This is a genomic window from Paenibacillus sp. NPDC055715, assembly GCF_053617595.1.
In genome coordinates, this window is the sequence record NZ_JBSHGA010000010.1 from 115343 (window position 1) to 159850 (window position 44508).

The following is a 44508-nucleotide window of genomic DNA, read 5'->3' on the forward strand; positions in this document are numbered from 1 at the left end:
AATGAAATTCAGGGGTTGTCGGAGCTTAAGCAGGATTTGATCAATCATATTCTTATTTTTGAGAATTATCCGATGGAGGAACAAATCGAGCAATTAGGTAATGGTGAAGAATCCAGCTTCAGCATTACAGGAGTCGAGTCTGTCGAGCAGACGAACTACGACTTTAACCTGGTGGTCATGCCGGGGAACACCATCCACATGAGCTTTGGTTATAATGCACTGGCATTTGAACGTGAGAGTGTAGAGCAAATTCGAGGCCATCTGGTGCAGCTGCTGGAGCAAGTGGCGGAGAATCCGGACATTCGGGTGCATGAGTTGGATGTGGTAACCGAGCAGGAGCGTGAACAGATTGTTGAGGTTTGGGGCAACACGGCGGCTGAATATCCAAGCGAGCAAACCATTCATGGCTTGTTCGAGGCGCAAACGGCCCAGACACCGGAGCTGGCAGCGTTGTTCTTCGAAGGAGAGCAGTTGACCTATCGCGAACTGAACGAGCGGGCGAATCGATTGGCTCGTACCTTGCGTAGTCAAGGCGTGACGAAAGATCGTTTGGTGGATCTGATGACCGAGCGTTCGGTGGACATGATCGTCGGCATCTTTGGGATTTTGAAAGCCGGGGGCGCATATGTGCCAATTGATCCGACGTATCCAGAGGAACGTATCCGTTACATGCTGGACGACTCGGGTGCGAAGCTGCTGTTAACGCAAAGCCATTTGGTGGACAAAGCAGCTTTCGACGGCCATGTGCTGGTGCTGGATGGAGAGCAAAAGGTATATCACGAGGATGGTTCCAATCTGGAGCCGTTGTCCGGTCCGAACGATCTGGCGTATGTGATCTATACGTCCGGTACGACAGGACAGCCGAAGGGCGTTATGCTGGAGCATCACGGGCTGTGCAATCTGAAAACGTATTTTGATCAGACACTCCGGATCAGCACGTCGGATCATGCGTTGCTGTTCGCCAGTTATTCGTTTGATGCGGCTTGCTGGGAAATCTTCCAGGCGCTGTTCTGTGGAGCCACGTTGTATGTGCCAACGTCAGAGACGATTTTGAACTATGAACGATTCGAGCAGTACATGGCGGATCACCAAATTACTGTTGCAGCCTTGCCGCCGACCTATGCGGTATATCTGGAGCCAGAGCGGATGCCGAACCTGCGTATTCTGTTCACTGCCGGATCAACATCGTCGACAGAGCTGGTGTACAAGTGGAAGGATCAGGTGGCGTACTACAACGGTTACGGTCCAACGGAAAACTCGGTCGCGACGTCGATCTGGCCGGTATCCGAAGACGAGAGAGCAGGACAACTGATTTCCATCGGACGTCCTGTGCCGAATCATCGGGTATACATGGTGGATGTGCATGGACATCTGGCGCCGATGGGCGTAGCGGGTGAGCTGTGCGTATCTGGTCCGGGTCTGGCCCGTGGCTATCTGGATCGTCCAGAAATGACGGCTGAGAAATTCGTACCGAATCCGTTTGCGGCTGGAGAAGCGGGCTATGAACGGATGTACCGCACGGGTGATTTGGCGAGATGGATGCCAGATGGCAACATAGAATACCTGGGCCGGATCGACCATCAAGTGAAAATCCGGGGATACCGGATTGAGCTGGGCGAGGTCGAGGCCCAAATGCTGAAAGTGGAAGATGTGCAAGAGGTCATCGTGCTGGCACGTGCAGACGAGCAGGGGCAAAATCAACTGGTCGCCTACTATGTGGCAGAACGGGAAGTGAATGTGGGTGAGCTACGTAGCTTGCTGGGTGAGGAACTTCCAAACTACATGGTGCCTTCGTACTTCATACAGTTGGAAAACATGCCATTGACTCCGAACGGTAAAATTGACCGCAAAGCACTGCCAGCACCGCAGGGTAGTCTGCAAAGCGGAGCGGATTATGTAGAGCCGCGCACAGCGCTGGAGCAGACATTGGTTTCGGTGTGGCAGTCGGTCCTGGGCGCGAAGAGAGTCGGCATTTTGGACAATTTCTTCGATCTGGGCGGCGACTCGATCAAGGCAATTCAAGTATCCTCCCGTTTGCTGCAAGCGGGCTACAAGCTGGAAATGAAGGACCTGTTCCAATATCCTTCCGTGTCACTGCTGAGCGGTCATGTACACAAGGTCAGCCGTACAGCTGATCAGCGGGCGGTATCCGGGGCGGTCCAACTGACCCCGATTCAGCAATGGTTCTTTGGACAATCAGCAGCAGAGCCGCATTATTTTAATCAGTCAGTGATGCTGTATAGAGCACAAGGTTTCGACGAAGCGGCATTGCGTCAAACGGTGACCAAGGTTAGCGAGCATCATGATGCATTGCGTATGGTCTTCCGTCAGACCGAACAGGGCTATGAAGCGTGGAATCGTGGCTTGAACGAAGGCGAGCTGTATAGTCTGGACGTTGTTGATCTGACAGACCTAGGAAATTCCGCAGATGTGGTGACGGCGATTGAAGTGAAAGCGAATGCCATTCAAAGTTCCATTCGTCTGGACGAAGGGCCGCTGTTGAAGCTGGGATTGTTCCACTGCGCGGATGGAGATCATTTGTTGATCGCGGTTCATCATTTGGTCGTAGACGGCATTTCATGGCGGATTATATTTGAGGATTTTGCAACCGGGTATGAGCAGGCCGTTCAGGGAGAAGTCATTCGTTTGCCATACAAAACGGACTCATTCTCCGCTTGGGCAGAGCGTTTGTCCCAATACGCGAACAGTTCGGCCATCGAAGACGAACGTGAATACTGGCAGAACCTTGCCCCAACGGAACTCGCATCGTTACCTAAGGATCACGAGAGAGCAGAAGGACAGCATTCTCTGCTAAGCGACAGTGAGACCGTGACGGTGGCCTGGAGTGAGCAGGAAACACAGCTGTTGCTTCAGGAAGCACACCGGGCGTATAACACAGAGGTCAATGATCTGCTATTAACCGCACTCGGCACAGCGTTGTACAACTGGAGCGGTCAAGAGCGCGTGCTGGTCAATCTGGAGGGACACGGTCGGGAAGCGATCATTCCGGATATTGACATCACACGTACGGTGGGCTGGTTTACAAGCCAATATCCGGTGCTGCTCAATGTTGACGGAAAGGTAGAAGTGGGGCAGCGAATCAAGCAGGTGAAGGAAGACTTGCGTCATGTGCCGCATAAGGGCATTGGCTACGGTATTTTGAAATATATGTCTCAAGATGATGCAAATGATTCCTTTACTTTACAGCCTGAAATTAGCTTCAACTATTTGGGTCAATTCGATCAGGATTTGGAAAATGGCGATATCAGTCTGTCTTCACATACAGGTGGAGAGCCGATGAGCGACAGTACCCTTTTGGAGCATTCGCTGAATGTGAACGGAATGATCACAGCGGGCGTGCTGACGTTGGAAATTCGCTATGACAGTAAGGTATACCATCCAGAAAATGTGGAGAACTTTGCACGGTTGCTGCAAGCGAGCTTGCAGGAAGTGATTGTTCATTGCGCATCCAAAGAGCGGAGCGAACTGACGCCAAGTGATGTACTGTTCAAGGGACTGACGTTGGAGCAGTTGGAACAATTGACCGTACAAACGGCCCATGTGGGTGAGTTGGAAAATGTTTATGCGCTGTCGCCTATGCAGAAGGGGATGCTTTTCCATAGTTTGATGGAGCCGGAGTCAGGCGCATACTTCCAGCAAGCGTCGTTTGATCAAAAAGGCAGCTTTGATGTTGCTGTTTTCCAACGGAGTCTGGAACTACTGACACAGCGGCATGAAGCGCTGCGGACAAATTTCCATATGTTTGAGACAGGGCAGAATCAGGAGCCATTGCAGGTTGTGTTCCGTCACAAAGATAGCGACCTTTCCTTCGAGGATCTGCGTGGAATGCAGGAAGCGGAACGGAAGGCGTATATCCAAGCGTTCAAGCTTCAGGATCAGGATCGGGGCTTTAATCTCGGTGCCGATGCGCTCATGCGCGTACAGGTTTTGCAGACTGGAGAAGAAATGTATCACTTGATCTGGAGCTTCCACCATATTGTGATGGACGGCTGGTGCTTATCGCTGGTTACAGGTGAAGTGTTTGGTACGTATTTTGCTCTGTTGGAGCAAAAGCAACCAGAGCTTGCTGCGGTCACACCATATGGCCAATATATCGAATGGCTGGAGCGTCAGGATGAACGTGAGGCAAAAGATTATTGGAGCAACTATTTGGCGGGATTTGAACAGCAGACTATGTTGCCTGGTTCGGATGCTTCATTAAAGGGCCAAGCGGTGGACAGCAACGAGAATGCTGCATCCATTACAGCAAGTGAGAGCAGCGAATATATTTCTGGAAAAGTAACGATAGAGCTGAATAGCACTTGGAGCGAAGCGATGTACCGGATTGCGAAGCAGCAACAGGTAACGATTAATACGCTGATGCAGAGCGTGTGGGGCCTTATTTTGCAGAAATATAACAACAATGAGGATGTTATTTTCGGTAGTGTCGTATCCGGACGTCCGACGGATATTGCCGGCGTAGAGAATATGATTGGCTTGTTCATTAATACGATACCGGTTCGGATCCAAAGTGAACGGAATGCTACTTTTGTGGAAGTTATGCGGAAAACGCAGGAGCAGGCACTGGCCTCGGGAGCATACGACAGCTTCCCGCTGTATGAGATTCAGGCGCTGACGGAGCAGAAGCAGAATTTAATTAACCACATTATGGTATTTGAGAACTATCCAGTGGAACAGCAAGTGGAGCAGCTTGGCGAAGTTCGTCCGTCCGCTTTTGAGATTACTAACGTGGAAGTTGTCGAGCAAACGAATTATGATCTGGACTTGATTGTGATGCCGGATGAGGTGTTCCGCATCATGTTCCGATATAACGCCAATGTATATGATCGTGCTGCGGTTGAGCGTATACAAGGACATGTATTGCATGTGATCGAGCAAATTGTAGAAAATCCGCATATTCGTGTGAATGAGCTGGAATTGGTGACACCAGCAGAACAAGCGCAGATTGTTCAGGTTTGGGGAGATACAGCAGTAGCTTATCCGCAGGATCAGACGCTGAGTGCGCTGTTCGAGGAACAGGCGGCACGAACACCAGATCAGGTGGCGGTGCTGTTTGGAAATCAGAGTCTGACTTATCGGGAGCTGAATGAACGGGCCAACTCATTGGCACGAATGCTTCAAGTGCAGGGAGTAGGACCTGACAAGCTGGTCGGCCTGATGGTGCATCGCTCAGTGGAAATGATCGTAGGTCTCCTTGCCGTTCTAAAAGCAGGCGGTGCTTATGTGCCGCTTGATCCCGAATTTCCGTCATCTCGTATTGAATACATGCTGGAAGACAGCGAGGCTGCAGTGCTTCTGACCAGTCGTGATCTGGTGGAAGAGCACCATTGCAACGCCAATACCATATTCCTTGAGGATACAGAATTGTATCAGGGAGAGAGCGGCAACTTGGAGGCGATTGCCCGTCCAGAGCATTTGGCTTACGTCATCTATACCTCTGGATCAACCGGAAATCCGAAAGGAGTTATGCTCCAGCATCGCTCGGTACTCAACTTTATTACAGGGATGCGTGAAATAATCGACTTTGAAGCGGGTAAAACCATTTTGTCACTCACGACCATTTCATTTGATATTTTCGTATTGGAAACCATCCTGCCACTGTTGGGTGGAATGACTGTTGTACTTGGCGACTACCAGCATCAGGTCAATCCTCAGGCGCTTAGTGAGCTGATTGTTCATCATCATATTGATATGTTGCAAATGACACCATCCCGGCTGCAAATGCTGCTGGGTCATGAAGCAGGTTCCCGTGCGCTGCGAAGCGTGAAGGAAATTATGGTCGGGGGTGAAGCATTTCCGCCTAAGCTGCTGGCAACACTGCAAGAAATGAATGGTCCCCGCATTTATAACATGTACGGACCTACAGAAACGACGGTTTGGTCGGCGGTACAGGAACTAACCCATGCTCATCAAATTAATATTGGACGTCCTATCGCTAATACACAAATATATATCATGAATGCGGATAGGGGATTGCAGCCAATCGGTGTGCCGGGCGAGTTATGTATTATAGGGGAAGGATTGGCCCGTGGTTATTGGAATCGCGAAGAACTGACGGCAGAAAAATTTGTGAATAATCCGTTTGCCAGTGGCGAAGCAGGCTATGAGCGGATGTACCTCACAGGCGACTTAGCAAGATGGATGCCGGATGGCAACATCGAATATTTGGGCCGGATTGACCATCAGGTGAAAATCCGGGGTTACCGGATCGAGCTGGGCGAGGTCGAATCGCAGTTATTGCAGGTGGAGTCGGTACGAGAAGCCGTAGTCATAGCTCGTGGGGACGAATCAGGTCAAAAACACATGGCGGCCTACTATGTCGCCGGGCAAGAACTCGGAGCCAGCGAGCTGAGAAGTGAACTGGGGCGGGAGCTACCAAGTTATATGGTGCCCTCGTATTTCATTCAGTTAGAGCAGATGCCGCTGACACCGAACGGCAAAATCGACCGCAAGGCACTGCCAGCACCGGAAGGCAGCCTGCAAAGCGGAGCGGACTATGTCGCACCGCGGACGTGGGTGGAATCCAAGCTGGCGCAAATTTGGCAGGACGTGCTGGGTCTGGAGCAGGTCGGCGTGAAGGAAAACTTCTTCGAGATTGGCGGACACTCGCTGCGGGCGACGACGCTGGCCTCGAAGATTCACAAAGAGCTGAACAAGCCGCTTCCATTGCGCAGCATTTTTGAAGCGCCAACGATTGAACAGCTGGCGGCGGTTATAGAGAGTCTGGATCAAGTGGCGTACGCGTCCATTCCGGTGACGGAAGAACGCAGCTTCTACCCACTGTCCTCGGCGCAAAAACGACTGTATGTGCTGCATCAGTTCGACCCGAATGATGTGAACTACAACATGCCGTCGGTGTTGCAAGTGAGCGGCCCGCTGGACGTGAAACGAGTGGAAGAAGTGTTCCGTCAACTGATTGCCCGCCATGCGACCCTGCGTACTCGCTTTGCACGGGTGGACAGTGAGCCGATGCAATGGATTGAAGACACCGTGCCGTTCGAGGTGGAGTATACGAAAGTACAGGCAGCAGGTGCGGTTACGGACACGATGGTCAGTCAGGAAACGAAAGAGCTGGTACAGCGCTTTGTGCGTCCGTTCGATTTGCAAGCTGCTCCCCTGCTGCGGGTCGGTTTGGTGGACTTAGGCGTAGCAGGAGTGGAGCCAGAACCCCAGCATCTGCTGATGCTCGACATGCACCACATCGTTTCGGATGGCGTGTCCATGGGTGTCCTGACCGACGAATTTGTCCGCTTGTATGGCGGCGAAGCGTTATCGCCCTTGCGGATTCAGTACAAGGATTATGCGGTATGGCAGCAAAGCGAAGCCCATCAGGAGTGGATGCAGCGTCAGGAAGCGTACTGGCTTGACACTTTCCGGGGCGAACTGCCTGTGCTGGATCTACCAACCGACTTTGCCCGTCCGGCCGTGCGAAGTACGGCAGGTAATACGGTCGTATTCGGACTGGAGCGTGAAGTTAGCGAACGCCTGAAAGAACTGGCGGCGCACACAGGCTCAACGCTGTATATGGTGCTGTTGGCAGCTTACACAGCTCTACTGCATCAATACACTGGACAAGAAGATATCGTGGTTGGTACACCGATTGCGGGAAGACCACATGCCGATCTGGAACCGATCCTCGGAATGTTCGTCGGCACCTTGGTGCTGCGGAACTATCTGACGGCGGAGCAAACCTTCCGCAGCTACGTGGAAGATGTGAAAGTTCGTGCCTTGCAAGCTTACGAACATCAGGACTATCCGTTTGAGGAACTGGTGGAAAAGCTGAACGTGAAGCGGGATATGAGCCGCAATCCGCTGTTCGATACGATGTTTACGCTGCAAAACACCGAGGAAGGCGAACTGCAACTGGCGGACCTGAGCTTCCGTCCATACGGTTTGGAGCAAACGCCAGCGAAGTTTGATCTGACGCTGGAAGCCAGCGAGGAAGAAGCAGGTATCCAGTTCGGATTGCAGTATGCGACTGCGTTGTATCAACGGGAAACCGTAGAACGGATGACACGTCACTTTATTCGTTTGGCCGAAGCCGTGGCGGCGAACCCGGATGCGAAGCTGGGTGAGCTGGAGCTGATTACGGCAGAGGAAAGCCGGCAGATTCTGAGCGTGTTCAACGATCCGAACGCGCATCACATAAGCGGAGCCGGATACGTACAGGATCAAACGTTAAGCACCCTGTTCGAGCAGCAGGCAGCAAACACGCCGGAGCAAGTGGCTGTGCTGTGCGGAGCGGAATCGTTGACCTACGCTGAACTGAACGAGCGTGCGAACCGTTTGGCCCGCACGCTGCGCGCAGAAGGCGTCGAGCCAGATCAGCCGGTAGGTATTCTGGTGCAGCGCTCACTGGAGATGATCGTAGGTATCTATGCGATCCTCAAGGCAGGCGGAGCCTATGTGCCGATTGACCCGGAATATCCTGCGGACCGAATCCGCTTTATGCTGGAGGACTCGGGAGCGAAGCTGGTACTTGCACAAGCGCAGGTAGCCAAGCAGGCATCCTTGAGCTTCGACGGCAAGGTACTGGTGCTGGATGGCGAGGACGTGTACCACGAGGATGGAGCGAATCTGGAGCCGCTGGCTGGGTTGCGTCATATCGCCTATGTGATCTACACCTCCGGCTCCACCGGAAAACCAAAGGGCGTTATGGTCGAGCACCATTCCGTCATCAACCGGATTATGTGGATGCATGACCGTTACGGCTTGGGCGCGAAGGATACGATTCTGCAAAAGACCACCTTCACGTTCGACGTGTCGGTGTGGGAGTTGTTCTGGTGGTCGATGGTTGGCTCGAAGGTGAGCCTGCTACCGGTTGGCGGAGAAAAGAATCCGGAGGACATCGTCGAAACGATTGCCCGCGATGGCGTAAGTACGATGCACTTTGTGCCTGCGATGCTGCACGCGTTCCTGGAGCATGTGGAACAGCAGCCGCGGGAAGTGATGCAAGCGAAGCTGGGAACGCTGCGCCATGTATTTGCCAGCGGTGAAGCGTTGCCGCCGCAGCATGTGGCGCGGTTCCAGCGGCTCATATCGAGCCTGGCCGGAGCGAAGCTGATCAACTTGTACGGCCCGACCGAAGCGACGGTGGACGTATCGTACTTCGATTGCGAGCCGAATGAAGAATATGCCGTCATACCGATCGGGAAACCGATTCAGAACATCCGTCTGTACATCGTCAAGGAAGGAACGGAGCAATTGCAGCCGATTGGGGTTGCAGGGGAACTGTGCATCGGCGGTGTAGGCGTGGCACGCGGTTATCTGAATCGTCCGGAATTGACGGCAGAGAAATTCGTGGCCGATCCGTTTGCCGGAGGCCAAGCAGGCTATGAACGGATGTACCGCACAGGCGACCTGACGAGATGGATGCCGGATGGCAATATCGAATATCTGGGCCGGATCGACCATCAGGTGAAAATCCGGGGCTACCGGATCGAGCTGGGCGAGGTGGAAACGCAACTGCTGAAAGTAGAGTCGGTACGAGAAGTCGTCGTCATGGCCCGCGCGGATGAAACGGGACAAAAACAATTGGTGGCGTACTACGTGGCGGGGCAGAAGATGGGTGCCGGCGAACTGAGAAATGAGCTGGGCCGGGAGCTGCCAAGCTATATGGTGCCATCGTACTTTGTACAGATGGAGCAGATGCCGCTGAGTCCGAACGGCAAAATCGACCGCAAAGCGTTGCCTGTGCCGGAAGCACGCTTCGAAGGAGGAACGGAGTACGTTGCGCCGCGGACGCCGCTGGAAGAACAGCTTGTGCGTATCTGGCAAAGCGTATTGAATCATCCGCAGATTGGAATTACGGATAACTTCTTTGAAGTGGGAGGACACTCTCTGCGCGCGACAACACTGGTGGCGAAAATCCATCAGGAGCTGCATCACAAGCTGGCGCTGCGAGATATTTTCCAATATCCGACGATTGAGCAATTGATACAGATAATGGGTGAACAGACACAGCAAACGTATGCATCCATACCTGTTGTGGAGGAGCGCGCATATTATCTAGTTTCCTCGGCGCAAAAACGGATGTATGTGCTGAGTCATCTGGAAGGTGGAGAGGTTAGCTACAATATGCCGGGAGCTTTGATTATTGAAGGGTCCCTGGATAAAACGCGACTGGAGCAAGCCTTCCGCCAGCTGATTGCCCGTCATGAAACCCTGCGAACCAGATTCGACATGGTGGATGGCGAGGTTGTTCAACGGATTGATAAAAACGTCGAATTCCACGTCGAGCATGTGCAAGCAAGCGAAGAAGAGACACAGCAGTACGTACTGGATTTTGTACGCGCCTTTGATCTCGCACAAGCGCCGTTGCTTCGGGTTCAGTTGGTGGAAAACGGACCGCAGCGGTACGTTATGCTCTATGACATGCACCATATTATTTCGGACGGCGTGACTGCAGGCATTATCGTGCAGGAGTTCTCTCAATTGTATGAAGGCAAGGAGCTGCCGCCGCTTCGCATCCAATATAAGGACTATGCTGTTTGGCAGCATGCGGATATGCAAAGTGACCGTATTCGGGAGCAAGAAAACTATTGGCTTAAAACCATGGCTGGTGAAATTCCGGCGCTGGATATGCCAACGGATTTTGCAAGACCAGCCGTACAGCGTCTGGAAGGAGCTCGATTGGATTTTGCCATCAGCATGGAGGACAGCGAACAGTTGAAACAGCTGGCCGCTCAAACCGGATCAACCTTGTACATGGTGTTGCTTGCAGTGTATAGCACACTTTTGCATAAATATTCAGGGCAGGAAGACATGATCGTCGGAACGCCGATTGCCGGAAGACCGCATGCGGAACTGGGGAGCCTGGTGGGCGTATTCCTCAACACGCTGGCGATCCGCAATTATCCGTCTGGCGACAAAACGTTCCTTGATTACCTGCAAGAAGTCAAAGAGCATGCGCTCAGCGCTTATGAACATCAAGATTATCCTTTTGAAGAGCTGGTTGAAAAACTGAATTTAACGCGGGATACAAGCCGGAATGCGCTGTTTGACACGATGTTTGAGCTGAAAACATTTGAGCAGAAGGAGTTCCAGTTGGATGGTCTGACCTTAAAGCCTTATCCGACGGAAAATAATACTGCCAAATTTGATCTGACCTTGGATGCAGTGGAGCAGCCGGAAGGTATTCTGTGCAGTCTGGAATACAGCACGGCGCTGTACAAGCCTGAGACCATCGCGCGATTGGCAAAGCATTTTACCGAACTCGTTCGTGCCATTACAATTCATCCGCAGCAGCCACTGGCAGCAATGGATATGGTAACCGTCGAGGAAAAAGCGCAAATCATCTACGGTTTTGGAGATGTCGGGGTATCCGATGTTGCTGCTGTTGAAGCAGGAACCTTGTTCCATACCTATGTAGAAGAACAGGCGCAGCTTGTACCGGATCATGTGGCAGTCGTCTACGAGGAGCAACAACTCACGTACCGCAAACTGAACGCGCGTGCGAACCAGTTGGCTCGTAAATTACGGAGTGAGGGCATTGGACGCGAGGCGATTGTCGGCATCTTAAGCGAACGCTCGGTGGACATGCTGGTGGGTGTGTTGGCGGTATGGAAGGCTGGAGGTGCGTATGTGCCGCTGGATGCGGACTATCCGTCTGAGCGTATTCGTTTCATGCTGGAGGATAGTGGCGCGACGGTGCTGCTGACCCAAACAGGCTTGCAGGAGCGTGCACAGGCGTGGCTAGATGAAAGCAAGGTCACATCCGAACCAGCAACTGGACTGCGTTTGCATACCGTACTGGCGCTAGACGATGAATCGCTGTACACCGGGGATAGCACGGATGTCGAACACATCAACGAGCCACAGGATTTGGCGTATGTGATCTATACTTCCGGTACAACGGGACGTCCGAAGGGCGTCATGATTGAGCATCGCAGCTTGGTGAATACGGCTGCGGCGTATCGTCGGGATTACCGTCTGAACCAGTTCCCGGTACGGTTGCTGCAACTGGCAAGCTTCTCCTTCGACGTGTTTGTCGGCGATATCGCACGGACGCTCTATAATGGCGGCACGATGGTCATCTGCCCGAAAGACGACCGGATTGATCCAAGCCGTCTGTATGGCTGGATTCGCGATGTTCAGATTACGGTGTTCGAATCGACACCGGCCTTGATCATACCGTTCATGCAGCATGTATATGAGCATGGACTGGACATGAGCAGTCTGGAATTGATCATCACCAGTTCGGACAGTTGCAGTGTGACAGATTATCGGGTGCTGCAAGAACGCTTTGGCGCGGATATTCGCATTATTAACAGCTACGGCGTGACGGAAGCGGCGATTGACTCCAGCTTCTACGACGAAGAACTGTCGAAGCTGCCGGACAGCGGTAGTGTGCCAATTGGTCAGGCGTGGCTGAACGCACGGTTTTACATCGTGGATAGCCAGCTGAATCCGGTGCCTATCGGCGTACTGGGCGAGCTATGCATTGGTGGTGCCGGGGTGGCACGGGGATACCTGAACCGTGCAGACTTGACGGCGGAAAAATTCGTAGCGAATCCGTATGTACCGGGTGAACGATTATACCGTACAGGCGACTTGGCGCGGTGGATGCCGGACGGCAATGTGGACTTTATCGGCCGGATGGATTATCAGGTCAAAATCCGGGGCTACCGGATTGAGCTGGGCGAGATCGAAACGGCGATCCAGCGGGTGTCGGGTGTACGTCAAGCGGTGGTGATCGACCGGACGGATGAGCGTGGGCACAAGTATTTGTGCGGGTACATCACGGGAGAAGCCGAGCTGCGAATCGAGGAGGTACAGGCCCAGCTGGAAGCAGGGCTGCCAGCCCACATGGTGCCTGCACGGCTGATGCGACTGGAGACGTTACCGCTGACCAACAATGGCAAAATCGACCGGAAGGCCTTGCCGGAACCGGAAGGAAGTATCCATACGGGTGCAGCCTATGTGGCACCGCGTACAACAGTCGAGCAGGTATTAGCTTCGGTATGGGCCAGGGTGCTCGGAGTCGAAGCGGTAGGAACGCAGGATAACTTCTTCGAACTGGGCGGCGATTCGATCAAGGCGCTGCAAGTATCGTCCCGATTGCTGCAAGCAGGCTACCGATTGGATATGAAGGATTTGTTCAGTCATCCAACGGTATCGGCATTGGCGCTGAGAGTCCAATCTGTTACAAGATTGGCGGATCAGAGCGAAGTAGTCGGCGGTGTGAAGCTGACACCCGTTCAACAATGGTTCTTTGAGCAAAATCTGACGGAAGCTCATCATCATAATCAGTCCATCATGCTGCACAGCAAGGATGGTTTCGATGAAGCGGCATTGCGTAAGGCGATGGATCAGATTGTCAGCCATCACGATGCGCTACGCACTATTTTCCGTCATACCGATCACGGATACGAAGCATGGAACCGCGCGATTGGTGAGGGTGAGCTGTATACGCTGGAACGGACGGACTTCAGAAATGAGGCTGAGGTGTCTGCGGCTATCGAAGCCAAAGCGAATGAAATTCAAGCGGGGATTGATCTAAGCGAAGGACCGCTGGTGAAGCTGGGGCTGTTCAGCAGCAGTGACGGAGATCATTTGCTGATTGCTATTCATCACTTAGTGGTGGACGGCGTATCCTGGCGCATTTTGTTCGAAGATATTACGACAGCCTATGAACAAGTATTGAACGGACAAGCGATTCGTCTTCCGCACAAAACGGATTCGTTCCGCACTTGGGCTGGTGAACAGTCTCAATATGCGAACGGTGCGTCAGTAGCAGCAGAACTCGCGTTCTGGCAGGAAATAGAACAGGGAATGTATGAGTCGCTTCCAAAAGACCAGCCACAGCCATATTCCTTGAATAGGGACAGCGAGATCATTACTGCCACATGGACAGGTCAGGAAACGGAGCAGTTGTTAAAACAGGCGCACCGTGCCTACAACACGGATATAAACGATTTGCTGCTTACCGCATTAGGCATGGCTATTCATCGCTGGGCGGGCATCGAACGAGTGCTGGTCAACCTGGAAGGCCATGGACGGGAGTCCATCCTGCCAGAGCTGGATATTACACGTACGGTGGGCTGGTTTACGACTCAATTCCCGGTTGTGCTGGAAATGGGCGTTGAGCAAGACCTTTCACAGCGTATCAAAAATGTGAAAGAAGGACTGCGCCGCATTCCGCAAAAGGGCATCGGCTACGGTATTTTAAGATACCTGTCCGCAGCACGTGAGCAGGAGCGCTTTGTAACCGAACCGGAAATCAGCTTTAACTATTTGGGACAATTTGATCAAGATTTGCAAAATCAATCGATTGGCGTATCTCCTTACTCCAGCGGTGCAGATCTTAGCGCACATGCGGCAAGATCGTACGCGCTGGACATTAACGGGCTGATTTCGGAAGGCGAACTGCAATTGACGATCAGCTATAGCAACCAGGAATACCGCCGTGAAACGATGGAGCAACTAGCCGAGCAATTCAGAACCAGCTTGCAGGAAATCATTACGCATTGCACAGGACGCAAACAGCAGGAACTGACTCCAAGCGATGTAATGCTTAAAAATGTAACCATGGCTGAACTGGATCAATTGGTAGAACAAACCCGTGACATTGGCGAGCTGGAAAATGTATATGCGTTGACGCCGATGCAAAAAGGGATGCTGTTCCATAGTCTGATGGATAAAGAGTCAGGAGCTTACTTTGAACAGACGACATTTGATCTGCGTGGACGCTTCCAAGTGGGTGTTTTCCAAGACAGCTTGAATCATTTGGCGCAGCGGCATGAGATTTTTAGAGCTAATTTCTACAGCGGTTGGCAAGATGAGCCTGTGCAGGTCATTTTCCGCCATAAGGATATTGGTTTCAGCTGTGAAGATCTGCGTCATTTAGATGATGGGGAACGAGACGCGTATGTGAAGGAATTTATTCGCAAGGACAAGGCAACCGGCTTCGATTTGTCCGGGGATGCGTTGATGCGCGTGGCGATTTTACGGACCGGTGACGAGGATTATCATTTTGTATGGAGCTCGCATCACATTTTGATGGATGGCTGGTGTGTGGCACTGGTAACGGATGAGGTGTTTGAGGCTTATTTTGCAGCCGTGGAGCATAGAGATCCACAGCTTGCCCCGGTTTCACCATACAGTCAGTATATCGAGTGGCTTGAAGCACAGGATATAGGGGCTGCGACGGAATACTGGAACGGTTATTTGTCTGGCTATGATCAGCAAACCTTGATTCCGAGCGGAAAAGTGGGAACGAAAGCAGAAGGTGCTCAATTTGAGCATGTGCTGTGCGATCTGGGCAAAGACTTGACGGGCCGCATCGAAATCATTGCCAAGCAGCACCACGTGACCACGAATACATTGCTGCAAACGCTATGGGGCTTGCTGCTTCACAAGTACAACGGCAGTGACGACGCTGTTTTTGGCAGCGTAGTATCTGGTCGTCCGGCTGATATTCCAGACATTGAAAATATGGTGGGCTTGTTCATTAACACCATTCCGGTACGCATCCGCAGTGGAGCTGAGGAAACAGTTGCCGACATGATCAGAGCGAATCAGAAGCAAGCGCTGGCTTCTCAAGCTTATGAAACGTATCCGCTCTATGAAATTCAAGCATTGTCTGAGCAGAAGCAAGACCTGATCAACCACATTATGGTGTTCGAAAACTATCCGGTAGAGCAACAGGTCGAGCAACTTGGCGAAGGTGCAGAGTCGGATTTTGAAATTAGCAATGCAGGTATGGTTGAACAAACCAACTATGATTTCAATTTGGTCGTCATTCCGCAGGAAGCGATGAAAATCCGATTCGAATACAATGCGAAGCTATATGATCGTAAAGCTGTTGAACGGACTCAGGGCCATCTGGTGCAGTTGCTGGAGCAAGTGGCGGCGAATCCGAACATTCGGGTGCATGAGCTGGATATGGTAACCGAGCAGGAGCGCGAACAGATTGTTGAGGTTTGGGGCAATACAGCGGCCGAGTATCCAAGCGAGCAGACGATCCATGGCTTGTTCGAGGCGCAAACAGTGCAAACGCCGGAGCAGGCAGCGTTGTTCTTCGAAGGAGAGCAGTTGACCTATCGCGAACTGAATGAACGTGCGAATCGTCTGGCTCGCACCTTGCGCAGTCAAGGCGTGACGAAAGATCGTTTGGTGGGTCTGATGACCGAGCGTTCGGTGGACATGATCGTGGGCATCTTCGGGATTTTGAAAGCCGGGGGCGCATATGTGCCAATTGATCCGACGTATCCAGAGGAACGTATCCGTTACATGCTGGACGACTCGGGTGCGAAGCTGCTGTTAACGCAAAGCCATCTGGTGGACAAAGCAGCTTTCGACGGCGATGTGCTGGTGCTGGATGGAGAGCAAACGGTGTATCACGAGGATGGTTCCAATCTGGAGCCGTTGTCCGGTCCGAACGATCTGGCGTATGTGATCTATACGTCCGGTACGACAGGACAGCCGAAGGGCGTGATGCTGGAGCATCACGGGCTGTGCAATCTGAGAACGTATTTTGATCAGACACTCCGGATCAGCATGTCGGATCATGCGTTGCTGTTCGCCAGCTACTCGTTTGATGCGGCTTGCTGGGAAATCTTCCAGGCGTTGTTCTGCGGAGCCACATTGTATGTGCCAACGTCAGAGACGATTTTGAACTATGAGCGATTCGAGCAGTACATGGCGGATCACCAAATTACCGTGGCCGCCTTGCCACCGACCTATGCGGTATATCTGGAGCCGGAGCGGATGCCAAACCTGCGTATTTTGTTCACTGCCGGTTCAGCCTCTTCAACAGAGCTGGTGTACAAGTGGAAGGATCAGGTGGCGTACTACAACGGTTACGGTCCAACGGAAAACTCGGTCGCGACGTCGATCTGGCCGGTATCCGAAGACGAGAGAGCAGGCCAACTGATTTCCATCGGACGTCCTGTGCCGAATCATCGGGTATACATGGTGGATGCGCATGGACATTTGGCTCCAATTGGTGTAGCGGGTGAGCTGTGCGTATCTGGTCCGGGTCTGGCCCGTGGCTATCTGGATCGTCCAGAAATGACGGCAGAGAAATTTGTACCGAATCCGTTTGCAGGTGGCGAAGCAGGCTATGAACGGATGTACCGCACGGGTGACTTGGCGAGATGGATGCCGGATGGCAACATCGAATATCTGGGCCGAATCGACCATCAGGTGAAAATTCGGGGGTACCGGATTGAGTTGGGCGAGGTCGAGGCACAAATGCTGAAAGTGGAAGACGTGCAAGAGGTCATCGTACTGGCACAGGCGGACGAGCAGGGGCAAAACCAACTGGTGGCGTACTATGTGGCTGAACGGGAAGTGGGCGCAGGTGAGCTGCGCAGCTTCCTGGGTGAGGAGCTTCCAAACTACATGGTACCTTCCTATTTGGTACAACTGGAGCAGATGCCACTGACACCAAACGGCAAAATTGACCGGAAAGCACTGCCAGCACCGGAAGGCAGCCTGCAAAGCGGAGCGGATTATGTCGCACCACGGACGTGGGTGGAAGTGAAGCTGGCGCAAATTTGGCAGGACGTGCTGGGCTTGGCACAGGTTGGCGTGAAGGAAAACTTCTTCGAGATTGGCGGACACTCGCTGCGGGCGACGACGCTGGCCTCGAAAATTCACAAGGAGCTGAACAAGCCGCTTCCATTGCGCAGCATTTTTGAAGCGCCAACGATTGAACAGCTGGCGGCGGTTATAGAGAGTCTGGATCAAGTGGCGTACGCGTCCATTCCGGTGACGGAAGAACGCAGCTTCTACCCACTGTCCTCGGCGCAAAAACGACTGTATGTGCTGCATCAGTTCGACCCGAATGATGTGAACTACAACATGCCGTCGGTGTTGCAAGTGAGCGGTCCGCTGGATGTGAAACGAGTGGAAGATGTGTTCCGTCAACTGATCGCCCGTCATGCGACCTTGCGTACCCGCTTTGAGCTGGTGGACAGTGAGCCGATGCAGTGGATTGAGGACATCGTGCCGTTCAAGGTGGAATATGCGAAGGTAAAGGCAGAGGGTGCAGCTGCCGATACTGAACAACTTGTTAGCAAGGAAGCGCAAGAGCTGGTGCGGCGCTTTGTACGTCCGTTCGATCTGAAAGCCGCTCCGCTGCTGCGGGTAGGCTTGGTGGATTTGGGTGTACAGGGAGCCGAGCAGAAATCCCAGCATTTGCTCATGCTCGACATGCACCACATCGTTTCGGATGGTGTGTCCATGGGTGTGCTGACCGATGAATTTGTCCGCTTGTATGACGGCGAAGCGTTGTCACCACTGCGGATTCAGTACAAAGATTATGCCGTATGGCAGCAAAGTGAAGCCCATCAGGAGTGGATGCAGCGTCAGGAAGCGTACTGGCTCGACACCTTCCGGGGTGAGCTGCCTGTGCTGGATCTACCCACGGACTTTGTCCGCCCGGCGGTACGAAGTACAGCAGGGGATACCGTCGTATTCGGACTGGAGCGTGAAGTCAGCGAACGCCTGAAAGAACTGGCGGCGCAAACAGGCTCTACACTGTATATGCTGCTGCTGGCGGCGTACACCGCGCTCTTGCATCAATACAGCGGCCAAGAGGACATTGTAGTCGGCACGCCGATTGCAGGACGACCACATGCGGATCTGGAGCCGATCCTCGGGATGTTCGTCGGAACGTTGGCTCTGCGGAACTATCCGACTTCGGAGCATACCTTCCGCAGCTACGTGGAAGAAGTGAAAGTTTGTGCCCTGCAAGCCTACGAACATCAGGACTATCCGTTTGAAGAACTGGTAGAAAAGCTGAACGTGAAGCGGGACATGACTCGCAATCCGCTGTTCGATACGATGTTTACGCTGCAAAACACCGAGGAAGGCGAACTGCAACTGGCGGACCTGAGCTTCCGTCCATACGGCTTGGAGCAAACTCCGGCGAAATTTGATCTGACGCTGGAAGCTAGCGAGGAAGAAGCAGGCATCCGGTTCGGATTGCAGTATGCGACCGCGTTGTACCAGCGAGAAACTGTGGAACGGATGACACGTCACTTCATTCGTTTGGCCGAAGCCGTGGCGCGAAACCCGGATGCGAAGCTGGGTGAGCTTGAACTGATTACGGCGGAAGAAACCGAGCGGATTCTGAAGGTGTTCAACGATCCAAACGCGCATAGCGTGCGTGATGCTGAACACGGACAGGTGCAAGGTCGTTCGCTCAGCGAACGGTTTGAAGAGCAAGCCGAGCGCAACCCTGAGCGGGTAGCAGTGGTATTCGAGGACACGGCGCTGACTTACGCCGAGCTGAACGAGCAAGCGAACCGATTGGCCCGTGCGTTACGGGCAGAAGGAGTAGAAGCGGATCAACCGGTAGGCATATTGCTGGAACGTTCTACGGATATCCTGGTGAGCATTCTGGGGGTACTTAAGGCCGGAGGCGCGTATGTGCCGATGGATACTATGTATCCGCAGGAACGCATCGACTACATGCTCCAAGATAGCGGGGCAAAGGTCGTGATTACAAGCAGAGTCGCCAATCTCTCGCTCAGCTTGCCATCCACAGTTCGAGCTGTAGTTCTTGACGACGAGGACGTTCAGGCTCAACTGGACGCACAGGATGCGAGCAATCTGATCCCTGTCGCCGGCTCGCATAACCTGGCCTATATGATTTACACGTCAGGTACAACCGGTCAGCCGAAAGGGGTCATGATTGAGCAGGGCAGCGTCAGCAATCTGGTAGATGCTTTATCCGAGCGGGTGTACAGCCGCTACGAGCAGCCGCTTCACATCGCATGGCTGTCGGCGTTTGTATTTGACGCTTCGGTGAAGCAAATCTTTGCCAGCTTGCTATTAGGCCACACCTTGCATGTGGTATCCCGTGACGTAAGCCTGAACGGGGAGCATTTGATCGCTTACTACCGCATGCACCGGATCGACCTGACGGACGGCACACCTGCGCATCTGCATATTTTGAACGAAAGCGTCAATGTGACGGAAGCGCCGGAAGTGAAGCACTACCTGATCGGCGGCGAAGCGTTATCGGTGCAACTGGTAAACGTGTTCCTGCACAAGTGGTCTGGGTACCGCCCGGTGATTACCAACGTGTATGGTCCGACCGAAACGACGGTAGATGCGACAACTTATACAATCGAAGATGTGGAAGCCTTGAACGTGCTGCTGGAAAAAGGTGAGCATACGGTATCCATCGGAACGCCGATAGCGAACCAGTCCGTATACATCTTGAACGCCCGACAACAGCTGGTGCCGATCGGTATCGCAGGTGAGCTCTATATCGGGGGTGCAGGTGTAGGACGAGGGTATCTGAATCTGCCGGAACTGACGGCAGAGAAGTTCATCTCGAATCCGTTCGCCTCAGCCTCATTGGAAGCCGAGCAAGCTCCAGATGCCCACAACAACCGGATGTACCGGACGGGCGACTTGGCACGGTGGCTGCCTGATGGCAGTATCGAGTATTTGGGCCGGATCGACCACCAGGTCAAAATTCGGGGGTACCGGATCGAGCTGGGTGAGGTGGAAGCGCAACTGCTAACTGTAGACGGTATTCAGAAAGCGGTGGTCACCGCATGGGAAAACGAAGACGGACACAAGGACTTGTGTGCCTATATTGTAGCCTCAGCGCCGCTGAGTCTGCCGGAGCTGCGGAACGCATTGCAGCCGAAGCTACCGGATTACATGATTCCGACGTATGTGGTACAACTGGATCGTTTCCAGCTGACCCCAAGCGGAAAAATCGACCGCAAAGCGTTGCCTGCGCCGGAAGCACGCCTCGAAGGAGGCCTGGAGTACATTGCGCCGCGGACGCCGCTGGAAGCCAAGCTTGCTCAAATCTGGCAGGATGTATTGAAGCTGTCCAGCGTTGGAGTCACCGACTCATTCTTCGACATGGGTGGACACTCCCTGCGGGCAACGACGCTGGTGGCCAAAATCCATCAGGAACTGGACAGCCGGATTACACTGCGTGAGGTGTTCCAACACTTTACCATTGAGCAGCAAGCCCAACTCATAGCTACACACGGCACAGACACCTATACGGTGATCCCTGCTGCGACGAAACAGGCGTACTACCCGGTTTCCTCGGCTCAAAAACGACTATACATCTTGAGTCATCTGGAAGGTGGGGATGTCAGCTACAACATGCCGGGTGTGTTAACGGTGGAAGGCCCGCTGCAGGCAGATCGGCTGGAGGATGCGTTCCGTCAGTTAATTGCCCGTCATGAAACGTTGCGAACTTCCTTTGAAATGGTGGAAGGCGAAGTCGTTCAGCGGGTTTACGATCAGGTTGAGTTTGCAGTAGAGCGTCTACAGGCCAGTGAATCCGAAGCCCAAGCGCACATAGAGTCATTTGTACGCAGTTTTGATCTTCGGGAGGCACCGCTGCTGCGTGTTCGTCTCATTCAAATCGGACTGGAGCGCCACCTCCTGATGTATGACATGCACCATATTATTTCGGATGGTGTATCGTCTAACAATATCGTGCAGGAACTGGTAGAGCTGTACGAGGGGCAGGAATTGGAGCCGCTACCGATTCAGTACAAGGACTATGCCGTGTGGCAGCAGCAGGAAATGCAACGTGAGTCATACCAACGCCGGGAACACTTCTGGTTGGATCATTTAGCTGGGGAATTACCGGTACTGGATCTGCCGATTGCTTATCCAAGACCTGCTGCTCGCAGCTTTGAGGGTGCGCTGTATGAATTTACAGTGGATCCGAATGTATCTGAGCAACTGCACCGAATTGTGGCTCAGACCGGAAGTACGCTGTACATGGTACTTTTGAGCGCCTACACCGTACTGTTGTCCAAATACAGCGGTCAGGACGATTTGATTATCGGTACTCCGGTAGCAGGCCGTCTGCTGCCTGAGTTGGAGCCACTGATCGGAATGTTCGTCAATACGTTAGCCATCCGGCATCAGCCGAAGGGCAACCAAACGTTCCACAACTACTTGCTGGAAGCCAGAGATCGCACACTACAAGCCTTCGAGCATCAGGATTATCCACTTGAAGAGTTGGTGGAAAAGCTGGATGTAGTGCGGGATGCAAGCCGTAATCCGTTGTTTGACACCATGTTTGTACTGCAAAACATGGAGTCGCAGGAAGCGAAGCTTGAGACCCTGTCCTTCAGTCCGTATGTGCAGGAACATCGTATGTCCAAATTCGATTTGACCTTGTCCATGAGTGATGAAGACGGGGTGATCAAGGGTTCCTTTGAATATTGCACGAAGCTGTTTGGAGCAGATGCGATCGAACGATTAACGGGAGATTTGGTAGCGATTCTGTCACAGGTTGGGGCAAACCCAGATTTGATGTTAAGCGATGTTCAGGTGACCTCTGACGAGAAGCCGGAAGGCTTTTCACCGGATTCCATCGACTTTGTTTTCTAAATCAGTTTTCTAAAATGCAATGATCTCACTTTGCGTGTGCAGAGGGCGGCGGCTTGTCCGACTGCCCTTGCCTGCAAAGTATTATTTTTCCGACACAACGGTCATTTACGTATCAACAACGCACCATTCTAACCGGGGCACAGGCCCCATAAAGCAGGAGGGATGTCATTGAAAGCCTTATTTGAGAAGGAAAAAAATTACTGGAGTCATAAGCTGGAATCTGAGGATCATATCATCTGTCTGCCATACACCAACGACGTGTCCAAGGATACAACTGCAACGAGTTCAAATTTCCATACGTACACGCTCACATTTCCATCTGAAATTTCCGGGCGAATATCGTCTATAACAGGTGGGGCTCCATGGGCTGTGTTTATGGTTCTGCTTGCTGGAGTAGAAAGCCTATTACATAAATACACAGGTGAGGAACGTGTGCTGCTGGGCATTCCGGTAGCCAAGTCTGGCAACGGTGCTACAAAGCCGATGAACCATCTACTTTTACTGAAAAACACGCTGGATTCCGCAACGACCTTCAAAGCCTTGCTGTCTCAAATCAAAACCTCCGTCAGCGAAGCTATTGAGCACCAAAATATTCCTTTTTGGAACTATACCGAGGGGCTTGAAATTCCACGTAACGAGGACGAAAAGCCGCTTATTCACACCACGGCGTCTCTGCAAAATATCCATACTGCCGATTTTTTGAATCATGTACAATCTGAGCTGGAATTCCAATTTCAATGGGAAAATGCAGCGGTTTCTCTGAACGTGAAGTATAATAGCGACCGTTATAACGAGGCGACGATTGAACGCTTTGTTGAGCAGCTGTTGCGCTTGTACACCATTGTTTTGGATCAGCCAGAGCTGGCGATTTCCGCAGCACAAGTGCTGTCAGAGCAAGAAGTGGAGCAACTGGTTCATACATTCAACGATACAGCTGCGGATTATCCACGTCATGCGTCCATTCATGAGTTGTTCGAGAAACAGGCGAAGCAGACACCGCAGCAGGTGGCGGTAGTGTTCGGAAGAGACAGCCTGACCTATGGAGAATTGAACGAAAAGGCCAATTGTCTAGCTCATACATTACGTAAGCAGGGGGTCTGCACCGAGCAGACGGTCGGCATTGTGGCTGAACGCTCGATGGAGATGATCGTCGGTATGCTCGCGATTCTCAAAGCAGGCGGAGTGTATGTACCGATTGACTCCGATTACCCGGACGAGCGCGTGCGCTATTTGCTGGAAGATTCCGATGCAAAAATACTGCTGGTACAGCGTATGGAACATCGACCCGCTGATTTTACAGGAACTGTGCTCGACCTGAGCGATTCCGCAATCTATGGAACGAATGACTTAAACCCGCTCTATTCCATTTCCGCCAATTCTGAGCTTGCTTCTACTACAACCACGCAGTCAGAACAACCGAAGGCAACCGCTGCTGATCGCTTGGCCTATATCATGTACACCTCAGGGACAACCGGCCAGCCGAAAGGGGTTATGGTGGAACACCGCAATGTCGTCCGTCTAGTGAAAAATACAAACTACGCGCAATTGAATGCCGATACGCGCATTTTGCAGACCGGGGCCGTTGTCTTTGACGCGTCCACCTTTGAAATTTGGGGTGCGCTATTGAATGGTGGACAGCTGGTACTGGTGAGTCAGGAGGTCATTTTGGACGCGTCCAAGCTCAAGGAAGCGGTCCGCAGCCATGGCATTACCACGATGTTTCTGACCACACCGCTCTTTAACCAGTTGTCCCAGCAGGATCTGGCGCTGTTCGAGGGGATACGGGAGCTGCTGGTCGGCGGAGATGTGATGTCCGTTCCACATATGAACCGGGTGCTGGAGGCTCATCCTTCCCTGCGGATGATCAACGGCTACGGCCCGACAGAAAACACCACCTTTTCCACAACGCATGCGATTACCAGCGTGCAATCGGAATCGGTGCCAATTGGCAGCCCGATCCATAACTCGACGGCGTATGTCGTAGACCGTTCGATGCAGCTCCAGCCTGTCGGGGCATGGGGTGAGCTGCTCGTCGGTGGTGACGGGGTGGCCCGTGGATACCGCAACCGCCCTGACCTGACGGCTGAAAAGTTCGTAGACAGTCCGTTCCGCAGCGGAGAACGCTGCTACCGTACAGGCGACTTGGTGCGGTGGAGTGCGGACGGGGCGCTGGAATACAAGGGACGGATCGACGCACAGGTGAAAATCCGGGGCTACCGGATCGAACTGGGCGAGGTGGAGGCGCAGCTGTTAAAGTTGGAAACAGTGCGTGAAGCCGTCGTGATTGCACATGAGGATGAGCAGGGGCAAAAGCAGCTCTGCGCTTATGTGGTGACCCATGAGGGAGTAACAGCAAGTGAGTTGCGCAGCGCCTTGAGTCAGGAGCTGCCGGGCTACATGGTGCCGTCATATTTTGTACAGATGGAGCAATTGCCACTCACGCCCAACGGCAAGGTGGATCGCCGGGCGTTGCCGCAGCCGGAGGGAAGTGTAAGCTCAGGCGCAGAATATGTACCTCCTCAAAATCAATTACAAATACAACTGGTGAGTATCTGGAAAGATGTGCTGGAGCTTGACCGCATCGGGATTAAGGATAACTTTTTTGAAGCGGGAGGGCACTCCTTGCGGGCGACACATGTCATATCGCTTATTCATAAGGAACTGCACAAAAATGTGCAGCTAAAGGACCTGTTCCAGCACCCGACGATTGAACAGCTTGCACACGTTATTGAAGCGCTGGAGCAAACCGCCTATAAATCCATACCTGTTTCGGAGAACAAGCCATTTTATGCGGTATCCTCGGCACAAAAACGGATGTATATCCTCAATCAGCTTGACGGAGCGGGAAATAGCTATAACATACCTGGCGCCCTGACACTGACAGGTCCACTTGATCATAAAACACTGGATAATGCGTTCCGCCAGCTTGTTGACCGCCATGAAACATTGCGTACAAGCTTTGAAAGCATAAATGGTGAGCCTGTCCAGCGGGTGCATGATGAGGTTCCTTTTTGCATGGAGCTGATTCATGCCCACGGAGCTAACCAGAAGCAAACGGATGAGCTGGTACATGGCTTTGTCCAGCCGTTCGATCTTGCGCAAGCTCCGCTATTCCGGGCTGGTCTGGTTGAAATCGGGCCAGAGCATCATATTTTGCTGCTGGATATGCACCATATCATTTCGGACGGTACCTCTATAAATGTGCTGATTCAGGACTTCATCCGTTTATACGCAGGCGACACGTTGCCACCGCTGCGCATTCAGTATAAGGACTACGCCGCCTGGCAGCTAAAGCAGCAGCAAGGTGAGCGCTACCGGGAGCAGGAAAGCTACTGGCTGAATACTTTCGCAGGAGAGCTACCTGTGCTGGATATACCAACCGATTATCCACGTCCGGCGACGAGAAGCTTTGAAGGAGATGTGCTGGAATTTACGCTCGATCAACGGCAAAGCGAAGGATTAAAAAGCATTGCGGTACAGACGGAATCGACATTATATATGGTGCTATTAGCTGCCTATACGTCTTTGCTTAGCCACTACAGTGGGCAAGAGGATATTATCGTCGGTTCGCCGATTGCGGGACGGCCCCATGCTGATCTTGGTAGCCTGATCGGGATGTTCGTGAATACACTGGCAATCCGCAATTACCCGGAAGGGGGTAAGACATTCCGCGATTATGTATTGGAGGTCAAGGAAAACGCGCTGAAGGCGTTTGAACATCAGGATTATCCGTTTGAAGAGCTGGTGGACAAGCTGCGCGTGGATCGAGATTTAAGTCGCAATCCGTTATTTGATACCATGTTTGCTCTGCAAAATTTGGAGCAAAAGGAGCAGCGGCTGGAAGGATTGCAATTAATACCCTATCCGAGTGAACAAAATACCGCGAAATTTGATTTGAGTCTGTTCGCGATGGAGGATGGGGAGCAAATTGCCTGCGGTCTTCAATACGGAACCCGGCTGTACAAACGGGAAACCATCGAACGACTGGCTGCACATTTGCAGCAGCTTATCCATGCGGTGATAGAACAGCCGGATATCGCTCTTTCGGCTATTGAAATGGTTTCGTCCCAAGAAAAAGAGCAGATTGTGCAGCAATTCAACGATACCGTAGCAGATTATCCGTATCCACGGGATCAAGTGCTGCATGTGCTGTTCGAAGAACAGGCAGCACAATCACCGGATCGGCTGGCCGTTACCTTTGCGGACACACAGCTCACTTACCGCGAGCTGAATGAACGCTCCGACCGTCTGGCACGTATACTCGCTTCCCATGGGATACGGCGCGGCTCCGAGCCAGAGATACAGCGAGTAGGGATTATGGCGGAGCGCTCCATTGAAATGATCGTCGGCATGCTGGCGATTTTAAAAGCCGGGGGGGCTTATGTTCCCATTGATCCCGAATATCCTGAGGAGCGTATTCGTTATTTACTGGAGGATTCCAGTGCTAGGCTGTTACTTTCACAGCGACGTGAGCAGGTTCCTTTTGAACCAGGCATTCCGATCATAGATTTGAGTGATGAACAACGATGGAGCAGCGAGAATGTATTTTACGATCCTACGGATGAAGCTGCTGTTACTCCCATTGAGGGATCTTCCTCAGATCTTGCGCATGTCATATACACCTCTGGTACGACAGGCAAGCCGAAGGGTGTTATGATCGAGCATCGTAATGTTGTCCGTTTGGTGAAAAATAAAAGCTACGTCACACTTAACGAAAATATGCGTTTGCTGCAAACGGGTGCAGTGGTGTTCGATGCCTCTACGTTTGAAATCTGGGGAACGCTGCTGAACGGGGGTCAACTGTATGTGGTAAGTCATGACACTATTTTGGACGCCGCCAAGCTCAAACAGGCGATTGACAAGTATCATATTAACACCATGTTCATGACCACGGCTTTATTCAATCAGCATTCACAGCAAGACATTGGCGTGTTTGCCTCCCTGAAGGAATTGCTTGTGGGTGGTGATGTATTGTCCGTGCCACACGTCAACCGTGTGCTGAAGGAGCACCCGCAGCTTCGGCTGATCAATGGTTACGGTCCGACGGAGAACGCTACCTTTTCCACCACCTATGACATTACAGAACCGCAAACTCAGGCTGTTCCCATTGGACGTCCGATTGATCATTCGACCGCGTATGTGGTCAATCGTTCATTGAAGCTGCAGCCTGTCGGGGCCTGGGGCGAGCTGATCGTCGGTGGCGACGGCGTGGCGCGAGGATATCTGAATCGCCCAGAGCTAACGGCGGAAAAGTTTATAGAAAGTCCATTCCGGCCCGGAGAGTACTGCTATCGTACAGGGGATTTGGCGCGTTGGCGTGCAGATGGCATATTGGAGTACAAGGGACGAATGGATGAGCAGGTCAAAATTCGTGGCTACCGCATCGAGTTGGGTGAAATTGAGACCCGATTGTCCACCATTGCAGGTGTGAAGGAATCCATTGTTACAGTACAGCAGGACGATAACGGGCAAAAACAGCTGTGTGCCTATTTCGTAACAGACAGCGAATTAAGCGCCAGCGACTTACGTAACGTTTTGTCACAGGATCTGCCTGGCTATATGGTGCCTTCCTATTTTGTGCAGCTTACCGAGTTGCCTTTGACGCCGAACGGTAAAGTAGACCGCAGGGCGTTGCCTGCACCTGAGCACAATGTGGATACAGGCATGGATTATGTGGCACCCGAGACGGATGTCCAGCAAGCGCTGGCTACCGCCTGGGGGGCAATTCTTGGGATTCAGCGAGTGGGCATACAGGATAACTTTTTCCATCTGGGTGGCGACTCCATCAAGGCCATTCAAGTGTCGTCCCGATTGTTTCAGGCTGGATACAAGCTGGAAATGAAGGATTTGTTCAAATACCCGACGATTGCAGGACTAAGCCAATGGATTCAGCCTGTTAACCGAATAGCCGAGCAGGGAGAGGTTACAGGATCTGTTTTGCTTACACCGATTCAGCGTTGGTTTTTTGAACAGTCAACGGCAGAGCCGCACTATTTTAACCAATCTGTCATGCTTTATCGGCAGGAAGGCTATGATGAACAGGCACTTCGGCAGTCGCTCCATCAGATTACATCGCACCATGATGCATTGCGTATGGTTTTTCGTTCGTCGGAGAACGGGTACACGGCATGGAATCGTGGTATAGAGGAAGGCGAACCATACCATCTGGATATTTTTGATTATAGGGACAGCGATGTAAACGAGGGCGATTTGGCGAAGATGATTGAAGCCAAATGCAATGAAATTCAATCCGGCATTTCCCTAAGCGAAGGGCCGCTCATGAGGCTGGGGCTGTTCCGTTGCCCGGATGGAGATCATCTGCTGGTCGTGATTCACCATTTGGCGGTGGACGGGGTATCCTGGCGCATTTTATTCGAGGATTTGGCGGCTGCTTATGATCAGGCCTCCAAGGGTGAACCGGTGATTCAGTTGCCTCATAAAACGGATTCGTTCCAAACGTGGGCCGAGCAGCTTTACGATTATGCCAATAGCCCAGCTATTGAACGTGAACGCTCGTACTGGGAGGAGCTTGCACAAGCTGAGCTGGCTCCCTTGCCGCAGGATTACGGGCATCATGAGCACGAAAAGCCGTTGATTGGTGACAGTGAGTCGGTTACCGCTGTATGGACAGGTGCGGAGACAGAGCAACTGCTCAAGCAGGCCAATCGTGCCTACCACACGGAGGTTAACGATCTGTTGCTGACGGCGGTAGGAATGGCATTGCAAGCGTGGAGCGGAAATGAACGTTTCCTGATACATCTGGAGGGGCATGGACGCGAATCTATTTTACCTGAGGTAGACATTACCCGAACAATAGGGTGGTTTACAAGCCAATATCCTGTTTTGCTTAATACACCGGAAGAAATGGCTCTTTCGCAACGGATTAAGCATGTGAAGGAAGGACTGCGCAACATCCCGCAAAAAGGGATCGGCTACGGCGTGCTGAAATATGTAGCCGATCGCCAGGAACAGGCGGCACCTCCAGCCAGATTTACAGCAGAACCGGAAATCAGCTTTAACTATTTGGGACAGTTTGATCAGGATATGAAGGGGAACGACCTGCAGTCATCCACCTACGGTGGAGGCATGCCGCTAAGCCCAACCATGGCACGGACGTATACGCTGGATTTTAACGGCATGATTTCGGGTGGCCAGCTGGGTCTGACGATCAGCTATAGTCGTACCAGCTATCGACCGGAGACGGTAGAGCGATTGGCGAAATTACTGGAATTGAGCCTGCGTGAAATTTTGACGCATTGCATCCATAAAGAACACCCGGAGCTGACCCCAAGTGATATTTCCTATAAAGGAATGAGTGTGGAGGGCTTGGACAGCCTGTTAACTGAAATGGGTACTGCGGGTGAGGTCGACAATGTATATGCACTGACCCCGATGCAAAAAGGGATGCTGTTTCACAGCCAGCTGGATAGTCAAGCAGCCGCGAATGACGCGTATTTTGAGCAGGTTTCTTATGATATGCGAGGTCGGATGGACATTCAGGCTTTTGCAGAAAGCCTGAATATTCTGGTTCGGCGACATGAGGCGCTGCGTACACATTTTTATTTTGGCCGGGATACGGAACCGTTGCAGGTGGTGTATCGAAGTCGGGATTGCGGCTTTCAATATGAAGATTTACACAAGCTGGATGTGGATACAAGGGATACCTGGGTGAAAAGCTTCGAGTTGGAAGATAGAGCACGGGGCTTTGATCTGCGTCGGGATGTCCTGTTGCGTGTAGCGATTTTACGTATCGGAGAAGATAGCTATCATTTTGTATGGAGCTTCCATCATATCGTCATGGACGGCTGGTGTCTGTCCCTTATAAATAAAGAAGTGTTTGAAAGCTACGCAGCACTTCAGGAGGGCAGAGTGCCAGAGTTGGCACCGGCAGTGCCGTACAGCAGCTATATTGAATGGCTGGAAGCACAGGATCGCAAGGCGGCAGCCAACTACTGGAGCAGCTATTTATCCGGGTATGAGCAGCAAACAGCACTACCAGCTGTAAAATCCGGTCGCAAGAGTGAAGGCTACGCGGCCAGCGATTGGGCGACGGATTTGGAGCGTGAGCTGTCCCTCCGGGTGGAGGAGACAGCTAAGCGGTATCAGGTGACCATGAATACGTTATTACAAACCGCATGGGGGATTGTGCTGCAAAAATATAACAACCACAGTGATGTCGTATTTGGCAGTGTCGTCTCAGGTCGTCCATCGGATATTATAGGGGTCGAGGCTATTATCGGCTTATTCATTAATACCATTCCCGTTCGCATCCGCAGTGAGGCAGGGGAATCTTTTGCAGAAGTTATGAAGAAAATGCAGGAGCAGGCGCTGGCTTCTCATGCGTATGACACGTATCCACTGTTTGAAATTCAGGCATTGACCGAGCAGAAGCAGGATTTAATTAACCATATTATGGTGTTTGAAAATTATCCGGTGGAGGAGCAGGTCGAGGAGATGGGAAGTGACGGTCAGGAACCATTCCCGATTTCCAACGTGGTGGCTGCCGAGCAGACCAACTACGATCTGAACGTCGTCGTTATGCCGGGAGAATGCATAAAGATTCGTTTTATGTATAACGCGTTAAGCTTTGATCAAACAGATATTGAGCGTCTGCATGGACATTTTGTGAATCTGCTGGAGCAAATTTTGCTTAACCCGAATGTTTGCGTAGAAGAGCTGGAACTGGTTACAGCGGCGGAAAAACAACAGATTACAGGAGAGTTTAATGACACTGCCTCTGCATATCCACACAATCAGACGATCCAAAAACTGTTTGAGGAGCAGGCTGAGCGCACGCCGGATCATATTGCCGTAGCTTTGGGTCATCAATCATTGACCTATCGGGAGCTCAATGAGACAGCCAACCGATTAGCGCATACGCTGCGGGATGCAGGGGTGAAATCCGATGAACCTGTCGGCATTCTGACGGAGCGCTCGCTGGATATGATTACTGGAACACTCGCTATTTTGAAGGCTGGAGGCGCGTATGTGCCGGTAGACCCTCAATATCCAGAGGACCGTATCCGTTATATGCTGGAGGACTCAGGAGCCAAGCTGCTGCTGGCTCAGCAGGATTTATTGGACCGTTGCTATTTTGACGGACAGATTGTCAATCTGAATGATGATGATTCTTACAGCACGGATCATTCCAATCTGGGGATAGATGGAGCGGGCAATCATGCTGCTTATGTTATCTATACCTCAGGTTCAACAGGCAAGCCTAAGGGCGTCGTAGTTGAGCATCAAAGTGTCGTGCGCTTGGTGCGCAATACGGATTATGTGCCGTTCGATGAATCGATTCGAATGTTGCAGACTTGTGCGTTTGTATTCGATGTGTCTACGTTTGAAATTTGGGGCGCGTTGCTAAACGGCGGTCAGCTTGTACTCGTGCATAAGGATGATCTTTTGGACGCGGCCAAGCTCAAGGAGACGATACGGGATCATCGCGTCACCATGATGTGGCTGACCACACCGTTATTTAATCAGCTTTCGCAGCAGGACAGTCAATTGTTCGGAGATGTGAAGTATTTGCTGGTTGGTGGTGATGTTTTGTCTGCGCCCCATATTAACCGGGTCCTGCGTGACAATCCGAACATGAACATCATTAACGGCTATGGGCCAACGGAAAATACAACCTTTTCGACGACGTACCACATTACGGAAGAGCAGTTGGATTCTGTGCCGATCGGACGTCCCATCCGCAATTCGACGGCATATGTTGTGGATTCGTCATTTAACCTGCAGCCAGTCGGAGCCTGGGGTGAGCTGGTTGTCGGCGGAGACGGAGTTGCACGCGGTTATCTGAACCGTCCTGAGCTAACGGCCGAGAGATTTCTTGCTAACCCGTGGATAGATGGAGATCGCCTGTACCGTACGGGAGACCTTGTTCGCTGGCGTGAAGATGGCATGCTGGAATACGCTGGACGGATTGATCAACAGGTTAAAATTCGCGGTTACCGGATTGAGCTGGGCGAGGTGGAGGCGCGGCTGGCAAGTGTACCGTCCGTACGGGATAGCGTTGTTATCGCTTTGCGGGATGGAGTAGGCCAGCAGCAATTATGTGCTTACTTCACTTCCGATGAACAGCTGACTGTCCGCGAGATTCGGGCTGTGCTGTCGGGTAGTCTGCCGAGCTATATGATTCCATCCGCATTTGTACAGCTGGATCGGTTTCCGCTGACGACCAATGGCAAAATCGACCGCAAAGCGTTACCTGTGCCGGACAAAGCGTTGCACACGGGCATAGAATATGTCGCACCGCGAACCGATGTGGAGCAGTTGCTGGCAGCCATTTGGCAGGAAGTGCTCGAAATCCCGCAAGTGGGTATTCACGATGACTTTTTCACGTTGGGGGGACATTCCTTGAAAGTGCTGGAGCTTGTACGCAAAGTTCACCTTGCCACAGACATCGAGCTTCCAATCCGCAGTGTTCTGGAGTTCCCGACCATAGAAGAGCAGGCGCTCGCATTATTAAAATCGGATTTGCAATCCAAGGCAGATAGTCCAATCATTCGTTTGAATGAACACGGTCCGGTCTCCATCTTCTGCTTTCCGCCCATGCTTGGATACGGGCTGTCGTTCGCGGAGCTTGCGAAACAACTGGATCAGGACGCAGTCGTGTATGGATTGGAGTTCGTAGATGATGCTGCGGATGAGCAAGAAATGTTGGCACGGTATGTTGATTTGATCGTTAGCACGCAAGCGCAAGGACCGTATGTGCTGCTTGGTTATTCCATAGGCGGTAATCTGGCGCATAAGGTTGCCGGTACGCTGGAGCGTCAAGGTCATGCTGTATCCGACATTTTGATGCTCGATTCGGTCAAAAGGAAGGAAGCACTGCCCTTCACAGTCGAAGAAACAGAGCAGGAAATTCATGACATGCTGGAACAGGTTCCCGAATCCTACCGTGAGCTGTTGAATGAAACGTACCAGCGTAAAATGATCGATTACGCGGTGTATGGCAACCAGCTTGTGAACACAGAGAGCGTTCAGGCGAATATCCACGGCTTTGTCGCCGTTGGATCGGAAACGGTCAAGGGTACAGGAGATAACCGACTTTTATGGAAAGACGCTACACAAGGAAGCTATGAAGAGCATAGTTTGATTGGCAATCATTATGAACTGCTGGAACTCGGATTTATCGAGGAAAATGTAAAAAGTATCCGTACCGCAATACAAAACATAACCCGGAACATGGACAAAGATATGTCACAAGATTTGGCACATCATAATTCTTGAGAATCTACGGTCGTTGATTTGACTGGAGTTCACTAATTTTTAATCTGTAACCCATGAATCCTGATCGAACATGTAAGAAGCCTACTGCTTACGTGATTCGATCAGGATTCGCTCTATCATCTGCACTCCCGCTATGGGAAGTGCGATGATTCCATAGCGCCATGCTGATGGCTCCGAATCCGAGTGAAAATATCTGCTCCGCTATGCAATCACCGCACCGTTCAATCGAGAAGCCAACTTCATATATAAGGATGGTACTTCACATGAAGAATAAAGGCATTTGTTGCCTATCCGTATTCATAGCATCGTTGTTTTTCTGGAACCTGTTCAGTGCCCCGGCTTGGGCAGAAGGCAGCATAACACCGGATCAATTGGAGAAATCAGTGAACCAAATCATGAGTACGGAGCTGGAAAAATTGCATATTCCGGGGGCCGCTGTCGTCGTGACCCAAGGAGATCAGATTTACTTCAGCAAAGGGTACGGATATGCGGACCTAAAGCAGAAGATGGCTTTTGACCCGACTAAGACGATTGTACCCGTCGGCTCGCTGACCAAATCGTTCAGTGCAACCGCCGCTATGCAACTGGTAGAGCAGAACAAGCTTGATTTGAACGAGGACGTGAACGCCTATCTCAAAAGCTATAAAGCTTCGCAATTTCAAAATCAACCTTTTAATCTGCATCAGCTTTTGACACACACATCTGGATTGGACGAAGCAGTGTACGGCATTAACAGTCTGACCAAAGCAGGCTCACTGCCCACAGATCAGTATCTCAGTGCCTATTTTCAAAATCAGCCTCCCATCCATAAGCCCGGCGTTCAGTATGACTACAGTAATGTGGCCTACGGGCTGGTCGGTAATCTGGTGGAGCAAGTGAGCGGGCAAGGGCTGAACGACTACCTCCGTACCCATTTGTTCAACCCGATGGATATGCCCAGTGCGACACTGGATTTGCCGCTAAATAATCCTGCATTGGCCCAATCGTATCGGTGGAATAATGGAACGTATCAGAATCAGCCTTCTTTGTATATTAACCTGCCGGGAGCAGGGGCGTTAGACGTCACGCCAAATGAATTTTCACATTATCTGATCACTCATTTAAACGAAGGCAAGTATGAGGGAAAGGCGGTGCTTCAGCCACGAACCGTAAAAGTTATGCATGCACAGCAATTTGCAGCCGATGCGCGTCTGGATGGCGTGGGCTACGGATTTTTTCGAGGTCAACTGGAGACGGGAGTACCCATGCTGTGGGCTACAGGGGAAATTGATGGCTTTATTTCCGAAATGGTACTGATTCCGTCCCAAAAAATCGGTATTTTTGTGACCATCAATTCGGCTAACTCGGGCGTCGAGCTTCATGGAGAAGTCATAAATGCGATAGCCCAAATGCTGCCCGCCGAGTCGCAGGCTGCTCCTCAATCATTGACTCATTCTGCCACGGAAGTGAAGCTTTCGCCAGAGATGGAGGGAGTATATCAGGTAAGTCTGAACCCTGTTCATGGTTGGGGCAAATGGATTCGGATGCTGGGAAGCATTAAATACACCCTTAGGATTCAAGATGATCACACGTTAATCGTCAACGGAGAGTACCCGAATGAAAATGAAGCAACGGACAAAACCTTTCAAGCGGCAGGCGATGGGTTGTTTGTGGAAAAGGGAGGACAGCTTAAAATTTTGCTGTATCAGCAAAATGGTACATGGACGATGATCGCCCCGGATAGTAAAACCATGAAGCAGACGACACTTTGGCACCGTACCTGGATGTTGCTAGGTAGCTACGCTGCCGCCTCCTTGTTTTTCATCACAACCCTGCTGATTTGGATCGTAAGGTATGTGATAAGAGTAATCCGCAAAAATAAAGCTCACATTTCTTCCACCCTTGCATTCATCGCGTTACTGAATACGATTTTTCTCGGCGTGCAGTTTATTTATGGTAACAGTCAGATTGTATATGGCTATCCCGCCTGGTATATCTGGGGGATTTGCACGCTCCCGCTGATTTCAGCCCTCATTGCCGTATGGGTATTGATCGTGAATGGCGCAAAGCTGATTACAGAAGAGAGGAAGACCAAAGTTACCGGAAAAGTCCTGTTTGCGATCATCACGTTATTGCACACGGTATATCTTTTCTACTGGAACTTCCTTCCTATTCATGACTCCTAAACATTTACAAAAATCGCATGTCCGAACATAAATGAATGCTAAAGTTTATACTGGGAGAGCCGAATATTCCTTTTAAACAAAGCGAACAGGCTGCAATGGAACAGTATGTAAAAGCAGGCAACAGCATTTTCTTCATTGGAGATCACTATAATGCGGACCGCAACAAGAACCGCTGGGACGGATCAGAGAGTATTAACGGCTACCGTCGCGGAGCATGGGAAGATTCTGCCAAGGGAATGAGCGCGGAAGAAAAAAGCTCGGCAGCGATGCAGGGCGTAGTCAGCTCAGATTGGCTGGGCAGCCAGTTTGGTGTGCGTTTTCGCTACAATGCATTAGGCGATATTACCGCCAATCAGATTGTCCAGCCTGCGCAAGCGTTCGGCATTACAGCAGGAGTGAGCAATGTCGCAATGCACGCGGGATCAACGCTGGCGATTATCGACCCGGCGAAAGCCAAGGGCATTGTATACCTGCCTGAAACAAATCAGGCTTGGGGGAATGCGGTAGATCAGGGCGTCTATAACGGAGGCGGCATACCAGAAGGACCCTATGCAGCCGTATCTAAAGTAGGATTAGGCAAGGCTGCCTTCATCGGAGATTCATCTCCTGTTGAAGATGCGACACCGAAATATCTGCGCGAAGAAACAGGAACCAAGAAGACGACGTATGACGGCTTTAAGGAGCAGGATGATGCCGTGCTGCTGGTTAATATCGTCGACTGGTTGTCCGAGAAGGAGAACTATACCAGTCTGACAGATGTGAAAAGCTTGCAGCTTGACCAGCCGACAGCACTGCTGCCTTTTGAAGAGCCGCAGGCTTCGACGGAGCCACAAGTCGAGCCTTGGTCCGCTCCCGCAGCTGGTTACAAATGGTGGGATCAGCAAACTTTCAAGGCTGGCTCCTATGGCGGACCTACTGCCAGTGCACAGCCCGTGTACAGCATCGTTCGTCAGGAACAGTTGCCGAATGCAGAGCCTTTTCAAATTCGGATTGCAGCCGATCAACTTGCACCGAATACAACGGTTAGCGGATTCAGCACAGGTATTTATGTAGCGGGCGGCAATCAGGTAGCCCAGAATCAAAACCCGGATGGAAGCTGGCCGACCCCTTACAGCTATAGCGGAACATTCAGCCTGGAGTCCGACAGCAAGGGGCACGCCTACAAAGACCTCACCGTGCGGATCAAGCCGGGAACCAGCGGCTCGGCCAATCTTAGGCTGAGACAAAACGGCAGCAACCTGCTAACCCAATCGGTCGTGTTGGCTGATGTTCCAGCCCAGCCGTTGCCCGAGGAAGGGAATACCGTTCCGGCTCGTATCAGTGTTGCAGAAGCACGGAGTCTCCCGGCTGGCAAAGTGGTTACACTGGAAGGTACGGTGACGACCGAGCCGGGTGCATATGGCGGCCAAGCCTTTTATGTGCAGGATGAAAGCGGCGGTATTTATGTATATCAAAACCAAAGCGGTTTTCACCAAGGCGATCAGGTGAAGATTACGGCAGCCTTGGCGCTGTATAACAGCGAGCTGGAACTGACCGATCCGGTAGCCATTGAAAAAACAGGAGAAGGGCAGCTTCTCGAAGCTCTACGGATCACCGAACTAAGCGATGCTAACCAAGGACGGTTGGTCGAGCTTCCACATGCCATCATTCGTAATGTAGTAGACGCGACTCCCGTGGGCTCGTTTGAATTTGATGCGGTGTCCGGCGAGGTAAGCCACCATGTGCGTGTGGATGCACGTACAGGCGCAACACGGACCTCTTTTCCATATCAAGAGGGACAGCAAGTGAAGATTAAGGGGATTTCAGCGATTTTCAAAGGGGATTACCAGTTAAAACCTCGTGGTCTCGATGATTTTACAGCTCAGGCAGGGGCGGCATTGCAAGAAGTGAAGCTTTCGCTGGATCAAACAACCCTCAACGTTGGGGATACAGCAGTAACACATCTCCGTGGTACGCTCACGGATGGCATCGAAGCGGATTTAAGTCATGCTTCCGTTCAGTATGCCAGCAGTCATGAGTCTGTTACCCTTGATACGTATGGACAAATTAAGGCAGAAAAAGAGGGGAGCGCCGAGATTACGGCTAGCGTAACCTTGGACGGTAAAACGGTCGTATCCAATCCTGTAACCGTTACAGTCCAGAAAGCAGTTGCAGGCGAAGTGCCGGGCAAACCTGTACTGTCCCATGATAACGGGCAGAATACCGGATTGAGGGACGGCGATTATAATATCACCATGAATCTATGGTGGGGTACGAACGGTGATGAACTCAAGCTGTATGAAAACGGCGAGCTGATCGGAACTCGACCGCTGAAACCAGTTTCCCCGGGGCACAGAACGCAGTCATCCCGGTAACGGGCAAGGCAAATGGCACTTATACGTACACCGCCGAGCTGATCAACACTTCCGGTAAAACGGTTAGTGACCCGTTAATCGTCGAAGTGACCGATGCTTCGCCCGGCATTCCGGTGCTGTCTCACAACAACTGGGATGGGGACGGCAATTACACCGTTGCTATGAACATGTGGTGGGGCACGAATGCGACCCAATACAATTTATATGAAAATGGAAAGCTGGTCGACACGCAAGAGCTGCCGAACCAAACGCCGAAGGCCCAAAGCGCAGTCACAGATATCCAAGGCCGCAAATCGGGCACTTATGCGTATCGGGCCGAGCTCATCAATGCCTCAGGAGAAACTTCCGGCAAAACGATAATCGTCGAAGTAAAGGACTGTTAAATCGTAAGGGCATCTATTGACTTTTCGAGAGTCGATAGATGCTCTTTTTTTGTTCGGGCTGTCGTTCCTCATGTCTGTTCAAGGTTCCCATCCGAATATCGGTATCATTACTAAAAAGCCCTCGCGAACGGGGACCTGCCCATTTAAGATTGAGTGGGTTGAGCCGAGAGGTTATCTATATTGGTGGAGCCAAAGAAAAATAAAAAAATCAGAATAGTGATAATGATAAACTCTGCAAAATGCTCTCCGTCAAACTCACTTGCCGCAAGCTCACTCACCGCAAATAACCCCTTTCGTAATCGGCATATTACTTTTCCATTTTCTTTTGAAAGGCTTGTATTACTTGATCTAGCGTCATATTCCCGTTATCATTTAAAAATTTTACCATGTTATCGACATTGGAAGGGTCTGCTCCTAATGTTTTGTATTTTCCCGTTAATCCTACAGTTAGAGTTGCTTGTCTGTATAAAGTAACGGAATCGACGTGCAGCTTTCCTGTTAATAACAGGGCTGCTACCACGATCTCCACATTTTTTCCATGCAGGGCGGAGAAGATCGCCGAGTTACTATTTAACCCGTTTTTTTTTTGTCCGTTGGGGTTAGGGGATGATTTGGATTTCTGATTACGATTTCGGTTTCCATTTCCGTTATTTCCCAAGGAAGTCATTGAATCTTCCTCCCGCCATATGCTGTCCATGCCCGTCTTTATGCCATTGCGGGACAAGGACAACGGAACTGCGCGTGCTCATTCAAAATGCCGTTATATTCATATGATATGCGAACAAGAAAGCGTTGGTTACTGTAAGAATAACCCTGTCTGAGTGACCTCGGCTCCTATACCCTATAATTTCTTTTCGCATGTTGATCGAATATAGGTTAAACTACAATAAAGCAAGCCAAATAGGAGTTGTATATAAAATATGTCGAATGAAGAAGTTTTGTTGACTAAAGAGGGATTGACCAAGCTGGAGGATGAGCTTAAGGAACTGAAGACCGTAAAACGTAAGGAACTCGCCGAACGCCTTAAGCTGGCGATCAGCTACGGCGATTTGAAAGAAAATAGTGAGTATCACTCAGCCAAGGATGACCAAGCGTTTATGGAAACCCGGATTCTCATATTGGAGAAGATGCTAACCAAAGCCCGGGTCGTGGATGAGAGTAATTTGGATCTTAGAACCGTTAGTATCGGATCGACAGTTATTCTGAACGATATTGAATTTTCCGAAAAGGTGGAATACAAGATTGTAAGTCCTGCCGAGGCGGATGTGCTGGATAACAAAATTTCCTATGAAAGCCCTCTAGGCAAGGAGCTTTTGGGTAAAGAAGTGGGCAGTATCGTTCATGTGAATGCACCCATGGCTGTCATCAAATATGAATTGCTCGAAATTAAGCTAACGTAATCCGTTCCCGATTCCCTTGTATGAGGGGGCCGGGTTTTTTACAGCACGTTTTTAATCATATAGCCGCCCCACCGGAGCGCAGGCTGCGCTCCACATGCAAGACAGGGGTTACATCGTATCTGCTATAACACTGCAAGCTAGTCCGTCATTAGAAAACCAGCGTTCTCCAATGCAGCACAGGCTTCATTAATTTTGGCTTCATCCGGGGCTTGCAAGGTATGAAGGTGAATACCTCCAGTCAGTTGGGACAGATAAGTTGCTTGGGTGGAGCTGATTTTGTGGATAAAATCGTCCACTTCCTTGCGGGTTCCAACCCGAATCGGAGCAGTCAGATCGCCGTATACGGGATGCTCTACAATAACATCCTGTACACTTACGCCATAGTCGACGATCAGCTTTAGTTCCTCTTCTGTCTGTTCAGGTCGGTGCTTACACACGATAATACGCGAGGCCTGAGGGGCAGCCTGACCCGCAGGTTCCATATAAATGTATCCTTGGCTCGTCGCAAGAATAGGCTCTTGGCTTGCTTTTAACAGAGATATATCCTGCACGATTACTTGTCTGGAGACAGATGCCCTACGTGCCAGTTCGCTCCCGGTCAGCGGGGATTCGCTCTTAAGCCACAGTAATAGCTGTTCGCGGCGTTCCGTGCCCATCCGTTTTAAAGGTTCAATCAACGGGATAAGCTCCTTTCTTGTCTGCTTGTTAAGTCTGTTAAAATATCCACCAACACATCCAGATCCCCGGTGGTTGTCGTTTTTCCGAAGGAAATACGGATAAACTGCAATGCCTCCCGACCGGATGCTCCAAGCGCTTGCAAGGCAGGAGAAGGCTCATGATGTCCAGCAGCACAGGCGCTTCCGGTGGATATACAGACACCGCTACGGTTACATTCCAGCATAACATATTGTCCCTCATAACCGTGAAAAAAACATCCCAGAATATGACTGAGTCTGTCAATCTTGTTGTTTTCCTGTGCGGCCAAACGCAATGGAATTGATCTTTCCTGAATTTTGGTGAAAAAATACTGTCTCAGCGCGGCATATCGTTCCTGATGTAGCTTCATTTGCTCTGTCATCATTTCCGCTGCCGCAACAAACGCCGCAATGCCGGGAACGTTGACCGTTCCGGGGCGAAACCCGTTTTCATGCAGTGTATCAGGATACACAGGGCGCCACGGGGTTCCCGGTTTGAGATATACAGCACCAACACCTTTCGGACCATACACTTTATGGCTTGATACGGAGAGGGCATCCACCCCCATAGTTGCTACATCAATGGGAATATTCCCAAAGGTCTGTACTGCATCACTGTGTAGCAAAATACCACGATCTCGCAGTAGGGTAGAAAAGCCAGCAAGATCCTGAATCAGTCCAGTTTCCGAATTGGCATGCTGTACGGATACAAGCCCAGTGTCTTCTCTGAGATGAGGTAAGAGAATGTCACGGGTGATTCGTCCTTCCTTGTCTGGCTGTACAATGGTCAACTCATAGCCCTGCCGCTCCAGCAAAGTAGCAAGATTGTACATCGAATGGTGTTCCAGGGCGCTCATAATCCAGTGCTTTTTATGCTGTGGCAGTCCGTTCAGGATGGACTGTACGGCCAGCATGTTAGACTCCGTTCCTCCTGTTGTAAAATAAACTCCTTCCTTTTGACCTCCAATCATGTTTGCGATCCGTTGTCTGCTATAATCCAGTGCATAAGCTGCTTGACCGCCCGCATCATGGAGGCTACTGGCATTTCCGAACATTTCCTTATTTAATGTGTTATACATATTCAAAGCTTCGTCACACATCGGTGTAGAAGCGGCATAGTCCAGATAAATCATGGCGAATCTCCCCCTGCTAAAAATAATTCCATCCAAAAGGCCTTGAGATTATTGTAGGCATGTGTAAATATAAGTGTCAAGACACTTGTAAACATATATGAACACACAACGCTTGTCTGTTCGTGGGAAGACGGGCAGACAGCCGCAAAGATAATGGAGGGATTTAAATGTCAATGCTTGACGTTTTACAAGGAAATCGTGGACTCATGCCAGAGTACTACAAGACACTGACGATTGCTGATATGGAGCAGCGTGTCGCCCAATTGAAGCAAAAATGGGGCCAAAAGCTGCTTATTCCGGGCCATCACTATCAGAAGGATGAGGTTATTCAGTTTGCAGATATGACAGGGGATTCTCTTCAGCTTGCCCAAATGGCGGCACAAAATCAGGAAGCGGAATTTATTGTGTTTTGTGGAGTGCATTTTATGGCAGAAACAGCGGATATGCTGACTACGGATCGGCAAACGGTCGTGCTGCCGGATATGCGCGCAGGCTGCTCGATGGCAGATATGGCGAATATGGAGCAGACAGAACGGGCCTGGAAGCATTTGCAGGAGATGGTAGGCGACACGATCATTCCGCTGACCTATGTGAATTCCACAGCAGAAATTAAAGCTTTTGTGGGGAGGCATGGCGGGGCTACGGTGACCTCTTCGAATGCCAAGCAGGTGCTGGACTGGGCGTTGAAGCAGAAGGAACGTATTTTGTTTTTGCCGGACCAGCACTTGGGCCGTAATACAGCTTACGATCTTGGCATTCCGCTAAATGAAATGGCCGTCTGGAATCCAATGACCGATCAACTGGAGACGGAACGTGACCCGGCAAGCTTGAGAATTATTTTATGGAAAGGGCATTGTTCTGTTCATGAAAAATTTACGGTTGAGAATATCCATCGTATCCGTGAGCGCGACGAGAGCATCCGGGTCATCGTTCACCCTGAATGTTCACATGAGGTTGTTCAGCTTGCAGATTGCGCAGGTTCCACGAAATTCATCATCGACACGATCCATGCGGCAGAGCCGGGGACAAAATGGGCCGTTGGCACGGAAATGAATCTCGTGCAGCGTATCCTGCAGCAGTACCCTGAACAGCAGATTGAATCGCTTAATCCCGATATGTGTCCCTGCCTGACGATGAACCGGATTGATCTTCCACATCTGCTGTGGACGATGGAGCAGATTGACCGTGGAGAGCCTGTTGGTGTGATTCGTGTCAACGATCAGGTTAGCCAGGATGCTGTGCTGGCACTGAATCGTATGCTTGCTATTCGTTAAGGGTTTTTCCAGCCTGTATCTCTATTTAAAGGTTAGTCGCTTGCCCAGTTTCGTGCTATAATCGTAGCAACGAACCGAAGGAGGTGAATCCCTTGTTTGAGCTTCAAGACCTGCTCCCCTATTTATTTACGATCGGCTTGCTGTGTACTGTAACCTACGCATATCTCGCTCATTTGTACGGCAATGTGCCCGAATGCTGGATAGAAGGCGGGCTCGTGCGGTCGCATGCTTCTCCGCTGATGCCGTTAACTGCCCGTGGGCAGGACATGCCTGTCCGGCTGGCACGTCATATCCGGCGTAAGGAAGCGCCGGATGAAGACGCGTCAGATTGTCCCTCCTCGTTGAACGATGGCACAGCCAATCAACGAGGAGGAACATATGAAACGATTCAAGGGATTCACCTTTTGGGGTAAAAAAGAACGGATATTCGGAATCATGGTAGCGCTGGCGGTGGTTATGTTGCTTTCCGGCTGCGGCGCGAATGCTGCGGAGATTAATGCACAGACACCCGGATTTTTTAATCATTATGTGGTGTTCCCGCTATCCTGGCTCATTCAGCAACTAGCGCAATGGTTTGGCGGAAGCTTTGGACTGGCGATCATGTCATTGACGTTAATCGTCCGTCTGGCGTTACTGCCGCTTATGATGCGACAAACGCGCGCCCAACAGGGGATGAAGCGCAAAATGAGCGCTATGCAGCCTGATTTGGACCGCATTAAGAAAAAGTACGAGAACAAGAAGGATGGCACTAGCCAGCAGAGTATGCAGCAGGAAATGATGTCGCTTTACAAAGAGCATCAATTTAATCCGCTGAATATTGGCTGTCTGCCTATTCTCATTCAGCTACCCATATTGAGCGGTATGTACACAGCCATCCGGCTTACCCCGGAACTGGCGTCTCATTCATTCCTATGGTTCCGACTCGGGCAGCCGGACTGGATTTTGGCAATCTTCGTCGCAGCTGTTTACTTGGCACAGGCCAAGCTTTCTCAGCTTCAAATGACGGCTGAACAACGCAAGCAATTTGCCATCATGGGATATCTTTCACCCATCATGATGGCGGTCTTTTCCTTCAATGCCCCTGCAGCCATGCCATTATACTGGACAGTAAGCGGCACCTTTTTGCTGCTCCAGTCGCTATGGTTCCGTAAACGTTATCCAACGGAGGAAGCAGTGGATAAGGTGAAGCTCGACGAAGTAACCCCCAACACCTTAGAACGAATATAGTGGCTTTAGCGTACACGTATTTAGTCACATCATAAATAGATGCCTCTTGAACCGTAAAGGTTGGAGGCATCTATTTCATTTTCAGACATCAACTTTTTGAAGTTTTCAGCTTTACTCTAAAGCATAACCTCATCATGATAAGGATAAACGAAATATGGGTACAGTAAATAAATACACTATGCAGACTAGGGCGTGTATTCAAACTACAAAACAAAGTTAAATCGTGGTAAATTAAGAAGTATGAAGAGACGATACGAAATCCAAGATGATCAGTGGAAAA

Annotated in this window: 11 protein-coding genes and 1 pseudogene (1 of these 12 running past the window's edge); 8 read left to right on the plus strand and 4 right to left on the minus strand. The window is 51.2% G+C overall.

Annotation, left to right across the window (positions count from 1 at the left end):
• From ACWGOO_RS17430 to ACWGOO_RS17445, 4 genes and pseudogenes are all read left to right on the plus strand, one after another.
• Positions 1–22359, plus strand: the 3' portion of a protein-coding gene (locus ACWGOO_RS17430; RefSeq protein ID WP_452485443.1) for a non-ribosomal peptide synthase/polyketide synthase. The gene continues 19626 nt to the left of window position 1, outside the view; only the last 22359 of its 41985 coding nucleotides appear in the window; its start codon lies off the left edge, out of view; it ends in the stop codon at positions 22357–22359.
• Positions 22360–22527: 168 nt separating this feature from the next.
• Positions 22528–33597, plus strand: coding sequence for an amino acid adenylation domain-containing protein (locus tag ACWGOO_RS17435; RefSeq protein WP_452485445.1), 11070 nt, complete (start codon positions 22528–22530; stop codon positions 33595–33597).
• Positions 33598–33860: 263 nt separating this feature from the next.
• Complete coding sequence (locus ACWGOO_RS17440) at positions 33861–35762, plus strand: serine hydrolase domain-containing protein (RefSeq protein WP_452485447.1); 1902 nt, start codon at positions 33861–33863, stop codon at positions 35760–35762.
• A gap of 44 nt (positions 35763–35806) precedes the next feature.
• Positions 35807–38499, plus strand: a pseudogene (locus ACWGOO_RS17445) (endonuclease); the annotation flags it as partial.
• Between the two features lie 143 nt (positions 38500–38642).
• Here ACWGOO_RS17445 and ACWGOO_RS17450 read toward each other — a convergent pair.
• Both ACWGOO_RS17450 and ACWGOO_RS17455 read right to left on the minus strand, forming a co-directional pair.
• Positions 38643–38777 carry a hypothetical protein gene (locus ACWGOO_RS17450; protein ID WP_452485449.1) on the minus strand — a complete coding sequence of 45 codons (135 nt, stop codon included), beginning with the start codon at positions 38775–38777 and terminating at the stop codon, positions 38643–38645.
• A 29-nt stretch (positions 38778–38806) separates the two neighbouring features.
• Positions 38807–39166, minus strand: coding sequence for a hypothetical protein (locus ACWGOO_RS17455; protein ID WP_452485450.1), 360 nt, complete (start codon positions 39164–39166; stop codon positions 38807–38809).
• Positions 39167–39419: 253 nt separating this feature from the next.
• On the opposite strand from ACWGOO_RS17455, the gene greA reads away from it, so the two are divergent.
• Complete coding sequence (gene greA, locus ACWGOO_RS17460; RefSeq protein ID WP_452485452.1) at positions 39420–39899, plus strand: transcription elongation factor GreA; 480 nt, start codon at positions 39420–39422, stop codon at positions 39897–39899.
• A 137-nt stretch (positions 39900–40036) separates the two neighbouring features.
• Here the strand turns inward: greA and ACWGOO_RS17465 are convergent, their stop codons facing one another.
• Positions 40037–40576: a 3H domain-containing protein gene (locus ACWGOO_RS17465; protein WP_452485454.1), complete on the minus strand. Its 540-nt coding sequence runs from the start codon at positions 40574–40576 to the stop codon at positions 40037–40039.
• The gene (locus ACWGOO_RS17470) at positions 40573–41727 is read right to left on the minus strand and encodes an IscS subfamily cysteine desulfurase (protein ID WP_452485456.1); all 1155 of its coding nucleotides are present in this window, start codon (positions 41725–41727) and stop codon (positions 40573–40575) included. The genes ACWGOO_RS17465 and ACWGOO_RS17470 overlap by 4 nt, the downstream gene beginning before the upstream one ends.
• Before the next feature lie 167 nt (positions 41728–41894).
• On the opposite strand from ACWGOO_RS17470, the gene nadA reads away from it, so the two are divergent.
• The 3 genes from nadA to yidC all read left to right on the plus strand — a co-directional run bounded on the left by nadA (position 41895) and on the right by yidC (position 44228).
• Positions 41895–43001: a quinolinate synthase NadA gene (gene nadA / locus ACWGOO_RS17475; protein WP_452485458.1), complete on the plus strand. Its 1107-nt coding sequence runs from the start codon at positions 41895–41897 to the stop codon at positions 42999–43001.
• Positions 43002–43084: 83 nt separating this feature from the next.
• Positions 43085–43414: a hypothetical protein gene (locus tag ACWGOO_RS17480; protein ID WP_452485460.1), complete on the plus strand. Its 330-nt coding sequence runs from the start codon at positions 43085–43087 to the stop codon at positions 43412–43414.
• A complete protein-coding gene (yidC, locus tag ACWGOO_RS17485) occupies positions 43380–44228 on the plus strand; it encodes a membrane protein insertase YidC (protein WP_452485462.1) in 849 nt (282 codons plus the stop codon). Before ACWGOO_RS17480 ends, yidC begins: the two co-directional genes overlap by 35 nt.
• The last annotated feature ends 280 nt before the right edge of the window (positions 44229–44508 follow it).

Bases quoted from the DNA above. Each gene is read 5' to 3' on its own strand.
- ACWGOO_RS17470 (WP_452485456.1), bottom strand. From the start codon at position 41,727: ATGATTTATCTGGACTATGCCGCTTCTACACCGATGTGTGACGAAGCT.
- greA (WP_452485452.1), top strand. From the start codon at position 39,420: ATGTCGAATGAAGAAGTTTTGTTGACTAAAGAGGGATTGACCAAGCTG.
- nadA (WP_452485458.1), top strand. From the start codon at position 41,895: ATGTCAATGCTTGACGTTTTACAAGGAAATCGTGGACTCATGCCAGAG.
- ACWGOO_RS17455 (WP_452485450.1), bottom strand. From the start codon at position 39,166: ATGACTTCCTTGGGAAATAACGGAAATGGAAACCGAAATCGTAATCAG.
- ACWGOO_RS17440 (WP_452485447.1), top strand. From the start codon at position 33,861: ATGAAGAATAAAGGCATTTGTTGCCTATCCGTATTCATAGCATCGTTG.
- yidC (WP_452485462.1), top strand. From the start codon at position 43,380: ATGAAACGATTCAAGGGATTCACCTTTTGGGGTAAAAAAGAACGGATA.